Origin of the sequence: Streptomyces sp. FIT100 (genome assembly GCF_024584805.1) — a bacterium.
Classification (GTDB): domain Bacteria; phylum Actinomycetota; class Actinomycetes; order Streptomycetales; family Streptomycetaceae; genus Streptomyces.
Genome location: NZ_CP075715.1, coordinates 7,188,449 through 7,246,119 on the forward strand (window position 1 = coordinate 7,188,449; position 57,671 = coordinate 7,246,119).

At 72.0% G+C, this 57,671-nt stretch carries 51 protein-coding genes and 1 riboswitch (2 of these 52 running past the window's edge); of the genes, 36 read left to right on the plus strand and 15 right to left on the minus strand.

The features are described 5' to 3' along the window. On the minus strand, positions 1-926 hold the 5' portion of the coding sequence (gene galE, locus KK483_RS32090; protein ID WP_262008711.1) for a UDP-glucose 4-epimerase GalE. 94 nt of this gene lie to the left of the window's left edge; 926 of the gene's 1,020 nt are visible here — the first part of the coding sequence; its start codon is at positions 924-926; its stop codon lies beyond the left edge, outside the window. Between the two features lie 214 nt (positions 927-1,140). On the opposite strand from galE, the gene KK483_RS32095 reads away from it, so the two are divergent. From KK483_RS32095 to KK483_RS32185, 19 genes are all read left to right on the plus strand, one after another. Then, on the plus strand, positions 1,141-2,133 hold the full coding sequence (locus tag KK483_RS32095) for an IS481 family transposase (protein ID WP_262008712.1): 993 nt from the start codon (positions 1,141-1,143) through the stop codon (positions 2,131-2,133). Positions 2,134-2,317: 184 nt separating this feature from the next. Further along, on the plus strand, positions 2,318-4,117 hold the full coding sequence (locus KK483_RS32100; RefSeq protein WP_262009783.1) for a CDP-alcohol phosphatidyltransferase family protein: 1,800 nt from the start codon (positions 2,318-2,320) through the stop codon (positions 4,115-4,117). Then, positions 4,114-4,866: a phosphocholine cytidylyltransferase family protein gene (locus KK483_RS32105; protein WP_262008713.1), complete on the plus strand. Its 753-nt coding sequence runs from the start codon at positions 4,114-4,116 to the stop codon at positions 4,864-4,866. The genes KK483_RS32100 and KK483_RS32105 overlap by 4 nt, the downstream gene beginning before the upstream one ends. Beyond that, entirely contained in the window at positions 4,854-5,915 is a 1,062-nt protein-coding gene (locus KK483_RS32110) for an iron-containing alcohol dehydrogenase family protein (RefSeq protein ID WP_242331203.1), read from the plus strand. Before KK483_RS32105 ends, KK483_RS32110 begins: the two co-directional genes overlap by 13 nt. Continuing rightward, entirely contained in the window at positions 5,893-6,672 is a 780-nt protein-coding gene (locus tag KK483_RS32115; RefSeq protein WP_262008714.1) for a CDP-alcohol phosphatidyltransferase family protein, read from the plus strand. The genes KK483_RS32110 and KK483_RS32115 overlap by 23 nt, the downstream gene beginning before the upstream one ends. A 4-nt stretch (positions 6,673-6,676) precedes the next feature. After that, complete coding sequence (locus KK483_RS32120; protein WP_262008715.1) at positions 6,677-7,558, plus strand: glycosyltransferase family 2 protein; 882 nt, start codon at positions 6,677-6,679, stop codon at positions 7,556-7,558. Between the two features lie 95 nt (positions 7,559-7,653). Further along, complete coding sequence (locus tag KK483_RS32125; protein ID WP_262008716.1) at positions 7,654-8,583, plus strand: ABC transporter permease; 930 nt, start codon at positions 7,654-7,656, stop codon at positions 8,581-8,583. Continuing rightward, complete coding sequence (locus KK483_RS32130) at positions 8,570-9,385, plus strand: ABC transporter ATP-binding protein (protein WP_262008717.1); 816 nt, start codon at positions 8,570-8,572, stop codon at positions 9,383-9,385. Before KK483_RS32125 ends, KK483_RS32130 begins: the two co-directional genes overlap by 14 nt. 453 nt (positions 9,386-9,838) lie before the next feature. Further along, positions 9,839-10,843, plus strand: coding sequence for a squalene synthase HpnC (gene hpnC, locus KK483_RS32135; protein WP_262009784.1), 1,005 nt, complete (start codon positions 9,839-9,841; stop codon positions 10,841-10,843). An 8-nt stretch (positions 10,844-10,851) separates the two neighbouring features. Further along, the gene (gene hpnD / locus KK483_RS32140; protein WP_262008718.1) at positions 10,852-11,790 is read left to right on the plus strand and encodes a presqualene diphosphate synthase HpnD; all 939 of its coding nucleotides are present in this window, start codon (positions 10,852-10,854) and stop codon (positions 11,788-11,790) included. A gap of 445 nt (positions 11,791-12,235) precedes the next feature. Next, positions 12,236-13,675 carry a hydroxysqualene dehydroxylase HpnE gene (gene hpnE, locus KK483_RS32145; RefSeq protein ID WP_262008719.1) on the plus strand — a complete coding sequence of 480 codons (1,440 nt, stop codon included), beginning with the start codon at positions 12,236-12,238 and terminating at the stop codon, positions 13,673-13,675. Next, a complete protein-coding gene (locus KK483_RS32150) occupies positions 13,672-14,802 on the plus strand; it encodes a polyprenyl synthetase family protein (protein ID WP_262008720.1) in 1,131 nt (376 codons plus the stop codon). The genes hpnE and KK483_RS32150 overlap by 4 nt, the downstream gene beginning before the upstream one ends. A 167-nt stretch (positions 14,803-14,969) precedes the next feature. Further along, positions 14,970-16,979, plus strand: a complete 2,010-nt coding sequence (gene shc, locus KK483_RS32155) for a squalene--hopene cyclase (protein ID WP_262008721.1) — start codon at positions 14,970-14,972, stop codon at positions 16,977-16,979. Further along, positions 16,979-17,635: a 1-hydroxy-2-methyl-2-butenyl 4-diphosphate reductase gene (locus KK483_RS32160; protein ID WP_262008722.1), complete on the plus strand. Its 657-nt coding sequence runs from the start codon at positions 16,979-16,981 to the stop codon at positions 17,633-17,635. Before shc ends, KK483_RS32160 begins: the two co-directional genes overlap by 1 nt. Before the next feature lie 5 nt (positions 17,636-17,640). Next, a complete protein-coding gene (gene hpnH, locus KK483_RS32165) occupies positions 17,641-18,663 on the plus strand; it encodes an adenosyl-hopene transferase HpnH (protein WP_262008723.1) in 1,023 nt (340 codons plus the stop codon). A 14-nt stretch (positions 18,664-18,677) separates the two neighbouring features. Next, complete coding sequence (gene dxs / locus KK483_RS32170; protein ID WP_262008724.1) at positions 18,678-20,570, plus strand: 1-deoxy-D-xylulose-5-phosphate synthase; 1,893 nt, start codon at positions 18,678-18,680, stop codon at positions 20,568-20,570. Next, positions 20,567-21,952, plus strand: coding sequence for an aspartate aminotransferase family protein (locus tag KK483_RS32175; RefSeq protein ID WP_262008725.1), 1,386 nt, complete (start codon positions 20,567-20,569; stop codon positions 21,950-21,952). The genes dxs and KK483_RS32175 overlap by 4 nt, the downstream gene beginning before the upstream one ends. Positions 21,953-22,061: 109 nt before the next feature. Beyond that, positions 22,062-22,631: a helix-turn-helix domain-containing protein gene (locus tag KK483_RS32180; RefSeq protein ID WP_262008726.1), complete on the plus strand. Its 570-nt coding sequence runs from the start codon at positions 22,062-22,064 to the stop codon at positions 22,629-22,631. 10 nt (positions 22,632-22,641) lie between these two features. Further along, positions 22,642-22,773 (plus strand): DUF6126 family protein, encoded by a 132-nt coding sequence (locus KK483_RS32185; protein ID WP_399015560.1) that lies wholly within the window; start codon positions 22,642-22,644, stop codon positions 22,771-22,773. A gap of 88 nt (positions 22,774-22,861) precedes the next feature. Here KK483_RS32185 and KK483_RS32190 read toward each other — a convergent pair whose 3' ends face one another. After that, on the minus strand, positions 22,862-23,689 hold the full coding sequence (locus KK483_RS32190) for a tyrosine-protein phosphatase (RefSeq protein ID WP_262008728.1): 828 nt from the start codon (positions 23,687-23,689) through the stop codon (positions 22,862-22,864). Positions 23,690-23,868: 179 nt separating this feature from the next. Here KK483_RS32190 and KK483_RS32195 point away from each other — a divergent pair, with 179 nt between their 5' ends. The 3 genes from KK483_RS32195 to KK483_RS32205 all read left to right on the plus strand — a co-directional run bounded on the left by KK483_RS32195 (position 23,869) and on the right by KK483_RS32205 (position 28,555). Continuing rightward, positions 23,869-26,016: an alpha-galactosidase gene (locus tag KK483_RS32195; RefSeq protein WP_262008729.1), complete on the plus strand. Its 2,148-nt coding sequence runs from the start codon at positions 23,869-23,871 to the stop codon at positions 26,014-26,016. A 291-nt stretch (positions 26,017-26,307) separates the two neighbouring features. Further along, positions 26,308-26,462: riboswitch (cyclic di-AMP (ydaO/yuaA leader) on the plus strand. Positions 26,463-26,466: 4 nt separating this feature from the next. Then, entirely contained in the window at positions 26,467-27,483 is a 1,017-nt protein-coding gene (locus KK483_RS32200) for a LysM peptidoglycan-binding domain-containing M23 family metallopeptidase (RefSeq protein ID WP_262008730.1), read from the plus strand. Positions 27,484-27,763: 280 nt separating this feature from the next. Continuing rightward, entirely contained in the window at positions 27,764-28,555 is a 792-nt protein-coding gene (locus KK483_RS32205; RefSeq protein ID WP_262008731.1) for an SGNH/GDSL hydrolase family protein, read from the plus strand. A gap of 28 nt (positions 28,556-28,583) precedes the next feature. On the opposite strand, the gene KK483_RS32210 is transcribed toward KK483_RS32205, so the two are convergent. The 5 genes from KK483_RS32210 to KK483_RS32230 all read right to left on the minus strand — a co-directional run bounded on the left by KK483_RS32210 (position 28,584) and on the right by KK483_RS32230 (position 33,456). After that, on the minus strand, positions 28,584-29,504 hold the full coding sequence (locus KK483_RS32210; protein WP_262008733.1) for a carbohydrate kinase family protein: 921 nt from the start codon (positions 29,502-29,504) through the stop codon (positions 28,584-28,586). Between the two features lie 29 nt (positions 29,505-29,533). Then, the gene (locus tag KK483_RS32215; protein ID WP_313879496.1) at positions 29,534-30,154 is read right to left on the minus strand and encodes a TetR/AcrR family transcriptional regulator; all 621 of its coding nucleotides are present in this window, start codon (positions 30,152-30,154) and stop codon (positions 29,534-29,536) included. 4 nt (positions 30,155-30,158) lie between these two features. Beyond that, the gene (locus KK483_RS32220) at positions 30,159-31,370 is read right to left on the minus strand and encodes an amidase (RefSeq protein ID WP_262008734.1); all 1,212 of its coding nucleotides are present in this window, start codon (positions 31,368-31,370) and stop codon (positions 30,159-30,161) included. A gap of 174 nt (positions 31,371-31,544) precedes the next feature. Further along, a complete protein-coding gene (locus tag KK483_RS32225; RefSeq protein WP_262008735.1) occupies positions 31,545-32,756 on the minus strand; it encodes a glutamate dehydrogenase in 1,212 nt (403 codons plus the stop codon). Positions 32,757-32,820: 64 nt separating this feature from the next. After that, the gene (locus tag KK483_RS32230; protein ID WP_262008736.1) at positions 32,821-33,456 is read right to left on the minus strand and encodes a carboxymuconolactone decarboxylase family protein; all 636 of its coding nucleotides are present in this window, start codon (positions 33,454-33,456) and stop codon (positions 32,821-32,823) included. Between the two features lie 276 nt (positions 33,457-33,732). On the opposite strand from KK483_RS32230, the gene KK483_RS32235 reads away from it, so the two are divergent. Continuing rightward, positions 33,733-34,935 carry an MBL fold metallo-hydrolase gene (locus tag KK483_RS32235; protein WP_262008737.1) on the plus strand — a complete coding sequence of 401 codons (1,203 nt, stop codon included), beginning with the start codon at positions 33,733-33,735 and terminating at the stop codon, positions 34,933-34,935. A 335-nt stretch (positions 34,936-35,270) separates the two neighbouring features. Here the strand turns inward: KK483_RS32235 and KK483_RS32240 are convergent, their stop codons facing one another. Further along, entirely contained in the window at positions 35,271-36,494 is a 1,224-nt protein-coding gene (locus KK483_RS32240) for a metallophosphoesterase (RefSeq protein ID WP_262008739.1), read from the minus strand. A gap of 300 nt (positions 36,495-36,794) precedes the next feature. Between KK483_RS32240 and KK483_RS32245 the strand changes: the two genes are divergently transcribed. Beyond that, positions 36,795-37,337 (plus strand): FABP family protein, encoded by a 543-nt coding sequence (locus KK483_RS32245; protein WP_262008740.1) that lies wholly within the window; start codon positions 36,795-36,797, stop codon positions 37,335-37,337. Between the two features lie 145 nt (positions 37,338-37,482). On the opposite strand, the gene KK483_RS32250 is transcribed toward KK483_RS32245, so the two are convergent. The 3 genes from KK483_RS32250 to KK483_RS32265 form a co-directional block, all read right to left on the minus strand. Further along, complete coding sequence (locus tag KK483_RS32250) at positions 37,483-38,670, minus strand: sensor histidine kinase (protein WP_262008741.1); 1,188 nt, start codon at positions 38,668-38,670, stop codon at positions 37,483-37,485. Positions 38,671-39,036: 366 nt separating this feature from the next. Next, entirely contained in the window at positions 39,037-41,058 is a 2,022-nt protein-coding gene (locus tag KK483_RS32260; RefSeq protein ID WP_262008744.1) for a SpoIIE family protein phosphatase, read from the minus strand. Positions 41,059-41,226: 168 nt separating this feature from the next. Further along, complete coding sequence (locus tag KK483_RS32265; protein WP_262008745.1) at positions 41,227-42,768, minus strand: GMC family oxidoreductase; 1,542 nt, start codon at positions 42,766-42,768, stop codon at positions 41,227-41,229. Between the two features lie 150 nt (positions 42,769-42,918). Between KK483_RS32265 and KK483_RS32270 the strand changes: the two genes are divergently transcribed. The 6 genes from KK483_RS32270 to KK483_RS32295 all read left to right on the plus strand — a co-directional run bounded on the left by KK483_RS32270 (position 42,919) and on the right by KK483_RS32295 (position 48,190). Next, positions 42,919-43,701, plus strand: coding sequence for a TetR/AcrR family transcriptional regulator (locus tag KK483_RS32270; protein ID WP_262008746.1), 783 nt, complete (start codon positions 42,919-42,921; stop codon positions 43,699-43,701). Between the two features lie 475 nt (positions 43,702-44,176). Beyond that, on the plus strand, positions 44,177-46,081 hold the full coding sequence (locus KK483_RS32275) for a sensor histidine kinase KdpD (protein WP_262008747.1): 1,905 nt from the start codon (positions 44,177-44,179) through the stop codon (positions 46,079-46,081). 7 nt (positions 46,082-46,088) lie between these two features. Beyond that, positions 46,089-46,523, plus strand: coding sequence for a roadblock/LC7 domain-containing protein (locus KK483_RS32280; RefSeq protein ID WP_242331240.1), 435 nt, complete (start codon positions 46,089-46,091; stop codon positions 46,521-46,523). A 2-nt stretch (positions 46,524-46,525) separates the two neighbouring features. Beyond that, positions 46,526-46,897, plus strand: a complete 372-nt coding sequence (locus KK483_RS32285; protein WP_262008748.1) for a DUF742 domain-containing protein — start codon at positions 46,526-46,528, stop codon at positions 46,895-46,897. Then, positions 46,875-47,618, plus strand: a complete 744-nt coding sequence (locus KK483_RS32290) for an ATP/GTP-binding protein (protein WP_262008749.1) — start codon at positions 46,875-46,877, stop codon at positions 47,616-47,618. The genes KK483_RS32285 and KK483_RS32290 overlap by 23 nt, the downstream gene beginning before the upstream one ends. Further along, positions 47,615-48,190 carry a GAF domain-containing protein gene (locus KK483_RS32295; protein ID WP_262008750.1) on the plus strand — a complete coding sequence of 192 codons (576 nt, stop codon included), beginning with the start codon at positions 47,615-47,617 and terminating at the stop codon, positions 48,188-48,190. The genes KK483_RS32290 and KK483_RS32295 overlap by 4 nt, the downstream gene beginning before the upstream one ends. Before the next feature lie 128 nt (positions 48,191-48,318). Here KK483_RS32295 and KK483_RS32300 read toward each other — a convergent pair whose 3' ends face one another. Continuing rightward, the gene (locus KK483_RS32300; RefSeq protein ID WP_262008751.1) at positions 48,319-49,515 is read right to left on the minus strand and encodes an acyl-CoA dehydrogenase family protein; all 1,197 of its coding nucleotides are present in this window, start codon (positions 49,513-49,515) and stop codon (positions 48,319-48,321) included. 554 nt (positions 49,516-50,069) lie between these two features. Then, complete coding sequence (locus tag KK483_RS32305) at positions 50,070-51,164, minus strand: LacI family DNA-binding transcriptional regulator (protein WP_262008752.1); 1,095 nt, start codon at positions 51,162-51,164, stop codon at positions 50,070-50,072. A 180-nt stretch (positions 51,165-51,344) separates the two neighbouring features. On the opposite strand from KK483_RS32305, the gene KK483_RS32310 reads away from it, so the two are divergent. The 6 genes from KK483_RS32310 (at position 51,345) to KK483_RS32335 (ending at position 56,000) form a co-directional block, all read left to right on the plus strand. Next, positions 51,345-52,208: an ABC transporter permease gene (locus KK483_RS32310; protein ID WP_262008753.1), complete on the plus strand. Its 864-nt coding sequence runs from the start codon at positions 51,345-51,347 to the stop codon at positions 52,206-52,208. A 186-nt stretch (positions 52,209-52,394) separates the two neighbouring features. Continuing rightward, on the plus strand, positions 52,395-53,414 hold the full coding sequence (locus tag KK483_RS32315; RefSeq protein WP_262008754.1) for an ABC transporter substrate-binding protein: 1,020 nt from the start codon (positions 52,395-52,397) through the stop codon (positions 53,412-53,414). Beyond that, positions 53,411-54,253 carry an ABC transporter ATP-binding protein gene (locus KK483_RS32320; protein ID WP_262008755.1) on the plus strand — a complete coding sequence of 281 codons (843 nt, stop codon included), beginning with the start codon at positions 53,411-53,413 and terminating at the stop codon, positions 54,251-54,253. The genes KK483_RS32315 and KK483_RS32320 overlap by 4 nt, the downstream gene beginning before the upstream one ends. Positions 54,254-54,319: 66 nt before the next feature. Continuing rightward, positions 54,320-54,916 (plus strand): helix-turn-helix domain-containing protein, encoded by a 597-nt coding sequence (locus KK483_RS32325; protein ID WP_262008756.1) that lies wholly within the window; start codon positions 54,320-54,322, stop codon positions 54,914-54,916. Continuing rightward, the gene (locus tag KK483_RS32330) at positions 54,913-55,470 is read left to right on the plus strand and encodes an N-acetyltransferase (protein ID WP_262008757.1); all 558 of its coding nucleotides are present in this window, start codon (positions 54,913-54,915) and stop codon (positions 55,468-55,470) included. The genes KK483_RS32325 and KK483_RS32330 overlap by 4 nt, the downstream gene beginning before the upstream one ends. Before the next feature lie 155 nt (positions 55,471-55,625). Beyond that, on the plus strand, positions 55,626-56,000 hold the full coding sequence (locus KK483_RS32335) for a VOC family protein (protein ID WP_262008758.1): 375 nt from the start codon (positions 55,626-55,628) through the stop codon (positions 55,998-56,000). 207 nt (positions 56,001-56,207) lie between these two features. Here the strand turns inward: KK483_RS32335 and KK483_RS32340 are convergent, their stop codons facing one another. Then, on the minus strand, positions 56,208-57,098 hold the full coding sequence (locus KK483_RS32340) for a sugar phosphate isomerase/epimerase (protein ID WP_262008759.1): 891 nt from the start codon (positions 57,096-57,098) through the stop codon (positions 56,208-56,210). A 150-nt stretch (positions 57,099-57,248) separates the two neighbouring features. After that, on the minus strand, positions 57,249-57,671 hold the end of the coding sequence (locus tag KK483_RS32345; protein ID WP_262008760.1) for a ThuA domain-containing protein. 3,051 nt of this gene lie beyond the right edge of the window; the window shows 423 of its 3,474 coding nt (coding positions 3,052-3,474); its start codon lies off the right edge, out of view — the gene reads right to left on this strand; it ends in the stop codon at positions 57,249-57,251.

A 57,671-nucleotide genomic window follows, 5' to 3' on the forward strand; every position in this document is an offset into this window, starting at 1 on the left:
TCCTTGCCGATCCGCTCCACCGACGCCACGGCCCGCGCCGCGTCACCGGCCCGGCGCGGCTCGACCATGGCGGGGACGCCGGAGCCCGTCACCTCGGCGACGATGCGGGCGAGCTCGCGGACGGAGACGCCCTCGCCGCGGCCGATGTTCACGGTGAGGTCCTCGGCGCCGGAGCCGGCACCGATGCCCTCGTCCTCGCCGTCCGCATCGCTCTCGGCGAGCCGGCGGGCCACGGTGAGGTGGGCGTCGGCGAGGTCGGCGACATGGATGTAGTCGCGGATGCAGGTGCCGTCGGGGGTGGGGTAGTCGTCGCCGAAGATCCGCGGCGGCTCGCCGCGGGTGATCCGGTCGAAGAACATCGGGATGATGTTGAACACCCCGGTGTCGGCGAGCTCGGGGCGCGCGGCGCCGGCCACGTTGAAGTAGCGCAGGCATGCTGTGGTGATGCCGTGGGCCCGTCCGGTGGCCCGCACCAGCCACTCGCCGGCCAGCTTGGTCTCGCCGTACGGGTTGATCGGGACCGCCGGGGTGTCCTCCGTGATGAGCTCCACATCCGGGACGCCGTAGACGGCCGCGGAGGAGGAGAAGAGGAAGCTCCGTACGTCCGCCGCGACCACGGCCTCCATCAGGACCGTCAGCCCGTACACGTTCTCGCGGTAGTAGCGCAGCGGCTGCTCGACGGACTCGCCGACCTGCTTCTTCGCCGCGAGATGCACCACACCCGTGACCGCGTGCCCGGCGAGCGTCCGGTCCAGCAGCTCCCGGTCGAGCAGCGAACCGCGCACCAGTGGCACACCGTCCGGCAGCCGCTCGGGAACCCCGGTCGACATGTCGTCGAGCACGACGACCCGCTCACCGGCTCCGGCCATGGCATGCGCCACATGCGCCCCGATGTACCCCGCACCACCTGTGATCAGCCACGTCATGGCCCCCACCCTAGGCCGTGTCCGGGGGATCCCGCCCGGCGTACGGCGCCGGTTTGTGGGGCGTGCCGTGGATCCACGATGATGATCTAGGTGTACTGCCCAGCCAGGTTGGTCGAGTTTGTGTGACGACACGGTCTGAATCTGTGAGATGGGGAAGGCCTCCGGTTGTGGAGTGGAGCTGTCGAGGAACCGCTCCGCCAACCAGGAGGCCTTCGTGTCTCACGCTAACGCTGCTTTGACTCCCCGTGCCCGTCTTCGGCTGGCGCGTCTGATTGTCGATGACGGCTGGCCGGTCGCCCGTGCGGCCGAACGCTACGACGTGTCCTGGCCGACCGCCAAGCGGTGGGCCGACCGTTACGCCGAGTCCGGGCCGGTGGCGATGGCTGACCGGTCCTCCCGGCCGCACCGCAGTCCTGCCCGAACACCGCAGCCGCTGGTCCGCAAGATCGTGCACCTGCGCTGGAAGCAACGTCTGGGCCCGGTCCAGATCGCCGGACGGCTGGGCATGCCCGCCTCCACCGTCCACGCAGTCCTGACCCGCTGCCGGATCAACCGCCTGTCCCACATCGACCGCGCCACCGGCGAGCCGGTCCGCCGCTACGAGCACGATCATCCCGGCGCAATGCTCCACATCGACGTCAAGAAGCTCGGGAACGTGCCCGACGGCGGCGGCTGGCGCTACGTCGGACGCGTCCAGGGCCGCAAGAACCGTGCCGCAACACCCGACAAGCCCCGCAACAAGTACCGAGGACCACTACTGGGAACCGCGTTCGTCCACACCGTCATCGACGACCATTCCCGCGTCGCCTACGCCGAGATCCGCGACGACGAGATGGCCGCCACCGCGGTCGACGTCCTGCGGCGCGCGGTAGCCTGGTTCGCCGCCCGAGGGGTGACCATCGAGCGGGTCCTCACCGACAACGGCTCGGCCTACCGCTCCCGGCACTGGACACAAGCCTGCACCGAGCTCGGCATCACACCGAAGAAGACCCGCCCCTACCGGCCACAGACCAACGGCAAGGTCGAACGCTTCCACCGCACCCTCGCCGACGGCTGGGCCCTCGGCCGCTTCTACCCCAGCGAATCAGCCCGCCGTAAAGCCCTGCCAGCCTGGCTCCATCACTACAATCACCACCGCCCCCACACCGCGACCGGCGGCAAACCACCCATCACCAGGTTGACCAACGTCCCCAGGCAATACATCTAGGAGTGGCGGGGCACGGCGGGGGCGCCGCAGGAAGCCGGACGGGGGAGCCCGGGTGTCCTGTCCGGGAAACCTCGGTGAACTCGGGCTTCCGTTCATCCGATAGCCTCTGCCGACGTGCCGCCGCCCGGGTGCCGGGCCGAGCCGCCGTGCACAGCCATCCGCAAGCGCCAAGGAGTGAGTCCGTCTGTCGACCGCCATCCTCACCGGTCCGCCGGTACCCGGATCGCCGCTCGAAGGCGATCTGCGGTCGCTGGGCTTCGACGTACGAGTCGCCGCAGGCGCCGACGAGACCGCCGAGCTGCTCGCCGCGGTGCCGGCCGCCGAGCGCGTCGCCCTCGTCGACCCGCGCTTCGTCGGCCACGTCCACGCCCTCCGGCTCGCCCTGACGGACCCCCGCTTCCCCGCGTCCGCCGTCCCGGGCGCCGTCACGGCCCAGGCCGAGGCGCGGCCCGCGCTGCTCGCGGCGCTGAAGGCCGCGCCGGCCGCCGACACCGCCCGCGTCGCCGATGCACTCGGCGCCGAGGGGACCACCCCGCACCGGCCCGAGCTCGGCTCGCTCGTGGCGACCGTCCCCGACGACCCCCAGGCGCGCAACGAGGCCCGGCAGGCCGTCGCCGCCGTCGACGACGAGGACGTACGGCTGCGCTCCGCCGTGAAGGCCCGCGACGGGTTCTTCACCACCTTCTTCATCAGCCCGTACTCGCGGTACATCGCCCGCTGGTGCGCGCGGCGCGGCCTGACCCCGAACCAGGTCACCACCGCGTCGCTGCTCACCGCGCTGATAGCGGCCGGCTGCGCGGCCACCGGCACCCGCGGCGGCTTCGTCGCCGCCGGCGTCCTGCTGCTGTTCTCGTTCGTGCTGGACTGCACCGACGGACAGCTCGCCCGCTACTCGCTCCAGTACTCGACGATGGGCGCCTGGCTGGACGCCACCTTCGACCGGGCCAAGGAGTACGCGTACTACGCGGGCCTCGCCCTCGGAGCGGCCCGCGGCGGGGACGACGTGTGGGCGCTCGCGCTCGGCGCGATGATCCTCCAGACCTGCCGCCACGTCGTGGACTTCTCCTTCAACGAGGCGAACCACGACGCCACCGCGGCCGGAAAGTCCGTGACGGGCAGCCCCACCGCCGCCCTCTCCGAAAAGCTCGACAGCGTCGGCTGGACGGTCTGGGTCCGCCGGATGATCGTGCTGCCGATCGGCGAGCGCTGGGCCATGATCGCCGTGCTCACGGCCGTCGCCACGCCCCGCATCGTCTTCTACGCCCTGCTCATCGGTTGTGGCTTCGCCGCGACGTACACCACGGCGGGCCGTGTGCTGCGCTCGCTGACGCGCAGGGCGAGGAGGACGGACCGCGCGGCACAGGCCCTCGCCGACCTCGCCGACTCGGGCACGCTCGCCGAGAGCTTCGCCGCCGCCTTCGCGGACACCGCCCGCAGGCTGCCCGGCTTCGCTCCGCTCGCGGTGGCCGCGGCCGGCGGGGCCGCCGTCACCGGCGCCGCCGCCTTCGCGCCGGTCGGCAGCTGGTGGCCGGTCGTCGGCGCCGCGCTGTACGTCACCACCTCCGGCTTCGCCGTCGCCCGCCCCCTCAAGGGCGCGCTCGACTGGCTGGTCCCCCCGGTCTTCCGTGCCGTGGAGTACGGCGTGATCCTGCTCCTCGCCGCCCGCTCGGAGGTGAACGGCGCACTTCCGGCAGCTTTCGGCCTGGTGGCCGCAGTCGCCTACCATCACTACGACACGGTGTACCGCATCCGCGGTGGCACGGGCGCGCCGCCTGCCTGGCTGGTGCGGACGATCGGCGGGCATGAAGGCCGCACGCTGGCGGTGGCGGTACTGGCCGCGCTCCTGGCGTCGGGCGGCACCGGCTTCCCCGTCGCGCTCACCGTCCTCGCGGTGGCCGTGGCGCTGGTGGTGCTCGTGGAGTCCATCCGTTTCTGGGTCTCCGCCGGAGCACCCGCCGTACATGACGAAGGAGAACCCGCATGATCGGCCTCGTACTGGCAGCCGGTGCAGGACGGCGTCTGCGTCCGTACACCGACGCGCTTCCGAAGGCCCTCGTGCCCGTAGGCCCTGAACAGGACGGCGCTGCCAGGACCGTCCTCGACCTCACCCTCGCCAACTTCGCCGAGGTCGGCCTGACCGAGGTCGCCGTCGTCGTCGGCTACCGCAAGGAAGCCGTGTACGCGCGCAAGGCCGAGCTGGAGGCCGCGTACGGCCTGACGCTGACGCTGATCGACAACGACAAGGCCGAGGAGTGGAACAACGCCTACTCCCTGTGGTGCGCGCGTGACGTCCTGAAGCAGGGTGTGATCCTCGCCAACGGCGACACCGTCCACCCCGTCTCCGTCGAGCGGACGCTGCTCGCCGCCCGCGGCGACGGTCAGAAGATCATCCTCGCCCTCGACGCGGTGAAGCACCTCGCCGACGAGGAGATGAAGGTCATCACCTCCGACGGCCAGGGCGTCCGCACCATCACCAAGCTGATGGACCCGGCCACCGCCACCGGCGAGTACATCGGCGTCACCCTCATCGAGCCCGAGGCGGCGGACGAGCTCGCCGACGCCCTCAAGGCCACCTTCGAGCGCGACCCCGACCTCTACTACGAGGACGGCTACCAGGAGCTGGTGAACCGCGGCTTCCGGATCGACGTCGCGCCGATCGGCGACGTCAGGTGGGTCGAGATCGACAACCACGACGACCTCGCCAAGGGCCGGGAGATCGCGTGCCTGTACTGACCCGGCTCATCCCCTCACCCGTCGTCGTCGACATCCGCCCGGGTGCCCTCGACGATCTGCCCGGCCTCCTCGCCGACCAGCGGATCTCCGCGTCGGGCCGGCTGGCGTTCGCGATAAGCAACGGCTCCGGGCAGGCCCTGCGCGAGAAGCTCGCGCCGCTGCTGCCCGACGCCGACTGGTACGAGGTCGCGGGCGGCACGATCGACGCCGCGGTCACGCTCGCCGACAACATCAAGGGCCGGCGCTACGACGCGGTCGTCGGCCTCGGCGGCGGCAAGATCATCGACGTGACGAAGTACGCCGCGGCCCGGGTCGGCCTGCCGCTGGTGGCCGTCGCCACCAACCTCGCGCACGACGGACTCTGCTCCCCGGTCGCGACCCTCGACAACGACAACGGCCGGGGCTCCTACGGCGTCCCCACGCCGATCGCCGTCGTCATCGACCTGGACGTCATCCGCGAGGCCCCGGTCCGCTTCGTCCGGGCCGGCATCGGCGACACCATCTCCAATCTGTCGGCCATCGCCGACTGGGAGCTCTCGCACCGCATCACCGGCGAGCCGGTCGACGGACTGGCCGCCGCCATGGCCCGCACCGCGGGCGAGTCCGTCCTGCGCCACCCCGGCGGCGTCGGGGACGACGGCTTCCTGACGGTGCTGGCCGAGGGGCTGGTGCTGACCGGCATCGCCATGTCGATCAGCGGCGACACCCGGCCCTCGTCCGGCGCCTGCCACGAGATCAGCCACGCCTTCGACCTGCTCCACCCCAAGCGCTGCGCGCTCCACGGCGAGCAGGTCGGCATGGGCGCCGCCTTCGCGATGCACCTGCGCGGCGCCCGCGAGGAGTCCGGGCTCTTCGCCGACGTACTGCGCAACCACGGTCTGCCGGTCCTCCCCGAGGAGATCGGCTTCTCCGTCGACGAGTTCGTCGAGGCCGTGGAGTACGCGCCGCAGACCCGCCCCGGACGTTTCACCATCCTCGAGCACCTCGACCTGTCCACCGACCAGATCAGGGACGCGTACGCCGACTATGCCAAGACCATCCGTAGCTGAACTCCGTCCGGTCGTTCACCCGGAAGGAGTGAAGGACCGGCGGAGTGGTGAGCACTGGGCCGGGCGCCTCTACATGCGCGAGATCTCGCTGCACGTCGACCCGTACCTGGTGAACACGAGGATCACGCCGAACCAGCTCACCTGCCTGATGGTGGTCGTGGGCGTCATCGGCGGCGCAGCCCTGCTCGTGCCGGGTCTGACCGGCGCGATACTCGCAGCCGTGCTGTTCCAGATCTATCTGTTGCTCGACTGCGTCGACGGCGAGGTCGCCCGCTGGCGCAAGCAGACCTCCATCACCGGCGTCTACCTGGACCGGATCGGCCACTACCTGTGCGAGGCCGCGCTGCTCGTCGGCTTCGGACTGCGCGGTGCCGATCTGTTCGGCTCGGGCCGTCCCGAGTGGCTCTGGGCCTTCCTCGGTACGCTCGCCGCGCTCGGCGCCATCCTGATCAAGGCCGAGACCGACCTGGTCGACGTCGCCCGCACCCGCAGCGGACTGCCCGCCGTGAAGGACGAGGCATCCGTGCCCCGCTCCTCCGGGCTGGCGCTGGCCCGCCGGGCTGCGGCCGCACTCAAGTTCCACCGGCTCGTCGGCGGGATCGAGGCCAGCCTGTTCATCCTGGCCATGGCCGTACTCGACATGATCCAGGGCGATCTCTTCTTCACCCGTCTCGGCATCGCGGTCCTCGCCGGCATCGCGATCGTCCAGACACTGCTGCACCTGGTCTCGATCCTGGCATCCAACAGGCTGAGGTGAGCGCATGACCCCACTGAAGCTCGGCGCCGTCATCATCACCATGGGCAACCGCCCGGACGATCTGCGTGCGCTCCTCGACTCGGTCGCCAAGCAGGAGGGCGACCCCATCGAGGTCGTCGTCGTCGGCAACGGTGCACAGGTGACCGACGTCCCCCACGGGGTACGGACCGTGGACCTGCCGGAGAACCTCGGCATCCCCGGTGGGCGCAACGCCGGGATCGAGGCCTTCGGTCCCTCCGGCACCGACGTCGACGTGCTGCTGTTCCTCGACGACGACGGACTGCTGCCGAACAACAACACCGGCGAACTGGTGCGTCAGGCTTTCGGCGATGACCCCGGCCTCGGCATCGTCAGCTTCCGCATCGCCGACCCGGAGACCGGTGCGACCCAGCGCCGCCATGTCCCGCGGCTGCGCGCCTCCGACCCGATGCGCTCCTCCAGGGTGACGACCTTCCTCGGCGGCGCCAACGCCGTCCGTACGAAGGTCATCGCCCAGGTCGGCGGACTCCCGGACGAGTTCTTCTACGCCCATGAGGAGACGGACTTCGCCTGGCGCGCCGTCGACGCGGGCTGGATGATCGACTACCGCTCCGACATGGTGCTGTTCCACCCGACGACCCCGCCGTCCCGGCACGCCGTCTACCACCGCATGGTGGCCCGCAACCGCGTGTGGCTGGCCCGTCGCAATCTGCCCGCGCCCCTGGTGCCGGTCTACCTCGCGGTGTGGATCGCCCTCACCCTGCTGAGGCGGCCCACGATCGCGGCGCTGCGCGCCTGGTTCGGCGGGTTCAAGGAGGGCTGGACGACGCCGTGCGGGCCCCGCCGCCCCATGAAGTGGCGTACCGTGTGGCGACTGACGCGACTGGGCCGACCACCTGTCGTCTGACGGGCCGGGATCTGAGAGCATCGGGCGTACTTCCGGGACCTGGCCGCCACCTGAGGCCCGTATGCCGCGCATCTTGAACACGAAAGTTTCAACTTGTGAGTGACACAACCCACGACGGCGCGATCGCCATGAGCGCTCGGCCGTCTCCCGACGACGGTCTGACGCCGGCGGAGCTCGCCGCGAAGTACGGCCTGTCGGTGAGCGGTGCCCGCCCCGGGCTGGTCGAATACGTCAGGCAGCTCTGGGGCCGCCGGCACTTCATCCTGGCGTTCTCCCAGGCGAAGCTCACGGCGCAGTACAGCCAGGCCAAGCTGGGGCAGCTGTGGCAGGTGGCGACGCCGCTGCTGAACGCTCTCGTGTACTACCTGATCTTCGGTCTCATCCTCAACGCCGATCGTGGGATGTCGAAGGAGGTCTACGTCCCGTTCCTGGTCACGGGTGTGTTCGTGTTCACGTTCACGCAGTCGTCGGTCATGGCCGGTGTCCGGTCGATCGCCGGCAACCTGGGACTGGTGCGGGCCCTGCACTTCCCGCGTGCCTCGCTGCCCATCTCGTTTGCGCTGCAGCAGCTCCAGCAGCTGCTGTTCTCGATGATCGTGCTCGTGCTCATCGTGCTCGCGTTCGGCAGCTTCCCGTCGCTGAGCTGGCTGCTGGCGCTGCCGGCGCTCGCGCTGCAGTTCGTCTTCAACGTCGGCCTCGCGCTGGTCATGGCCCGGCTGGGCAGCAAGACCCCCGACCTCGCCCAGCTGATGCCGTTCATCATGCGTACCTGGATGTACGGCTCCGGCGTGATGTTCTCGATCAAGGTGATGCTCGAGGACAAGCCGGCCTGGATCGCCGAGGTCCTCATGTACAACCCCGCGGCGGTCTACATGGACCTCATCCGCTTCGCCCTGATCGACGGGTACGACTCGTCGAACCTGCCCTCGCACGTGTGGCTCGCGGGCCTGCTGTGGGCCGTGCTCGCCGGTGTCGCCGGGTTCGTGTACTTCTGGAAGGCGGAGGAGCGCTATGGCCGTGGCTGACCTGCACAAGGAGCCGCACCAGGACCCGAGCGGCGCCCGGATCCCCACCGTGATCGCCGACGACGTCCACATCGTCTACCGGGTCAACGGCGGCGGCGGCCGGGGCCGGGGCAGCGCGACCGCGGCGCTGAGCCGGATCGTGCGCCGCGACCGGGGCGAGTCCCGGGGGGTCCGCAAGGTCCATGCCGTGCGCGGGGTGACCTTCACCGCCTACCGCGGCGAGGCCATCGGCCTCATCGGCACCAACGGCTCCGGCAAGTCCACCCTGCTGCGGGCCATCGCCGGGCTGCTGCCGACCGAGAGCGGCAAGGTCTACACGGACGGCCAGCCGTCGCTCCTCGGTGTCAACGCCGCGCTGATGGGTGATCTGACCGGCGAGCGGAACGTGATACTCGGCGGTCTCGCCATGGGCATGTCGCGCGAGGAGATCCGCGAGCGCTACCAGAGCATCGTCGACTTCTCCGGGATCAACGAGAAGGGCGACTTCATCACGCTCCCCATGCGGACCTACTCCTCCGGCATGGGAGCCCGGCTCCGTTTCGCGATCGCCGCCGCCAAGAACCACGACGTGCTGATGATCGACGAGGCGCTGGCCACGGGTGACCGGAAGTTCCAGATCCGCTCCGAGCAGCGCATCCGCGAGCTGCGCAAGGAGGCCGGCACGGTCTTCCTGGTCAGCCACAGCAACAAGTCGATCAGGGACACCTGTGACCGCGTCCTGTGGCTGGAGAAGGGCGAGCTCCTGATGGACGGCCCGACCGACGAGGTCATCAAGGCGTACGAGAAGGAGACCGGGAAGTAGTCTCCGCTACCCGTCGCACGGAAGGGCCCCCGCCGGATCGCGCCGGCGGGGGCCTTCGCCGGTGGGGGCCTTCGGCGGTGGGGGCCTTGCCGGCAGGGGCCGCCGTGGCCCCTTCCCGTATGCGCGGCGTCAAGTGCGCGTCAACCGCTCGTCAATTCACGGCGAAAGCATCGCACTTGTAATGCCCGCAACACCCAGGCGCGGGTCGGCGCGTTGTACAACGTAAGCTGTACCGGTGCCGATTCGCGGCAAGTGGGGCGATACCCCCTGACTTTCCCGCCCGCCGGGGCGGTCCGGGGCAGCCGAGCGGCGGGCCCCGACTCCGGAATGTCCGGCGGCGTGTCCGAAATAGTGTGTATTGGGTCGGCAGTGTAGAACGGGAGATGTGACGGCAATGACGGAAAATCTCCAGCTCCGCGTGTGCAGCGCCGTCCCCGCGCCGGGCAGCCCGAGGTGACGGGTACCCGGCAGGTGCGCCCCGACGCCTCCACGCGCACCACACTCGACAAGGCCGCGGACGAGAACTTCCCCGTGGCCCCCTTCTTCCTGCCGCGAGCCTGGCGCGACGACCTGATGGCCGTCTACGGCTATGCCCGCCTCGTCGACGACATCGGCGACGGCGACCTGGCCCCGGGCGGCGCCGACGCCCGCCACCTCGGCCTCGCCCCCGAGCAGGCGGACGACCGGCTCGCGATGCTGGACGCGTTCGAGGACGATCTGGGGCGGGTCTTCGCGACCGACCCCGGCACTGACCTCGGCGCCGACCCCCGCGCCGACTTTGACTCCGCCCCCGGTGCCGGTCCCGGCGTCGACGCCCGGCGGGACGGCGACGGCCCGCGCCATCCGCTGCTGCGTGCCCTGGTGCCCACCGTGCACCGCTGCTCGCTGACGCCCGGGCCGTTCCTCGCGCTGATCGCGGCCAACCGCCAGGACCAGTTCACCGGCCGCTACGAGACGTACGACGAGCTCGCCGCGTACTGCGAGCTCTCCGCCAACCCCGTGGGCCGGCTCGTCCTGGGGATCACCGGCACCACCAGCCCCGAGCGCGTCCGCCTCTCCGACGCGATCTGCACCGCGCTCCAGATCGTCGAGCACCTCCAGGACATCCCGGAGGACCTCGCCCGCGACCGGATCTACCTTCCGGCAGAGGACATGAAACGGTTCGGCGTCACCGAAGCCGATCTGGCGGAGCCGGAAGGGGGCGCGCCGGTGCGCGACCTGGTTGCGTTCGAGGCCGAACGCGCCCGGCTGCTGTTGGATGAAGGCACCCCCCTGGTGGGTAGCGTCCACGGCAGGCTGCGACTGCTGCTCGCCGGATTCGTGGCCGGAGGCCGCGCCGCGCTCGACGCCATCGCGGCAGCCGGACACGACGTGCTCCCCGGTCCGCCCGGACCCACCACGCGGGGACTGATCCGTGAACTGGGAGCCGTCTTGCGCAGAGCCGGCAGAGAGGGGTGAGCCGGAGCATGGAGGGACAGCCACTCATGTCCGCACCGGTGCGGGCCGCGTACAGCTACTGCGAGGCCGTGACGGGACAGCAGGCGCGCAACTTCGCCTACGGCATCCGGCTGCTGCCCGCGGACAAGCGGCAGGCCATGTCGGCGCTGTACGCCTTCTCGCGGCGCGTCGACGACATCGGCGACGGCAGCCTCGACCGGGCCGCCAAGCGGGACCGGCTCGAAGGCACCCGCGAGCTGCTCGGCAGGATCCGCGACGATGCGATCGACGACGATGACACGGACCCCGTCGCGGTCGCCCTCGCCGACGCGTCGCGCCGCTTCCCGATCCCGCTGGACGGGCTCGACGAACTCATCGACGGCGTCCTCATGGACGTCCACGGCGAGACGTACGAGACCTGGGACGACCTGAAGGTCTACTGCCGGTGTGTCGCGGGCGCCATCGGGCGCCTCTCGCTCGGCGTGTTCGGCACCCTGCCCGGCGCGCAGGGCGCCGACCGCGCCGCCGAGTACGCCGACACGCTGGGCCTCGCCCTCCAGCTCACCAACATCCTCCGCGACGTCCGCGAGGACGCGGCCGGCGGCCGCACCTACCTGCCCGCCGACGACCTGGCCAAGTTCGGCTGCTCGGCGGGATTCCACCGCGCGGGCCCCCCGGCCGGCGCCGACTTCACCGGCCTCGTCCACTTCGAAGTCCGCCGCGCCCGCGGCCTGTTCGCGGAGGGCTACCGGCTGCTGCCCATGCTGGACCGCCGCAGCGGCGCCTGCGTCGCGGCCATGGCCGGCATCTACCGGCGCCTCCTCGACCGCATCGAACGCGACCCCGAGGCGGTGCTGCGCGGCCGCGTCTCGCTCCCGGGCCGTGAGAAGGCGTACGTCGCCGTCCGCGGCCTCTCCGGCCTCGACGCCCGCCATGTCTCCCGCCACTCCGTCAGGAGGCACGCCTGATGCCACCCCTGACGTCGCCTCGGCCCCCGTCCCCGCCGCGCGCCGGCGGGGACGAGCCACAGCCGGCAGCCGGCGCGCCGACGACCCGGCGGGGCGCCACTGCCGCTCGCCGGACTCCTGGACGCCCGTTCCCCGCGCACGCGACGCGGCTGGTTCCCGTGGCCCGGGTGTCGCGTGGTGCTGCCTCGTTCGTCTCCGGTGCGGCCTGGCCGGTTCGCGCGGTCCGGGTGTCGCGTGGTGCTGCCCCGTTCCTCTCCGGAGCGGCCTGGCCGGTTCGTACGGTCCGGGTGTCGAGCGGTGCCGCCCCCTTCCCCTTCGGCGCGGCCTGGCCGGTTCGCGCCGGCGCCGCGAGGGCGAACGCCTGTGCTGTGCCTCGCACCGGAGGCGCAACCCTCCGCGACGGTGGCGCGTCCCTGTGGGCGACGGTGGCCCGAGGGGAGGGCTCATGACGCGTGACGGCACGACGTCGCGGCAGCACGCCGTGGTCGTCGGCGGAGGGCTCGCCGGGGTCACCACCGCGCTCCGGCTCGCCGACGCCGGGGTGCGGGTCACCCTCGTCGAGAACCGGCCCCGCCTCGGCGGGCTCGCGTTCTCCTTCCGGCGCGGCGAGCTCACCGTCGACAACGGGCAGCACGTGTATCTGCGCTGCTGCACCGCCTACCGCTGGTTCCTCGACCGCGTCGACGGCGCCCACCTGGCACCGGTCCAGCCTCGCCTCGACGTGCCCGTCATCGACGCCGCCCACCCCGGCGGGCCCCGGCTCGGCAGGCTGCGGCGCGCCGGGCTGCCCGTACCCCTCCACCTCGCGGCGAGCCTCGCCACGTACCCGCACCTGTCGTTCGCCGAGCGCGCGGCTGTCGGGCGGGCCGCGCTCGCGCTCAAGCGGCTCGACCCCGCCGACCCCGCCCTCGACGGCGTCGACTTCGCGTCCTGGCTCGGCCGCCACGGGCAGACACGGCGCGCCGTCGAAGCCCTCTGGGACCTCGTCGGGGTCGCCACCCTCAACGCCACCGCGCCCCACGCCTCCCTGGGCCTGGCCGCCATGGTGTTCAAGACCGGACTGCTCTCCGAGCCCGGCGCGGCCGACATCGGCTGGGCCCGGGTGCCGCTCGGCGACCTGCACGACACGCTCGCCCGCAAGGCCCTCGACTCCGCCGGGGTCCGCACCGAGCTGCGCGCCCGTGTCAGCGCCGTCGCCCGCACCCCCGACGGCCGCTGGAACGTCACGGCAGGCGCCGAGCGGCTCGACGCGGACGCCGTCGTCCTCGCCGTGCCGCAGCGCGAGACCCACGCCCTGCTGCCCGACGGTGCGCTCGACGACCCCGACCGGCTCCTCGACATCGGCACCGCGCCGATCCTCAACATCCACGTGGTCTACGACCGCCAGGTGCTGCACCGGCCCTTCTTCGCCGCGCTCGGCACGCCCGTGCAGTGGGTCTTCGACCGCACCCACGCCTCCGGCCTGTTGAGCGGCGGGCCCGAGGGGCCCTCCGGCAAGGGCGGTGGTGGGCGACGGGTCGCAGGGCAGTACCTGGCCCTGTCCCAGTCGGCCGCCGAAGACGAGATCGACACGCCCGTCGCCGTCCTGCGCGAGCGCTACCTCCCCGAGCTGGAACGCCTGCTGCCCGCGGCACGCCACGCGGAGGTACGGGACTTCTTCGTCACCCGGGAGCGCACCGCGACGTTCGCCCCCACCCCCGGCGTCGGCAGGCTCAGGCCCGCCGCCCGCACCCGTGCCCCCGGCCTGTACCTGGCCGGATCGTGGACCGCCACCGGCTGGCCCGCGACCATGGAGGGCGCGGTGCGCAGCGGCTTCAGCGCCGCCGCCGCCGCGCTCACCGCCCTCGGCCGCCCCCATGAACATCCGCTCCAGGAGGCGGCATGAGTCGTACTACGTCCGGAACCAGAGGAGAGAACGTGCCGACTGCCCCCTCGGCGAACCCGGCTGTCGACACCGCGGACGTCACCGCGCTGCTCGAACGCGGGCGGACCCTGTCCACCCCGGTGCTGCGCGCCGCCGTGGACCGTCTCGCGCCGCCCATGGACACGGTCGCCGCCTACCACTTCGGCTGGATCGACGCCCAGGGCCGTCCCGCGGACGGTGACGGCGGCAAGGCCGTGCGCCCGGCGCTGGCGCTGCTCTCCGCCGAGGCCGCCGGCGCCGCCCCCGAGGTCGGTATCCCCGGCGCCGTCGCCGTCGAGCTGGTGCACAACTTCTCGCTGCTCCACGACGACCTGATGGACGGTGACGAGCAGCGCCGCCACCGCGACACCGTCTGGAAGGTGCACGGCCCCGCCCAGGCCATCCTCGTCGGCGACGCGCTCTTCGCGCTGGCCAACGAGATCCTGCTGGAGCTGGGCACGGTCGAGGCCGGGCGGGCGACACGCCGGCTCACCACCGCGACCCGCAAGCTGATCGACGGCCAGGCGCAGGACATCTCCTTCGAGCACCGCGAGCGGGTCACCGTCGAGGAGTGCCTGGAGATGGAGGGCAACAAGACGGGCGCGCTGCTCGCCTGCGCCGTCTCCATCGGCGCAGTCCTCGGCGGCGCCGACGACCGCACCGCCGACACCCTGGAGGCGTACGGCTACCACCTCGGCCTCGCCTTCCAGGCCGTGGACGACCTGCTCGGCATCTGGGGCGACCCCGAGGCGACCGGCAAGCAGACGTGGAGCGATCTGCGCCAGCGCAAGAAGTCCCTGCCGGTCGTCGCCGCGCTCGCCGCCGGCGGCCCCGCGTCGGAGCGGCTCGGCGAACTGCTCGCCGCCGACGCCAAGGCGGACCCCGATGAGCGGCCTCCGGCCGCGGGGGACGTCGACAGCTTCTCCGAGGCCGAGTTCGCCACCAGGGCCGCCCTCATCGAGGAGGCGGGCGGCCGTGAGTGGACCTCCCAGGAGGCCCGCAGACAGCACGCGATCGCGGTCGAGGCGCTCGACCGGGTCGACATGCCCGAGCAGGTGCGCGCGCAGCTCGTCGCGCTCGCCGACTTCGTCGTCGTACGCAAGCGGTGAGCACCGGAGTCGGCCGCGCGACGGAGATGATCACGATCAATCGCATATGAGTGCTTTCTGGGGGATAGCCCCCCAGACCCCCAGGCAGTCGCCGGCCGGTGCCACTCCCGGCACCGGCCGACGGCAGACCCGCAGCAGCAGAGATCCGACTGCACGAAGGGGAAGCCATGACAGCGACGACCGACGGAAGCACCGGGGCTCCGGGACCCCGCGCAGCCGCGGCCAGCGAACCGACCGACACACCTCCGGACACACCTCCCGACACACCTCCCCCGGGAGGTGACGTCTCTTCGGCCGCCGCACGGGCGGCACAGCGCTCCGTCGAGTACCTGCTCTCCCGGCAGGACCCGCAGGGCTGGTGGAAGGGCGACCTCGAGACCAACGTCACCATGGACGCCGAGGACCTGCTGCTCCGTCAGTTCCTCGGCGTCCTGGACGAGAAGACCAGCCACGCCGCCGCCCTCTTCATCCGCGGCGAGCAGCGCGACGACGGCACCTGGGCCACGTTCTACGGCGGACCCGGCGAACTCTCCACCACCGTCGAGGCATACGTCGCGCTGCGGCTCGCCGGCGACCGGCCCGACGATCCGCACATGTCACGCGCCGCCGACTGGATCCGGGCTCAGGGCGGAATCGCCGCGAGCCGGGTCTTCACCCGTATCTGGCTCGCGCTCTTCGGCTGGTGGAAGTGGGAGGACCTGCCCGAGCTGCCGCCCGAGCTGATCTATCTGCCGTCCTGGTTCCCGCTCAACATCTACGACTTCGGCTGCTGGGCCCGGCAGACCATCGTGCCGCTCACGATCGTCTCCGCGAAGCGCCCGGTCCGCCCCGCGCCCTTCGCGCTCGACGAGCTCCACACCGACGCACGCAACCCCAGTCCGCAGGGGCCCCTCGCCCCGGCGCGGAGCTGGGACGGCGTCTTCCAGCGGCTCGACCGGATGCTGCACCGCTACCGCAAGGTCGCCCCGCGCCCGCTGCGCCGTGCCGCCATGAACAGTGCGGCGCGCTGGATCGTCGAGCGGCAGGAGAACGACGGCTGCTGGGGCGGGATCCAGCCGCCCGCCGTCTACTCGGTCATCGCCCTGCACCTGCTCGGCTACGACCTCCAGCACCCCGTGATGCGCGCCGGCCTGGAATCGCTCGACCGCTTCACCGTCTGGCGCGACGACGGCGCCCGGATGATCGAGGCGTGCCAGTCGCCCGTCTGGGACACCTGCCTGGCCACGATCGCGCTCGCCGACGCCGGGCTCCCCGCCGACCACCCGGCGCTCGTCAGGGCCGCCGACTGGATGCTCGGCGAGGAGGTCGTCAAGCGGGGCGACTGGGCGGTGCGCAAGCCCGGACTTCCCCCGGGCGGCTGGGCGTTCGAGTTCCACAACGACAACTACCCCGACATCGACGACACCGCCGAGGTCATCCTCGCGCTGCGCCGGGTCGACCACCCGGATCCGGCGGCCGTCGAGGCCGCGATCGCCCGCGCGGGCAACTGGACGCTCGGGATGCAGTCGAAGAACGGCGCCTGGGGCGCGTTCGACGCCGACAACACCAGCGCGTTCCCCAACCGGCTGCCGTTCTGCGACTTCGGCGAGGTCATCGACCCGCCGTCGGCCGACGTCACCGCACACGTCGTCGAGATGCTCGCCCACGAGGGCCGCGCCCACCACCCCCGTACCCGCAGGGGCATCGAGTGGCTGCTCGCCGAACAGGAGCCGAACGGCGCCTGGTTCGGACGCTGGGGCGTCAACTACGTCTACGGCACGGGCTCGGTGGTCCCGGCGCTGACCGCCGCCGGGCTGCCGACCGTGCACCCCGCCATCCGCCGCGCCGTCCGCTGGCTCGAATCCGTCCAGAACGACGACGGCGGCTGGGGCGAGGACCTGCGCTCCTACCGCGACCCGGCCACCATGGGGCAGGGGGCGTCCACCGCGTCCCAGACCGCGTGGGCGCTGCTGGCCCTGCTCGCGGCGGGGGAGCGGGAGGGCAAGGCGGTCGAGCGGGGCGTCGCCTTCCTCGCCGAGACCCAGCGCGAGGACGGCTCCTGGGACGAGCCGCACTTCACGGGCACCGGCTTCCCCTGGGACTTCTCCATCAACTACCACCTGTACCGGCAGGTCTTCCCGCTGACCGCGCTCGGCCGGTACGTCAACGGAGAGCCCTTCTCCGGCAAGGGGGGCTGATGGACGCGACCCCGGCGGCCCCGGGCACCGCGCCGCTGCTGATCGCCTGCGCGCTCGGCATCGAGCACCTCGCCCTGCGCGGCGCCGGGCGCGGCAGCGGCGGCGCACTGGGCCCCGTGACCGTACTGCGTACGGGCATGGGCCCGAAGCACGCCCAGCGCGCCGTCGCCGAGGCCCTCGGCGACGGGCGGAACCGGGACGCGGCGGTCATCGCCTCCGGCTTCTGCGCCGGACTCGCCCCGGGCATGCACCCGGGCGACCTCGTCGTGGCCGACGAGACCCGCGGCCCCTGGGGCACCACCCGCTGCACCGGCACCGAGGTGCTCGTGGCGGCGCTGGTCCGCGCCCTGCCCGGCCGCACGGTCCACACCGGCCCGCTGACCGGCTCCGCCCATGTCGTACGCGGCCAGGAGCGGTCGGAGCTGGCCGCCACCGGGGCGATCGCGGTGGACATGGAGTCGGCCGCGACGCTCCACGCCGCCCAGGGCGCCGGCCCCCGCCCGGTTGCGGCCGTCCGGGTGGTCGTGGACGCTCCGGAGCATGAACTGGTCCGCATCGGCACGGTGCGCGGTGGAATATCGGCTTTCCGCGTTCTGCGCGCCGTCCTTCCTGCTTTTCATGAATGGCACCGTTCTTTGCTGCTCCCCAGGAGGTGAGCTAGATGGCCATGCCGCTCCGTCAGACCATCAGGGTCGGGACGTACCTCTTTGAACAGAAGCTCCGCAGGCGTGAGAAGTTTCCGCTGATCGTGGAGCTGGAGCCGTTGTTCGCGTGCAATCTGAAGTGCGAGGGCTGCGGAAAGATCCAGCACCCGGCGGGAATCCTCAAGCAGCGCATGCCCGTCGCTCAGGCGGTCGGGGCCGTTCTGGAATCCGGGGCCCCGATGGTCTCCATCGCGGGCGGCGAGCCGTTGATGCACCCGCAGATCCACGAGATCGTCAACCAGCTGGTGGCGAAGAAGAAGTACGTCTTCCTCTGCACCAACGCGCTGCTGATGCGCAAGAAGATGGAGCAGTTCACCCCGTCGCCGTTCTTCGCCTTCGCCGTCCACATCGACGGGCTGCGCGAGCGCCACGACGAGTCGGTCGCCAAGGAAGGCGTGTTCGACGAGGCGGTGGAGGCGATCAAGGAGGCCAAGAAGCGCGGCTTCCGGGTCACCACCAATTCCACCTTCTTCAACACCGACACCCCGCAGACGGTCATCGAGGTGCTGAACTACCTCAACGACGACCTCAAGGTCGACGAGATGATGATCTCGCCCGCCTACGCCTACGAGAAGGCGCCCGACCAGGAGCACTTCCTCGGTGTCGAGCAGACCCGCGAGCTCTTCAGGAAGGCGTTCGCGGACGGCAACCGGCGGCGCTGGCGGCTGAACCACTCACCGCTCTTCCTGGACTTCCTGGAGGGGAAGGTCGACTTCCCGTGCACCGCGTGGGCGATCCCGAACTACTCGCTCTTCGGCTGGCAGCGCCCCTGCTATCTGATGAGCGACGGATACGTGCCCACGTACAAGGAGCTCGTGGAGGAGACCGACTGGGACAAGTACGGCCGCGGAAAGGACCCGCGCTGCGCCAACTGCATGGCGCACTGCGGCTATGAACCGACCGCCGTACTCGCCACCATGGGCTCACTCAAGGAATCGCTGCGTGCCGCCAGGGACACGGTGTCCGGAAACCGCGACTGAGAGGGGGCCCGAGCGTGACGATTCTGGAGAACATCCGGGGGCCGCGCGACCTCAGGGCGCTGAGGGAAGCGGAGCTCGACGAACTCGCCGAGGACATCAGGGAGTTCCTGATCCAGGCCGTGGCCAGGACCGGCGGCCATCTGGGACCGAATCTCGGCGTGGTGGAGCTGACCATCGCACTCCACCGCGTCTTCGACTCGCCCGTGGACCGCATCCTGTGGGACACCGGACACCAGAGCTACGTGCACAAACTGCTCACCGGCCGGCAGGACTTCTCCAAGCTGCGCGGGAAGGGCGGCCTGTCCGGCTATCCGTCCCGCGAGGAGTCCGAGCACGACGTCATCGAGAACTCGCACGCGTCCACCGTGCTCGGCTGGGCGGACGGGCTCGCCAAGGCGCACCAGGTACTCGGCAGCCCCGGCCACGTCGTCGCCGTCACCGGCGACGGCGCGCTCACCGGCGGCATGGCCTGGGAGGCGCTGAACAACATCGCCGCCGCCAAGGACCGCCCGCTGATCATCGTGGTCAACGACAACGAGCGCTCCTACGCCCCGACGATCGGCGGCCTCGCCAACCACCTGGCCACGCTCCGCATCACCGACGAGTACGAGCGGGTGCTGGCCTGGGGCAAGGACGTCCTCCAGCACACCCCCGTCGTCGGAAAGCCGCTCTACGAGTCGCTGCACGGAGCGAAGAAGGGCTTCAAGGACGCCTTCGCCCCGCAGGGCATGTTCGAGGACCTGGGACTGAAGTACGTCGGCCCCATCGACGGCCACGACATCGCCGCCGTCGAGTCCGCGCTGCGCCGCGCGAAACGCTTCCACGGACCGGTGCTGGTGCACTGCCTGACCGAGAAGGGACGCGGTTATCCGCCCGCGCTGGAGGACGAGGCCGACCGCTTCCACACCGTCGGCGTGATGGACCCGCGGACCTGCGAGCCGCTCGCGCCCTCCCACGGGCCGTCCTGGACCTCGGTCTTCGGCGACGAGATCGCCGCGATCGGCGCCGAGCGGCCGGACGTCGTGGCGATCACCGCGGCCATGCTCCACCCGGTGGGGCTGACGAGGTTCGCCGAGCGCTTCCCCGACCGGATCTGGGACGTCGGGATCGCCGAGCAGCACGCGGTGGTGTCCGCGGCCGGCCTCGCCACCGGCGGACTGCACCCGGTGGTCGCCGTCTACGCGACCTTCCTCAACCGGGCCTTCGACCAGCTCCTGATGGATGTCGCCCTGCACCGCTGCGGGGTCACCTTCGTCCTCGACCGGGCCGGTGTCACCGGTGTCGACGGCCCCTCCCACAACGGCATGTGGGACCTGTCCGTCCTCCAGGTCGTCCCGGGGCTCAGGATCGCCGCCCCGCGCGACGCGGACCAGCTCAGGGCCCAGCTGCGCGAGGCCGTCGAGGTGTCCGACGCGCCGACCGTGCTGCGGTTCCCCAAGGAGGCGCTCGGGGAGCCGCTGCCCGCCCTCGGCCGGGTGGGCGGGATGGACGTCCTGCACCGCTGCGACGACCCCGAGGTGCTGATCGTCTCGGTCGGCGCGCTCGGCACCGTCTGTCTGCAGGCCGCCGATCTCCTGGAGGCCCGCGGAGTGCGCTGCACCGTCGTCGACCCGCGCTGGGTCAAGCCCGTCGACGAGCAGCTCGCCCCGCTCGCCGCCCGGCACCGGCTCGTCGCCGTCGTCGAGGACAACAGCCGGGCGGGCGGCGTCGGCTCGGCGGTCGGCCAGGCGCTGCGGGATGCCGATGTGGACGTACCGCTGCGGACCTTCGGCATCCCCGAGCAGTTCCTCGCGCACGCGAAGCGCGGCGAGGTGCTGGCGGACATCGGACTGACACCGGTGGAGATCGCGGGGCGGATCAGCGCCGCCCTCGCCCGCCGCGAGGCATTCGAGGAGGGCGGTCGATGAGCAAGGAGTTCGACCTCGGACGGCTGCTCGCGGAGCGCGGCGGCGAGCGGTACGAACTGCACGCGCGCCACCTCAACCACCAGCTGCCCCGGATGCTCCGCACCATCGGCTTCGACAAGGTGTACGAGCGGGCCGAGGGCGCGTACTTCTGGGACGCGGACGGCAACGACTACCTCGACATGCTCGCCGGCTTCGGCGTCATGGGCCTCGGCCGGCACCACCCCGTCGTCCGCAAGGCCCTGCACGACGTCATCGACGCCTCGCTCGCCGACCTCACCCGCTTCGACTGCGCGCCGCTGCCCGGGCTGCTCGCCGAGAAGCTGCTGGCCCACAGTCCGCACCTGGACCGGGTCTTCTTCGGCAACAGCGGTACGGAGGCGGTCGAGACGGCGCTCAAGTTCGCCCGGTACGCGACAGGGAAGCCCCGGATCGTCTACTGCACGCACGCCTTCCACGGGCTGACCACCGGTTCCCTCTCGGTCAACGGCGAGTCCGGCTTCCGTGACGGCTTCGCCCCGCTGCTGCCGGACACCGCCATCGAGCTCGGCGATCTGGCGGCCCTGGAGCGGGAGCTGAAACGCGGCGACGTCGCGGGCTTCGTCGTCGAGCCCGTCCAGGGCAAGGGTGTCCACGAGCCGCCGCCCGGATTTCTTCTCGCGGCGCAGGAGCTGCTCCACCGGCACAAGGCGCTGCTCATCGCCGACGAGGTCCAGACGGGTCTCGGCAGGACCGGCGCCTTCTACGCGTACCAGCACGCGGAAGGTGTCGAACCCGACCTCGTGTGCGTCGCGAAGACCCTCTCCGGCGGCTATGTGCCGGTCGGCGCCACCCTCGGCAAGGACTGGGTCTTCAAGAAGGTCTACTCCTCGATGGACCGGGTGCTGGTGCACTCGGCGAGCTTCGGCTCCAACGCCCAGGCGATGGCCGCCGGGCTCGCCGTGCTGGCCGTCCTGGAGGACGAGGACGTCATCGCCAACGCGCGGGCGACCGGGGAGCTGCTGAGGACGCGGCTTGCGGCGCTCGTCGACCGCTACGAGCTGCTGCGGGAGGTCCGTGGGCGCGGGCTGATGATCGGCATCGAGTTCGGCAGGCCGTCGTCGCTGAAACTGCGCAGCCGCTGGACCATGCTCCAGGCCGCCCGCAAGGGGTTGTTCGCGCAGATGGTGGTCGTCCCGCTGCTCCAGCGGCACCGCATCCTCACCCAGGTGTCCGGCGACCATCTGGAAGTGATCAAGCTGATTCCGCCGCTGATCATCGGCGAGGCGGAGGTCGACCGCTTCGTCGAGGCGTTCACCGCGGTGATGGACGACGCCCACGGCGGCAGCGGGCTGATGTGGGACTTCGGCAGGACCCTGGTCAAGCAGGCGGTCGGCAACCGCTAGGCGGTCGGCAACCGCTGGGCGGTCGGCCGACGCGGCAGCGGATCCCCCTGCCCTTTGCCTCTGGGGCAAGAAATTTGCCCCAGAGGAAATCCGCTGGCGCAATAGGGGCATGGACGAGCTGCCCGACATGGCACCCCGGCTGCGCGAGCTGCGCCGCCACCGCGGCCTCACCCTGGAAACCGCCGCCCGGCGCGCGGGCCTCTCGCCCGCCCATCTCTCCCGGCTCGAAACGGGCCACCGGCAGCCGTCCCTGCCCATGCTGCTCGCCCTGGCCCGCATCTACGGTACGACGGTCGCGGAGCTCCTCGGCGAGGCGCCGGCGGAGCGCGACGCGATCACCCGCGGCGGGCGGATGGGCCCGGCGGAGGCGGACGGCTGGACGTACCGCCCGGCGGGTGGCCGCGGCCGGGCCATGCAGGCCCTGCGGGTGCGGGTGGCGCCCGGGACCCAGGGGGACCTGGTGCGCGTCCATCCCGGCGAGGAGTGGCTGTACGTGCTCGAAGGCCGGTTGCGCCTCGGGCTCGGCGACAGCGTGTACGAGCTCGACCCCGGCGACAGCGCCCACTTCGACTCGCTCACCCCGCACCGCATCGCCGCCCTCACCCAGGACGGGGCCGAGCTGCTCTTCGTCCACACCCTGTTGCAGAGCCCCGACCCGCACGCGCATCCGCATGCCTGAGGAGAACACCATGCCGAAAATCCCGTCGAGCCAGGAGCAGAAGTTTCCGGTCGGGCTGATCGTCAGGCTCTTCGCGTATCTGGTGGCGGGCCACCTGTTCGCGGCGTTCCTCTATCTGCTGTTCCTGGTCGGGGGCCGCTGACGGGCCGGCCGGCTCGGACCGGGCCGCGGCGGAGCGGGCCGCTTCGGACGGGGCCGGCTCAGACCGAGCCGCTTCGGACGGGGTCGGCTCAGACCGAGCCGTCCAGCAGCCGCTCGCGCAGCCGCTCACGCGTCCCGGGCGAGACGCCGAGTCCGTCGGAGAGGTAGCGCTCCGTGCCGCCCCAGGTCTGCTCGATGGTCTCGAACGCCGCTTCCAGGTACTCGGCGCGGGCGTCGAAGAGCGGGCTGAGGAGCTCCATGACCTCAGGCGAGTAGCCGGAGGGCGCGTTGTCGCTGCGGCGCACCTTGTAGCGGCGGTGCGGGTCGTTCGACTTCAGGTAGTCGGCCTCGATGGCGTCCCGCTCGACGCCCACGGCGAGCAGCGAGACGGCGATCGACAGACCCGCGCGGTCCTTGCCCGCCGCACAGTGCATGAGCGCCGGGACGCTGTCCTCCGCGAGCGCGTGCAGCACCCGGCTGTGCTCGGCGGTGCGGTCCTTGATGATCATCCGGTACGAGGCGGTCATCCGGGCGGCCGCCTTGCCGTCCGCGAGGATCGACCGCAGCTGCTCGAGGTCACCGTCGCGGACCATCCGCCAGAACTCGGTGCCGTCGGCCGGGTCGCTGAGCGGGATGTTCACGTTCCGTACGCCGGGGAGCTCGACGTCGGGGCCTTCCAGCCGGTGGTCGGCGGCGTTGCGGAAGTCGAAGATCGTGTGCAGCCCGAGCGAGGTGAGGAAGGCGGCGTCGTCGCCGGTGGCATGCGCGAGGTGTCCGCTGCGGAAGAGCCGTCCGTGCCGCACCCGCCGCCCGTCCACGGTCGGCAGTCCGCCCACGTCCCGGAAGTTGCGTACGCCGGCCAGTGCGGGTTCGGCCGACGGGAGCTGGGCATCGCCTGCGGGCAGCTGCTGCGTCACGGGGGCTCCTGACGTGTCTGCGGCCGGCGCTGATCGCCGACGAAGACGCGATCCGACCATACGGCATCGATTCCTCAGGCAATCATCTCGGCCCGGGCGTCAAGAGCGTTGCCTGCACCGCCGGATGTGCTTGATGATGTGTGAACCTGTGTGAACCTGTGTGGATCTGAGGGGTCGGGATGATCGAGACGGTTGGCCATGGTCGTATCTGGGTGCTGTCCGGGCGGCAGAGCAGCTATGCGCTGCACGTGACCGATCGCGACGAGCTGCTCCACCTCCACTGGGGGCCGCGGATCGGGCCCGCCGACGCCGAGGCGCTCGCCGCCGAACCCCTCCCCGGCTGGTCCTTCGAGTCCCCGCTCGACGGGCACGAGGAGTACCCGGTCGAGGGCGGCCCCCGCTTCGTACGCCCCGCGCTCTCCGTGCGCACGGCAGCGGTCCGCGGCACCGAGTGGTCCTTCGAGGGCGCCCTCGTAAACGTAAACGTGAACGAGGGCGAGGACGCGTCCGCGGACGCGCACGCGGACGAGCTGCGGCTGCGCTTCGGCGACCCCCTCCACGGGCTCGCGCTGACCCTGCACTACCGGATGCGCGACGACTCCGACGTCATCGAGCGCTGGGCCACGGTGGCGCACACGGGAGACGGTCCCGCGCTGGAGCTGCTGCGCGCCGACGCCGCCGTATGGACCCTGCCGTGGCGCGAGCGGCGGCGGCTCTCGCAGCTGCACGGCCGCTGGGCGGCCGAGTCCCGGCTCGTGCGGTCGGAGCTGACGTACGGCGAGAAGGTGATCGGCTCGCGCCGCGGCCACACCGGGCACGAGCACCTCCCCTGGGTCGCCGTGGACGACGGCACGGCCACCGAGGAGTCGGGCGAGGTGTACGGCTGCGCCCTCGGCTGGTCGGGATCATGGCGGATCGCCGTCCGGCAGCTGCCCGACGGACAGGTCCAGATCGGCGGCGGCGCCGGATACGACGACTCCGGGCTGCTGCTCCTCGCGCCGGGCGAGTCGTACACCACCCCCGTCTTCGCCGGGCTGTGGACCGACGGGGGCTTCGGTGCGGCGAGCCGCGGCTGGCACGCGTGGCAGCTCGCCCATGTGATCCCGGACGCCGGGAGCTCCCGGCCGGTCCTCTACAACTCCTGGGAGGCCACCGGCTTCGACGTCTCGGAAGGGCAGCAGCGCGCCCTGGCGCAGCGGGCCGCCGGGATGGGGGTCGAGCTCTTCGTCGTGGACGACGCCTGGTTCGGCGGACGCACCAGCGACCGGGCCGGACTCGGCGACTGGACGCCGAACCCGGACCGCTTCCCGCAGGGGCTGAAGCCGCTCGCCGACGAGGTGCACGCGCTCGGGATGCAGTTCGGCATCTGGGTCGAGCCGGAGATGGTCAACGCCGACAGCGATCTCTACCGTGCCCACCCGGACTGGGTCCAGCACCACCCCGGTCGGGCGAGGACGGAGTTCCGCAACCAGCTGGTGCTGAACCTCGCCCGCGAGGATGTGCAGCAGTACCTCTGGGAGCAGCTCGACGCCCTGCTGTCCTCCGCCCCGATCGACTATGTGAAGTGGGACTTCAACCGCTCCTTCACGGATGCCGGCTGGCCGGGGGAGCGCTACCCGCAGAAGCTGTGGGTCGAGCACGTCCACGCCCTGTACGCCCTGCTGGACCGGCTGCGGGCGGCGCACCCGGGGGTGGCCTTCGAGTCCTGCTCGGGCGGCGGCGGCCGGGTCGATCTGGGGATCCTGTCCCGTACCGACCAGGTGTGGACCTCTGACAACACCGATCCGCTCGACCGGCTCGCCATCCAGCACGGCTTCGGGCAGCTGCATCCGGCCAGGGTGATGGCCGCCTGGGTGACCGACTGCCCGAATGCCCAGCTCAACACGAGGGTCACCTCGCTGCGCTTCCGCTTCGTGAGCGCGATGGCCGGGGTGCTCGGGGTCGGCGGCGACCTCATGCGCTGGAGCGAGGACGAGCTGACCGAGGCCCGCGGCTGGGTGGATCTCTACAAGAAGATCAGGCCGGTCGTGCAGCACGGCGAGCTTCACCGGCTGCTGCCGCCGGAGAGCGGCCTCAGTGCGGTGCAGTACCTGCGCGGAGACGAGGTCGTCGCACTCGCCTGGCTCCGGACGAGGCACTACGGGGAGCGGTCGCAGGCCCTGAGGCTGCGCGGGCTCGACCCGGCGGCGGCGTACGAGTGCCTCGACTCGGGGGAGGTGCACCGGGGCGCGGTGCTGATGCATCACGGAATGGACACGGGGCTGCGTGCTGATCTCGACGCGGTGGTGGTGCGCCTGCGCCGGTCGCGGGAGAATGCGGGGGTCTGACCCTTCTGTCCGTAATTGAGGGACTTCGCATAACACGCCCCGATTAAACGGGAGATGAGACCCGGTGCGTGAGCGGAATCATATTCGGGTGGGTCCCTCGCTGTGCGACATCGTCAAATTCCTTTGTCGACTGGGAAGTCGGGGATGCCCGGTCCGTGCGGGGTGACCGGGAAATCCCCGTTGAGACGTCCTGGGTGAATGCCAGGTGAATGAGATGGCTTGTACCCGTCGATTTGCTCGCCTACGGTCGCGGCAATCCGGACGGAACGCCTAATCCTGCCGCCGTCCGGAATATCGCACCCACCCACGTGTGGCAGGAGCGGGGGACCCAGGTAAGAACGCCGGCCCGGAGTCCCGGACGGCTAGGGGTGAAGTCGCGCAGCCGCGCGGCCGGGCAGCTCCAGCCCGAACCCGACAGCTCACCTCGCAGGCGCCGGAGAGGAATTCGCCATGCCCGCAAAGGGTAAGCACCGCCGTCCGAGGACCAGCCCGTTCACGCGCGGATTCGTCGCCGCGGGGACAGGTGGCGCCGCCATCGCACTCCCGTTCATCGGCGCCGCGGGTGCGCACGCCGCGGGGAAGGCCGCGCCCGCGGCCGCCCCTGAGCACGTCGCCGCCGTCAGTGCCGTCACCGCCCAGAAGGCCGCCGGCGTCCCGCACGCGGTCAAGGCGGGCAAGGCCGCCAAGACCTACACGGTCGTCGCCGGCGACCACCTGTCGAAGATCGCCGCCGAGCAGGACATCACCGGCGGCTGGCAGAAGCTGTACGCCGACAACCGCGCGGCCGTAGGCGGGAACCCCTCACTCATCCACCCCGGCCTCGAGCTCGCGATCGGCGCCAAGGCCAAGGCGGCGGCACCGGCCCCGGCGAAGGCCGAGGCCCCGGCCGAGGCGGCCCCGAAGGCCGCCGAGAAGGCCGCTCCCAAGGCCGCCGAGAAGGCCGCGCCGAAGAGCGAGGCCCCGGCGAAGGTCCGGGCCGAGGCTCCCGCCAAGGCCGAGAGCGCGGCTGCTCCCGCCGAGGCTCCGGCCGCCGCCCAGGCCGCCACCGTGCCGGGCAGCCGCCTCGGCTACACCGCCCCCGTCGCCGCGGGCGTCAGCACCGCCTACCGGACCGCCGGCGCCATGTGGTCCAGCGGCTACCACACGGGTGTCGACTTCGCCGCCGCCACCGGTACCTCCATCAAGTCCGTCGGCCCCGGCACCGTCGTCTCGGCCGGCTGGGCCGGCGCCTACGGCAACCAGGTCGTCATCCAGCACGAGGACGGCACCTACTCGCAGTACGCCCATCTCTCCTCCCTCTCCATCGGGGCGGGCGAGAGCGTGACCGGCGGCCAGCAGATCGGCCTCTCCGGCTCGACCGGCAACTCCAGCGGTCCGCACCTGCACTTCGAGATCCGCACCACGCCGAACTACGGCTCGGACATCGACCCGGTGGCCTACCTCCGCTCGCACGGCGTCACGCTCTGATCGGGCACGCTCCGGTCTGACGTCCGGTCCGGTCTGACGTCCGGCCCGTTCCGGCCCGTTCCGGCACGATCCGGTCCGATCGCGGGCGGTCCCACCTGACGCGGCGTCAACGCCGTCCGCCGCCCCCTGTCCTGACGCAGGGGGCGGCGGACGTCTGTGCGGCGCGCCCCGGCGACGTATTCCCGAATCGCGCAAAACTGACCGGGTGGTCTATGTCACGCCTCGTCAACCCCTCCCTACGGTGGCGTAGGTCACTTCACGAGGTGAATGATGTCTCGACGTGGCAGACGATTCGCGATCAAGAACAAAGGGTGTCTTCACGTCGTACGCGGCGATCGGTGACAGCTTCACCGAGGGGGTCGGGGACCCCGGTCCCGGGGGGCGGTTCGTGGGCTGGGCGGACCGGCTCGCGGTCCTGCTCGACGACCGCGTACCGGAACACAGCTTCCGCTACGCCAATCTCGCCGTGCGCGGCAGGCTCCTCGACCAGATCGTGGAGGAACAGGTGCCCCGGGCGCGGGAACTCACCCCCGACCTGGTGACGTTCTGCGCCGGCGGCAACGACATCATCCGGCCCGGCGCCGATCCCGACCACGTCGCCGAGCGCTTCGAGCGGGCGGTCGCCGACCTCACCTCCGTGGTCGGCACCGTCATGGTGACCACCGGCTTCGACACCCGTGGCGTGCCGGTGCTCCGCCATCTGCGCGGCAGGATCGCCACGTACACCGCGCATGTGCGCTCCATCGCCGACCGCTACGACTGCCCGGTCCTCGACCTCTGGTCCCTCAAGTCCGTCCAGGACAGGCGCGCCTGGGACGACGACCGGCTGCACCTCTCGCCCGAGGGCCACACCCGCGTCGCGCTGCGCGCCGCCCAGGTGCTCGGCATCGGGGTGCCTGCCGACCCCGACCAGCCCTGGCCGCCCCTGCCGCCGCGCGGCACGCTGGAGGTCCGGCGCGATGACATCCACTGGGCGCGCGAGTACCTCGTCCCGTGGATCGGGCGGCGGCTGCGGGGCGAGTCGTCCGGCGATCACGTCGAACCGAAGCGTCCGGACCTGCTGCCGCTCTGAGGATCCACCGCGACGGCGGGGATCCGCGTCAGACCTGAGCCGCCGCCAGCTCACCCGGTCCGATCAGCGCCGAACCGCCCCGGCCCGTACAGGCGTAGGCCCCGGCCACCGCGCCCAGTCGGGCGCAGTCCTCCGCGGCGCGGCCGGCCAGCCGGCCGTAGAGGAAGCCGCAGACGAACGCGTCCCCGGCGCCGTTGGAGTCCACCACGGGCCCGGGCGGCGCGGTCGCCGGGATCGGGCGGGGTGTGCGGCCGCCGTCGCGGGTCATCAGGTACGAGCCGCCGGCGCCGGCCGTCGCGATCACGGCCTCCGCCCGGCCCTCGCGCAGTATCTCCCGCATCACCGACGCGATCCGCTCCCCGGCGCCGGCCGCACTGAGGAAGACCACGTCGGAGCGGAGCGCGAACTCCCGGTGGTGGTCGTCCACTCCGTCCCAGTCGTGCAGATCCGTCGAGACGGGGACGCCGAGCTCGGCGATGTCGTCGTAGAGGAACCGCGCGAAGTCGACGATCGACAGATGGACGTGGCGGGCCCGCCGCAGATGGGAGAGGTAGAAGTCGCGCGGCATCCGCAGATCGCCCGGGTCACGGGCGTCGTAGAAGGACATCCGGCGGCCCGTCGCGTCCACGAGGTTCACGGCGCGCCGCGTGCCGGAAGGAGAGAGCAGGTGCGCGAAGTCCACATCGCCCTCGGCGAGCCGCTCGCGCACCAGCGTGCCCGGCCGGTCGTCACCGATGAAGTCCAGCAGGGTGACGCCGAGTCCGAGGGCCCGGCAGCCGAGGGCCACGTTGCCGCCGGTGTGCCCGGCCCACTCGGTGATGGGCGGGACCCCGACCGAGTCCGCGAGCGGCACCGGCAGCGAACCGACACGGACGACCGTGTCGACCCCGCTGCCGCCGATCACCAGGACGTCGAGATCCGCACGGACCGTACGCTGCGCCGCCGACACCGCTTCCCCTCCCATGAGCCACCCGAGCGCTACGTACTCTGCCGGGTCAGCGCCTCGCGGTCGAGCCCCAGTTCGCGGGCGAGGGCGTCGTCCGTCCAGCCCAGCATGGCGGCGCGGCTGAGCGACCCCGCGTACGACGTCATCTGGACGGCCAGACCGTCGAGCAGGGCGGTCAGCCGCCAGGCGGCCGACACGGGGTCGGGGCAGTGGAACTCGCCCGCCGCCGCGCCCTGCGCGATGACCGCGGTCAGCTCGGCCTTCCACTGCTGGTCGAGCTCGCGGGCCACCTCGCGCAGCGCGGGTTCGCGCAGTGCGGCGGCCCAGCCCTCGATCCACAGGCGCCAGCCCTTGGCCTGCCCGGTGGGGGCGTACCAGCGGACGGCGGCCCGCAGCCTGCGCACCGCGGAGGTGCGGCGGCCGAGGATCCTGCGCAGCTGGGCGAGATCGCCCTCGGCGGCGTAGGCGAAGGCCGCGGCGACGAGCTTCTCCTTGGTCGAGAAGTGGTACAGCACCAGGGCGTTGCTCACCCCGAGCGCGGAGGCGACATCGGCGATCCGGACGGCGGACGCACCCCGGGCCTCGATCTGTTCGACGGCCGCCCGCAGCAGTTCCTCCTGCCGCTCCGCGACGCTCAACCGGACTCTCGCCACCCGGTCACCCTACACACGCCTGTGCGAACTCCAGCAGCCTGCGGTCCGCGCCGTGCGCCGCGACCACCGCGAGCCCAACGGGCAGCCCCGCCACCGACATCCGGGGCAGCACCAGACAGGGAAGACCCGCCGAGCTCACCGGACAGGTGAGGCGGAAGGTGGCGGTGCGCAGGGCGGCCTTGCGCTCGGGCGGCTCGTCGACGAGGGGGGCGGGCCCGGCCGCCGCGGGCAGCAGCAGGACCGCGTCCTCGGGGACGGCCGCGCGCAGCGCCCGGCCCGCCCGCTGGACCACCCCCTCGGCGGCCGCCCGGCGCTCGGCGGTGACCTCGGACGCACGGGCGAAGCGGGCCCCGATCCCCGGCCCGAGCGCGCCGGGATGAGCGCTCACCCAGGCGCCGTCGCACTCCCAGACCTCGGCGCCCTGGGCCGTCGCGAAGGCCGTCGCCAGGCTCACCGGATCGATGCCCGGGGACGGCAGGTACTCGATGCGCAGTCCGGCCGGTTCCGCCAGTTCCGCGGCCGCCCGCGGGAAGGCTTCGCGTACGCCCGGCTCCGCGAGAGCCACGAGATCGGCGGCGATCAGGGCCGTACGGAACGGGGGACCGGAATCGGCGGCGCCGGCGAGCCCGGTGGGCCCGGCGGCCGGGTGCGCGGGCAGCAGCACATCGCCGAGGCGCGCCAGCGTACGGGCGTCCCGTGCGAGCCAGGCGACGGTGTCGAAGGACGGCGCCAGCGGCAGCATGCCGGTGGTGGGGACGGCGCCGTGGGTGGGCCGCATACCGTACAGCCCGCAGTACGACGCGGGCACCCGGATCGACCCGGCGGTGTCGCTGCCGAGGCCGGCGTCGGCCTCGCCGCGTGCGACGGCGGACGCGGGGCCGCTCGACGAGCCGCCGGGGACGCGGCCGGGCGCGGCCGGGTTGGGCGGGGTGCCGTAGTGCGCGTTCGTGCCGTTGAGGCTGTAGGCGAACTCGTCGGTCTGCGCGATCCCGGTCACCTCGGCCCCCGCGTCGAGCAGCGCGCCCACCGCCCGGGAATGGGCCCGTTGGGGCTCGGCCTCGGCCAGCCACGCAGGGTTGCCCGCGCCCAGCCGGTGCCCGGCGACGGCGTGCACGTCCTTGACCGCCAGTCGCAGCCCGCGCAGCGGTCCGTCGCCGGCCCCGGGGACCAGCGGGTCGCCCTTCTCCCGCCACACCGCGGTGTCCGCCGGTTCCATGCGGCCTCCCTGGGCTCTCCGCGACGACCGATCGCCTCTCCGATCGCCTCTCCGATCGCTTCTCCGGGCGCCTCTCCGATTGCCTTTCATCGAAGCACTACTCGATGCACTACTCGAAGCGCTCCGCAGGCGCCGGGAGTGCCCGCACCGCGGCCACGGGCGTTCGCGTACCGGCTATCCGTACCAGCCGAAGCGCTCCGCCATCACCGGCAGCCGCTCGGCGACGATCGCGTGCGCGGCCGCCCTCGGCGTCGTGCCGTCCGCCTCGGCGCGCGCCAGCATCAGATCGATCAGACCGCGCATCGCGCGACGGGTGTACGCGAACGCCTCGTCCGCGTCCGCACCGATGTCCCCGAAGAGCGTCCACCACCACCAGGCGTTCGTACCGGAGTTGACGACGACGTCCGGCAGCACGGTCACGCCCCGGGAGGCGAGGAGCGCCTCCGCCTCGGGGAGGACCGGCATGTTCGCCGCCTCGACGATCCACCGCGCCCTGATCCGCGCCTGGTTGACGGTGTCGACGGCGTACGAGACTGCGGCGGGCACGAGCACCTCCGCGTCCGCCGAGAGCCAAGCGTCGCCCGGCAGCTCGGCGTCGCCGGGCCGCAGCGCCGCACGGTCCACCGTCCCGAACGCGTCGCGCGCGGCGAGCAGCGCCTCGATGTCCAGGCCGTCCGGGTTGGCGATGGTGCCCTTGACGTCGGCGACGGCGACGATCCGCAGCCCCGCCCGGGACAGGAAGCGGGCCGTGGCACCGCCCATCGTGCCGAAGCCCTGCACGCAGACACGGGTTCCCGCACGGCCGTTGCCCGCCCGGTCGAGCGCGGCGAGCACCGACTCGGCGACACCGCAGCCGCCGACCAGTTCGTCGAGACCGATGCCGTCGACCTCCACGGCGAAGGCGTCGGCCAGCCGCCGCCGCGCGGCCGCCTCGTCGTCGAGCAGCGGATAGACGGCCTGGACGGTCGAGACGAGCCCGGCCTCGGCCGCCGCCCGGTCGACGACGTCCTGGGTGAGGCCGAGGTCCTCGCCGGTGGTCCAGAAGCTCTCGATGTACGGCCGCATCGCACGCAGATAGCGGACGAGCACGCCGTACGCCTCCGGGTCCTGCGGGTCGCAGTCGATGCCGCCCTTGGCGCCGCCGAGGGGGATGTAGCGGGCGGTCGGCTCGTCGGCGTCGTAGTGCAGGGCTTCCTTCATCGTCATGCCGCGGGCCAGCCCGGCCACCTCGTCGAGCGTGCACCCTCCGCGCATCCGCAGCCCGCCGCTGGCCACCCCGCGCACCAGCCGGTCGACGACGAGATGGCCCTGCCGGCCGGTGACGTGGTCCGTCCACGTGAGGCTTATGAGGGGGAGGGGCGTCCGCTGGGTCTCGGACTCGGGCATGGTGCCTCCGGGCACGACGGCGTACTGAACTGTCGTTCAGTATCCGGAGGCAGCTGCGGCGATGTCAACGCGAAGCCGTGCCGGAGGAGGGGCGGTCGGCCCGGTCGGCCCCCTCGGCCCCCTCGGCCCGCTCGGCCGGGACGCCGTCGGGCCGACCGGGCAGTTCGCAGTGGTCCTTGAAGCCCTGGCTGGTGAGCCCGAGCGCCGAGTTGATCCGGGAGCGCAGGTTCTCCACCGCCACGATCGCCGTCAGCTCGACGTACGCGGGCTTGCCGAGCGCCCTCAGCAGCCGCTCGGCCAGCTCGTCCGTGACCTCGGGTGGATTAGTGGTCATCGCCTCCGCGTACTCCATGACGTCCCGCTCGAGCGGTGTGTACACCTCGCTGTCGCGCCAGACCGGTACCTCCTGGACCTTGCGGGCGTCGACGCCCTCGCGCGCACTGACCCAGTAGCCGAAGTCCATGCACCAACTGCACCCGATCGATGCCGCCGTGGCCATTTCGGCGAGCGCCTTGAGGCCCGGGTCGAGCGCGTTCCACTTGGCGACGGCCATCTCGAAGCGGAGGTCCGCGCGCAGCACGCGAGGGTTGTGCGCGAGCGCCTTCACGGGGTCGAGAACCTCCTTGTAGGTGCGCTTCGAGTACCACTCCGTCGCCCGGTAGAAGAGCGAGCGGGGCGGGGTGAGCGGGATGCGGGCCATGGCGGGCCTCCTCGGTGTCGCTCGTGACGTCGCGTGGACGTCCTGACACCCGTACGACGGACCGCGCGGCAGCGATGTGACATGCCGTGCCGTGCGATGCCGTGCCGCGCGATGCCCGGTGATGCCGTGCCGTGCCCGGTGAAGCCGAGCCGTGCGATGCCGTGTGGTGCCGCTCCGCCCGGGATCTCCCGCCGGGAATCTTCCGCCCTGCTTCTCCGTTCCAGGTCATGCGCAGCCCGCGCCCATAATGGAAGACCCAGACCTCCAGGAGGCCCCGTGACCGGTGTCGCTCCCCGGCCCTCCCTGCGCTCCAGGCTGCGCGGGCTGAGGCCCCTCGCCTTCGGGGCCGACCCGGCAGGGGATCGGATGGAGCGGATCCGCCGCTCGCCGAACTTCGCCGACGGGGTGTTCCAGAACCCGCTCGGAGCCAGGACGCGGCCGACCGGCTCGACGATCGAGTTCGCGAAGGTCTACTTCCAGAAGGAGGCGCGCAGGCTCCGGGCCCCCGCCGCCCCCGTGCCCCTGCACACCACCACCCTGGACGACCTCGCCGAGCCGCCCGCCACCGGGCTGCGCCTCACCTGGCTGGGGCACTCCAGCGTGCTCGCCGAGATCGACGGGCGGCGGGTGCTCTTCGACCCGGTCTGGGGCGAGCGGTGCTCGCCCTTCCCCTTCGCCGGACCCCGGCGGCTCCACCCCGTGCCGCTGCCGCTGGCCTCGCTCGGACCGGTCGACGCGGTCGTCATCTCCCACGACCACTACGACCACCTGGACCTGCCCACGATCCGCGCGCTGGCCGGCACCGACACGGTCTTCGCGGTGCCGCTGGGCGTCGGCGCCCACCTGGAGCGGTGGGGCGTCTCCGAGGGCCGCCTGCGCGAGCTGGACTGGACCGAGTCGACGGAGATCGCGGGGGTACGGCTCACCGCCACCCCCGCCCGGCACTTCTGCGGCCGGGGCCTGCGCAACCAGCAGCACACGCTCTGGGCGTCCTGGGTCGCCGAGGGCCCCTCCGGCCACCGGATCTACCACAGCGGGGACACCGGCTACTTCCCGGGCTTCAAGGAGATCGGGGCCGAGCACGGCCCCTTCGACGCCACGATGATCCAGATCGGTGCGTACAGCGCGTACTGGCCGGACATCCACATGACCCCCGCCGAAGGCATGCGCGCCCACCTCGACCTCCAGGGCGGGGCCCCGCACGGAGTGCTGCTGCCGATCCACTGGGGAACGTTCAACCTCGCCCCGCACGCGTGGGCGGAGCCGGGGGAGTGGACGAAGGACGCCGCCGATGAGGCGGGCCAGGCTGCCGCCTTCCCCCGGCCCGGCGAGCCCTTCGAGCCCGCGGGCGAGCTCCCCACGGCCCCCTGGTGGCGCGACGTGTCCGGGCAGATCGCTCGTCCTTGGCGCAGCCGGACGACCTTGCGCGCTTCTTCGGAGGTGGCGAACGGTGATCTCGACGTCGCAGCCGATCGGTGATCCTGAGCGACGGACGGCCTCCGGCGGCCACCGAGTTCACGCCCCCGGCTGAGTTCACGCCCGTTGCCGCGCGTCGAGTGCGACAGGAGGCGCGCCGGGGCGGTGGACAACTGCCGGTGAACGAGCCACGCGAGGCTGCCGGGAGCATGTGGTCGCCCACAGCGGTCCGCTGAGGCGCGCGCTGTGAGCGGCTACGCCTCGGTGTCGGCGTCCGGAGCATGCGGATCAGTCCATCGGCGCCGGACCGGATACCCGGGTGCGCTTCGTACCGGCCGGGATCGCCGCACCCCGGAAGGCGATCGGGGTGCGGCTGTGCCGTGTGCGGAGCGCCGGCCTCAGCGGGTGGCAGCCATGGCGGGAGCAGCGGTGAAGCTGTGCGCGAGGTGCGCTGCCGAGGCCGCCACGTCCACGGTGTACGCGTCGATGGTCAGGCTTTCGGCCGACGCCTTGAGCACCATGAACCCGTGGTGCGCGAAGTCCTGCCAGCGTGCCGGGTTGGTGCCGTGAGCCTCGCCGTCACCCGCCTTGCCCGCCGCACCGCACACGATCTGCCGGGTGCCGCGGCTGCGTGCGGTGGGCTCGAGGATCTGCAGCGTGTGGTCGTGGCCGGACAGGATGAGGTCGGCTCGCCCGCACACCACCTCCTCGTACAGTTCCTTGAGATGGATGCCGCTGGTGTAGTCGCCGATGACGAAGCCGTCGTACGAACCGGCGCTGCCGTGCTTGCCGTTGTTCAGATACGGGTGGTGGCCGATCACGATCTTCCACGTGGCGCGCGAGGCGGACAGCGCGGAGTCCAGCCAGCGGCGCTGCTCGCGCATGTACGGGCCGTCCCACTGGAAGTACGGGTCCGTCTGGGTCACCGTCGAGGCGACCGGGTTGGTGTCCAGCGCGAAGAACTCCAGCAACGGGGTGCCGAAGCCGGCGGCCGAGGGCAGCGCGGCGGTGTAGTAGCGGGCCGGCATGTACCAGCGCCGCGAGGTGGCGGCGTAGGCGACCTCGCGGTCGCCGCGTGAGGGGTCGCCGCCGCTGCCGGGGATCAATCCCGAGCAGTCGTGGTTGCCCAGCACCATCAGCCAGGGCACGTCGATCCCGTCGTTGGGCTGTTCGAACTTGGTCGTGAACTCGTCGTCGTCCGCGGACTCGGGGCCGTTCTCGTAGAGGTTGTCGCCAAGGCCGACGGCGAGCGAGACGCCTTCGGCGCGGCATATCGCCTTGGCCGCCGCGGCCACGGCGTACTGGGCCTCGCCACCGGTGCCTGCGTCTCCGGTCAGCAGTACGGCGTACTCCCCGCCAGGGCCGGGCCGGCCGGGGAAGGGGAACCTGTCGACGGGGGCGGCGCCGGCGGAACTCTCGGCGGCGGCCCCGGCCTGCGGCAGCAGCCCCAGGGCGGCGGCCCCGGCGACGGCGCCGCCCAGCACCGTGCGCCGGTTGATCAGCGTGGACGGGGCGTCGCAAGCGGGGACGGAACGGTCGGTGGTGGCCACGCCCCGGTCCAGGTCCAGCCACTGGCGCTCGGTGAGGTCGGGCCGCGGGGGGATGTACTCGTCATCGCACATCCCATGTTTCTCGCAGGTAACTCCGCCTGCCCGGTGAATGGCCGGTGGATCCTGCGTGCAAGTCCCGCGCGGCCCCGGCCTGTCGGGCCGCCGGTTCTGCCGCTCGTCGCCGCGGGCCGTCCGTGTCCGGCTGCCTCGGCCTCGCCCGCTTCGGACTCAGGGATCCCGACGAACGGCCTACGCTTCCATCCGGCAACCGCAACCGCAACCGCAACCGCAACCGCAACCGCAACCGCAACCGCAACCGCAACCGCAACCGCAACCGCAACCGCAACGGCCTCGACCTCAGGAGCGCACACCGTGTTCGATCCCGCACCGGAGTACCCGTACCGCGACGGCCACCGGCCGGACGAGGCGCCTGCCCCGCATGCGCTGCTCACACCGGTGACGGGCCTGCTGGGCACGTGGCGGGGGCGGGGCCGCGGCGGCTACCCGACGATCGCCGGGGACTTCGCGTATGCGCAGGAGGTCACCTTCAGCCACGACGGCCGCCCCTTCCTCCGCTACGAGTCCCGGGCCTGGCTGCTCGATGCCGACGACGCACCGCTTCGGCCGTCGGCCCGGGAGAGCGGCTGGTGGCGGCTTCAGCCGGAGGGCCGCGTGGAAGCGCTGATCACCCAGCCCACCGGCATCGCGGAGATCGCGGTCGGTCGCGCGGCCGGCAACACGGTCGATCTCGCCACGCACGAGGTGGCCGTCACCCCCACGGCCAAGGAGGTCAACGCCACTCGTCGTCGCTACACCCTGGCCGGCGACGGCACCCTCACGTTCGTCCACGACCTCGCGGCGGTGGGTCAGCCGTTGCAGCACCATCTCTCGGCACAGCTGCGGCGCACGGAGTAGCCCGCACGCGTGCCGGGCCACCACCGGCGAGTCCCCACTGTGCCGGCCGTTCGCGTGCGGGCGTGCGGGCGTGCGGGCGTACGGGTGAACGGTGGTCGCCCGGATCGGCGGCGCCGAAGCGGGCCTCAGCGGCCGCGGCCGGAGCTCATCCGGCGGGCCGGTCGTCCGTGTCCGTGTCCGTGTTCGGCCCACGGTGCGGGATGAAGGCGTCGAGGCGGTAGCCACCGTCGTACGGTCCGGCGGAGAACGTGCCGTCCAGGAGCTGAACCCGCTCCCCGATGCCGATCAGCCCGTTGCCGCCGCTCTGCGCGGGCCCCACGTCGTCGTTCGCGGGCGGCGGTCCGTTGGTGACCTGCACCTCGACGCCGTCGGGGCGGCAGTCGACCAGGACCTCGACCTGTGCTCCGGGCGCGTGCTTGGCGGCGTTGCCGAGGCCCTCCTGGACGATGCGGTGGACGGCGCGCTGCACCTGGGCGGGGACCGACTCGGGGTGCCCGTCGATCCGCAGCCCGACCGGCTGGCCGTATCGCTCGGCGCGGTCGACGAGCTTGCCCAGCTGGGAGATGTCGGGCTGGGGCGCCGTGGAGAAGTCCAGGTCGCCCTTGCGGCCGGGCGTGAGCACGCCGAGCACCTCGCGCAGCTCCTCGAGGGCCTGATGCCCTTCGCCCCTGATCAGCTCGGCGGCGTCGCCGAGCGCCGGGTCCTTCGCCTGCTGGCCGATCCTCAGAGCGCTCGCCGTGAGCATGATATTGCCGACGCGATGGGCGACGACGTCCTGGAGTTCACGGGCGATCCGGGCCCGCTCGCCCACCTTCGCCCGTTCCACGAGCAGATTCCGTTCGCGTTCCACCGCCTCTGCCCTGCCCTGGGCCTCGGTGGCCAGGTCGCGGCGGATCGCGACGGCGTACCCGACGACGAGCGGCCCCAGGATGAGCGCGAGGGCGAACGCCGAGTAGCGCACGTCCAGGCCCGGCGCACCGGCCAGCAGGCACAGCACACCCGCCAGACACCCTGCCACGCCGAAGAGCACCAGGGTGCGCATGCTCCGCCGGTAGTGCTCTCCCACCGTGTACATGGCGACGGCCAGGGCCGCCGGCGTGAATGCGATCACGTACCCGACCATGATGGCTGCCGCCACCACGCCCGGGGCCCGTCTGCGCCACCACAGCAGGGCGCTGACCAGCAGTGACACGGAGGCCACGACGGCGGTCGACTGCCCGGTGAGCAGCCCGTTCGGCGCCTTGACCCAGGAATCGCCGAAGGCCACGAGCATGACGATCCCGGTGACCAACGCATCCTTCTGCCGCTCCGACCAGCCTTTGCGCTCGGTCACCAAAGCCTCCACACCACGCGCGGCCTTCTGTGCCGGCAACTTCTCCGCACTGCATGTACGTGCACTTGTTGCCACTTTATGGCGGTACATCCCTCTAAGCGCTTCAGCGGAAGGAGCACCGCCGCACCGTGACCCACGGTGATCCGCCATGGACATCACTTCACGTGTGCGGGGTACCCGCCAACTGCCTGCGCCGGAGGTCAGTGCAGGCATTCGACCGCTGCTCAGAGGAGAAGCCGTGAAGAAGCGCGACCGCGAAACGGACGGAGAGCCCGTGCCGAGGGACCCGCCCGACCAGCAGGCGTCGGAGGAGGACGACCGGTGGGACCCCGGGACGGATGCCCGAGGTCCGAATGATCGAGACGGTCACGAAGACGTGCCCGACGTGGACGAAGCCGGTGCAGGGCCGCGCGGCGCGCCCCGGTCGGCCGGGGTGCGCCAGGACCAACCCGTACCGGACGAGCCGTCCGGCTGACGTCCTGCGGCCGGCCTCGCCCACCGCTTGTCGGTCGCCCCGCCGGTGCGCGGGTGCCGGCAACGCCCGTGGTGCGGAGGCTCGTCGGGCGCCGGGGTGGGCCCGTCGGCCTCGGTGGGTGCGGGGTCGTGACGGGTCGCCGGTTCGTGGTGGTTCGCGTCGTCGGGGGAGGCGGGGGCCGGGGTGCGGGTGCGGGCGAGGAGGAGGGTGACGTCGTCGGGGGGTGTCGTGTTCGGCAGGGTGTCGATGACCGCGGCGCAGAGGTCGTCCAGGGGGAGGCCGGGTTGTGCGAGAGCGGTGCGGATTCGTTCCATGCCGGCGTCGATGTCCTGGTGGCGGTCCTCGATGAGCCCGTCGGTGTAGAGGGCGATGACGCTCCCCTCTGGCAGGTGCAGTTCCGCGGCCTCGTACGTCAGCATGCCGAGGCCGAGGGGCGTGCCGCTGGGGATGTCGGGGAAAGTGACGCCGCCGTCGGGGTGGACGACCGCGGGCGGTGGGTGCCCGGCCCGCGCGATGGTGCAGCGCCGAGTGGCGGGGTCGTAGACGGCGTACAGGCAGGTGGCGGCCAGGGTCGGGACCGGAGTGTCGGCGTCCTCTTCGCCGAGGTGCATGACCGTGCGGTCGAGCCTGGTCATCAGTTCGCCCGGGGGCAGGTCCAGGTCGGCGAGGGTGCGTACGGCCGTGCGCAGTCGGCCCATCGTGGCCGCGGCTCCGATGCCGTGGCCGGCCACGTCGCCCACGACGAGCGCCACGCGGCCGCCGGGCAGGGGGAAGACGTCGTACCAGTCGCCGCCCACACCGCCCTCGCCGTCCGCGGGGAGGTAGCGGGCCACCACGTCCGTCGCGGCCCCGCCGCTCACGCCGCGCGGGAGCAGGCTGTGCTGGAGGGCGAGGGCGGTGGCGCGCTCACGCGCGTAACGGCGGGCGTTGTCCAGGCTCAGCGCGGCCCTGGCGACCAGTTCCTCGGCGAAGAGCAGGTCGGCCTGGTCGAACGGCGCAGGGGTGTCCGACCGTACGAACACCGCCACCCCCAGCAGGACACCGCGGGCGTGGACCGGGACGACCATCAGGGAGTGCATGCCCAGCTCACGGATCTTCGCGGCCCGCGCCGGGTCGTCGTCCAGCCATGTGCCGGGGGAGGTTTCCAGGACCGGTTGCAGCACGGACCTGCCGGAGGACAGCACCTGAATGAAGGGCGAGGCGGGCGGAACATAGACCGCCTCGCCGCGCGGCCACAGGGACTCCGGGGTACCGGCGTGGACCGAGGCCATGCCCGCGCGCCGGAACTTCGGGCTGGCTCCGCCCATCGGACCCAGCCGTTCCAGGGGCTCCTCGCCGAGCCGGACGGCCTCCGTCAGGTCGACGGTCACGTAGTCGGCGAGCAGCGGCACGGTGAAGTCGGCCAGTTCCTGCGCCGTGCGCATGACGTCCAGGGTGGTGCCGATACGGGCACCGGCCTCGCTGACGAGGGCCAGCCGGTCCTCGGCCCACCGCCTGCCGGTGACCTCCAGGACCACCTGGCACACCCCCAGCGCCCGGCCGTCCGTGTCGTCCAGGCGGATGGCGCAGACGGAGAACGTACGGCTGCCCTGGGCGTGTTTCATGATCGGGACGCGGTACTCGCGGCCGAAGTCCGAGGCGCCGGTCGCCAGCACCTCCCGCATCGCGGACTCCAGCGTGCCGGCGTCGCCGGGCAGCGCCGTGCCCGGCCGGCGGCCCAGCCGCTGCTCCCGGGGGATTCCGTCGTACGTCTCCAGGGAGTCGTTGACCCAGATGCAGCGCAGGTCGGTGTCCCAGATGGCGATGCCGAGCGCGGAGCGGGTGAGGAGGGATCCCAGCGCGGTTCCGGCACCGTCGCCCGCGCGCCGCAGGATGCCGGCCAGGTCTGTCGGTGGGGGGTTCTGTCCTGCCATGTCTCGATTCTCCGGCTGTGTTACGGGGGATCGCCCTCGGTCGGTCCTCGGTCGGTCCTGGGTCCGCGGTCGGTCTTGGTCGGTCCTGGGTCCGCGGTCGGTCGTCGGTGCGGTGGAGGACGCCGGTGCCGGCGCCCGGGGCGCCGGCGGATACCGGCCCGCCACCGCTCAGGACCGGAGCATGTCCGCCGCCCGTTCCGCGACGGCGTAGACGGTGGCGATGATGTTGGCCGACGGGATCGACGGCAGGACGGAGGCGTCGGCCACGCGGAGTCCGCCGACACCGCGGACGCGCAGGTCGGCGTCGACGACGGCCAGGGCGTCGGCGCCGATCCGGCAGGTCCCGACCGGATGCATGTACGAGGCCGCGGTCCTGCGTACGTACGCCCGCAGGCCGGCGTCGCTGTCGACGTCCGGGCCTGGCTGCACCTCGCCGCCGCGCCAGTCGGCGACGGCGCGCGCCTGCCCGATCCGCCGGGCGAGGCGCAGGCCGGCGACCATCGTGGTCAGATCGCGGTCGTCCCCGAAGTAGTTCGGGTCCACGACGGGCAGGGCGCCCGGCTCCGCGCTCGCGAGGCGGACCGTGCCACGGCTGCGGGGCCGCATCGGGGAGACCCCGATGGTGTATCCCTGTCCCTGCTCGGGCACCTCGGCCGAGGGCATATGGCCCGGGGCGTCGACCAGGAGCACCTGCAAGTCCGGCTGCTGCACCCCGAGTCGGCTGCGCACCAGGCCGATGGCCTCGCCATGGTTGTTGACGCCCGCGGGCACGGGCCGCGCCGCGTTGTAGACCACGTAGGCGATGGGGTGGTCGTGCAGGTTCGCCCCGACGCCGGGGAGGTCCAGGACGACCTCGACGCCCGCCTCGCGCAGGTGCGCCTGCGGTCCGATGCCGGAGAGCATCAGTAGTTGCGCGGACCCGATGGTGCCCGCGGTGAGCACCACCTCGCCCGAGCACCCGACGGAGACGGCCCCGTTCCCGGTGCTGTACTCCACGCCCGCGCATCGCCCGCTCCTGATCTGCAGGCGGTGCACCAGAGCCCCGGTCACGACCGTCAGGTTGGGGCGGTGCAGCGCCGGGGCGAGGTAGGCGTCGGCGGCGCTCTGCCGCCTGCCGTCGACGATGTTCAGGTCGGTCCACCCGAAGCCCTCCTCCAGGCCGCCGCTGACGTCGCTCGCACGCCGGTACCCGATCTCCGTCGCCGCCCTGAGGAGAGCCGCCACGACCGGGTGCGGAGAATGGGCGGGCCCCACGGTCAGCGGGCCGCCCACGCCCCGGAGCGCCGGATCCCGTGCGGGGGCGTTCTCGCTGCGCTTGAAGTAGGGCAGCAGGTCGTCGAACCCCCAGCCGTTCGCGCCGTCGGCCGGCCAGGCGTCGTAGCTGGAGCGGTGGCCGCGTGCGAAGGTCATGGCGTTGATCGAGGAGCCCCCGCCGAGTACGCGGCCGCGCGCCAGGGAGACGCTGGTGCCGGTGGCCGGCTGCGGGACGGTGGTGTCGCCCCAGTTCGCCGAAGTCTCCAGCAGGGCCGGCCAGGCCGGCGGTGCGGCCGTGGTGTCCGACGCCTGCGCGCCTCCCGCCTCCAGCAGCAGCACGTGCGCGCTGTCGTTCTCCGACAGCCGCGCGGCCACGACACTGCCGGCGGTGCCCCCGCCGACGACGACGAAGTCGTAGCTTTCCGTGCTTTCCGTGCCTTCCGTTATCACTTGCATGTCGAGGGTCACCTCTCCGGCACAGTCCGTGTTTCCAGTGATATCGCTCATCGCGCTAACACTGCCACAGTAACTCGCATGGGGTAATAGTGATACAAAGATTTCGTTTACATTGGAAATGTGACAAAAGGGGCAAATTGGACGGCAGGGGTGAGTGCCCGGGAACGGCTGCTGCGGGCCGCCGCGGAGCTGCTCGCGCACGAAGGCCGGGAAGCGGTGTCCACGCGTGCGGTGAGCGCCGCCGCCGGCATGCAGCCACCGACCATCTACCGGCTGTTCGGTGACAAGGAAGGGCTGCTCGACGCTGTCGCGTCCTACGGGTTCCGGGGCTACCTCGCCGACAAGCAGGCCCTCGGCGAGACCGACGACCCCGTCGACGACCTGCGCCGCAGCTGGGACCTGCACGTGGAGTTCGGCCTGTCGATGCCGGCCTTCTACACCCTGATGTACGGCGAGGCGCGTGAGAAGCAGTCACCGGCCGGCCAGGAGGCCGTCGCCCTCCTCCGCCGGCGGATCGCCCGGGTGGCGCACGCGGGGCGGCTGCGCATGAGCGTGGACCGGGCCGTCCAGCTGATGCACGCCAGCGGTGTCGGTGTCGTCCTGTCGCTCATCGCCACCCCGCCCCAAGAACGGGACCCTGGGCTGTCGGCCACCGCCCGGGAACAGGTGCTGCGCACCATCACCACCGACGGCGCGGGCGAGCCCGCGGTGCCCGACGGCCTCGCCGGCCGGGCCGTAGCCCTGCGCGAGACGCTCCGCGGCCGCGACACCGCCGCGCTCAGCCCCGCCGAGCGGGGGCTGCTGGCCGAGTGGCTCGACCGCCTGGCAGACGCGCCCGCGGAGTCCTCGGAACGTACGGAGCCCCGTGACCGGGAAGCCCGTGGCCGTACGGAACCCCGTGACGGTACGGAACCTCCCGCGGCAGGGGCGTGACCGTCTCACGGGACGGGCGCAGGGAAGGCTGGTCGTGCGACCACGGTGGGGTGGTGCGCCGCGGTCCCGCACCCATGCCCGTGACCCATGCCGTACTCATGCCCGCACCCGTGCCCGTACTCATGCCCGCACCGGCGCCCGCCGCCCGGGCCCGCGCCCGCGCGTGCGCCCGTACGCGCCATCGCGGCCGCCCCGCCTCGGATGGCCTCGACGGCCTGAGTACGCTCCCCGCCTCGGCGTTCGTATTCGCGCTGCCGTACGAGCCCTCATACCAGAGCGGGACGCTCTTCGGGCAAGTTTGTCAACTGCCCTCCGCACATGAACGGTTGACGACTACGGTGTGTTGTCGGTGATCACCGGCGGGCTCACCGGGATTCGGCGTGCCCTGCCGCTGAGCCGGAGCTGAACACCCGCAGTACGCCGATGAGTACACCGATCGGTACTCCGATTCCCGGGCCACGTACCAAGGACGCTGATGTCTCAACTTCGCGCACCCGCCGCGCGGCCGGACCGCCGCGAGGGCGGACGGCACGGCCGGCCAGGCTCCCGATCCGCCTCCGCCGCGGGAAAGCCGCAGACCACGCCGCCGACTCCGGAATCACGCATCCGCCCGCAACTGCTGCGCACCGCGGTGCTGCCCGCCGTCGTCGCCTCCATCAGCGGTGCCGCGGCGGTCCTCTTCACGATCCGCTCCACCGACGCGTCGCCGTCCGCGGCGCTGTGGGTCGCGCTCGTCGGCTCCGCGGCCCTCGCCGTCGCGGCCGTGGCGGCGGCGGCGCTCGGCGCCGACCGGACCGCAAGATCGGTGCTCGACCGGGCCCACGCCCTGCGTCGCTCCAGCGCGCGCGGACAGGCCGACCTGCGGGGCGTGGTCGAGGGACTGCGGCGCGGTGAGCGCCCGCAACCCCGCCGCGATGGGCAGCCCCCCGCCCCCGCCGGCGATGAGTTCGACCTGCTCGCCCATGAGTTGACACGGTCCTACGACGCCGCGGTCACCGCGGTCGTCCAGGCATCCCGGCTCTCCAGCAGCGTCGGCAACGAACAGAAGGTCGAGGTCTTCGTCAATCTCGCCCGACGGCTCCAGTCCCTGGTGCACCGGGAGATCCAGCTGCTCGACGAGCTGGAGAACGAGGTCGAGGACCCCGAGCTGCTCAAGGGCCTCTTCCACGTCGACCATCTCGCCACCCGTATCCGCCGGCACGCCGAGAACCTCGCGGTGCTCGGCGGCGCCATCTCCCGCCGGCAGTGGTCCAACCCGGTCACCATGACCGAGGTGCTTCGCTCGTCGATCGCCGAGGTGGAGCAGTACCCCCGGGTCAAGCTCGTGCCGCCGATCGACGGCACCCTGCGCGGTCACGCCGTCGCCGACGTCATCCACCTCCTCTCCGAACTGGTGGAGAACGCCACCCTGTTCTCCGCGCCGCACACCCAGGTCCTGCTGCGCGCCTCGCACGTCACGGCAGGACTCGCCGTCGAGGTCGAGGACCGGGGCCTCGGCATGCCGCTCACCGAGCAGCACAAGATGAACGCGCTGCTCGCCGACCCCGACCAGGTCAATGTGGCGCATCTGCTTCAGGACGGCCGCATCGGCCTGTTCGTGGTCTCCGCGCTGGCCCGGCGGCACGGCATCGCGGTCCGTCTCCAGTCCAACATCTACGGCGGTATCCAGGCCGTGCTCGTGCTTCCCCAGGGCCTCCTCGGGACCGACCACGCCGGCCGGCACGGCGGTGAACAGTCCGACCAGCAGCAGGCCGTTCCCCAGCCCGCGCCCCAGCCCACGCCCCAGGCCGTTCCCGCCGCAGCCCCCGCTCCCCCCGCAACCCAGCCGGCCGCCGTCGCCGCGGCCCACGCGTCCCCCGCGGCCGAGGTTACGCACGGCGGACACCAGCGCTCCCTGACGTACGTCACGACCGGGCCCGGCATTCCGCACCAGCCGCCGCCGGTGGACGCCATCGGCGGCGGCGCCGAAGTCCGCGCCGAAGTCCGCGCCGACGTCCGCGGCAATGGGCACGGGAACGGTCACGGTCACGGGCGGCTCCCGGTGCGCGGCGAGCACCCGGAGCGCTCCAACCCGGCCGCCGCGACCCCCGGCGCCGCCCACGGCGACCCGGGGACCGCGATCCCGCAACCGCCGCACACCACCTCCGAAATCCCGGTCGTCCGTGGCACCATGGGCCGCCCCCAACTGCCCAAGCGGCGCGCCCAGGAGCATCTGGTGCCCCAGCTGCGCAACGATCCCGCCCCGCGCAGGACCGATGAGCAGACGCTGCACGACCCCGGCCTGATGGCGGCCTTCCAGCGGGGCATCGGCCTCGCGGAGGCGCAGAGCCCGGCCGGCGCACACGAACCGCTCCAACAGGACGACACCCACAAGGAGTAGATGCACCATGACGAGCGATGTGCCGAACGGCCATTCCTCGGATCTCGACTGGCTGCTCAGCGGTCTGGTCCAGCGGGTGCCTTACACCCGCAACGCGGTTCTGCTCTCCTCCGACGGCCTGGTGAAATCCGTGCACGGCCTCGACACGGACAGCGCCGACCACATGGCCGCGCTCGCGTCGGGCCTGTACTCCCTGGGCCGCAGCGCCGGTGCCCGGTTCGGCGACGGCGGTGAGGTCCGCCAGGTCGTCGTCGAACTCGACTCCACGCTGCTGTTCGTCTCGACCGCCGGCTCCGGCACCTGTCTCGCCGTGCTCGCAGGACGCGAGGCCGATGCCGCCGTCCTCGGCTACGAGATGGCGATGCTGGTCAAGAGCGTACGGCCGTACCTGATCACCCCGGCCAGACAGCCGGCCGGGGCGCCGAGCGCCACGGGGCACTGATCGTGCCGGCGTCGCAGGACGGGCCCTGGCTCGACGACGCGGCAGGCCGTCTCATCCGCCCGTACACGGTGAGCGGCGGCCGCACCCGCCCTACGGCCGCACTCGATCTGCTCTCTCTGGTGATGGCGACCGGCAGCGTCCCGCAGACGCATCTGGGGCCGGAGCACGCGCTGGCGCTCGGTCTGTGCGACGGCCCGACGTCGGTGGCGGAGATCTCGGCGCACTTACGGCTCCCGGCGGTCGTCACCAAAGTGCTCCTCTCCGATCTCGTGGACTGCGGGGCGGTCACGGCGCGGGCGCCCCGCTTCCAGGAGACCCCTACCGATCGTTCCTTGCTGGAGGCAGTCCTCGATGGCCTACGACGACGGCTCTGAACCCCGCCACGGCTCTGAACCCCGCCACGGCTCTGAACCCCGCCACGGCTCCGAACCCCGCCACGGCTCCGAACCCCGCCACGGTTCCGAACCCCGGGTCCCCGCACCGCGCGACGACCCCGGCGGTTTCGCCGCCGACCCCTTCCCCACCGCACTCAAGATCCTCGTGGCGGGCGGCTTCGGGGTCGGCAAGACGACGTTCGTGGGCGCGGTCAGCGAGATCGAGCCACTCAGCACCGAGGAGCTGCTGACGACGGTCAGCGCGACGACCGACAGCCTCGAAGGCGTCGAGTCCAAGACCACCACCACCGTCGCCATGGACTTCGGCCGCATCACCCTCGACGACCGCAACGTGCTCTACCTCTTCGGCACGCCCGGCCAGGAACGTTTCTGGTTCATGTGGGACGAGCTCTCCGAGGGTGCGCTCGGTGCGGTCGTCCTCGCCGACACCCGTCGGCTGGAGGACTCCTTCTCCGCCGTGGACTTCTTCGAGCGGCGCGGCATCGGATTCGTCGTCGCCGTCAACGAGTTCGACGGCGCCTACCGGTACGAGCCGGAGGAGGTGCGCGCAGCGATCGACCTCAAGCCCGAGGTGCCGGTCGTCCTGTGCGACGCCCGCATAGCCAGCTCCGGGATCCGGACCCTGGTCACCCTCGTCCAGCACCTGCTGACCACCACCCCGGCACCGGCAGCGGCGCCGAGCTACGGAGCGCTCTCATGACGTACGACCCGACCGGACACCTGCTGCTCACCCCCGTCGACCGCGAGGCGCCCACGCGCGTGCGCAGGCTGCGTGAACTGGGCCTGGGCGAGCGGCCCGAGCCTGCCTTCGACGAGTTCGCGCACCGCCTCGCGGAGGTGACCCGGGCCCCGTACTCGATGGTCAACTTCATCGACGAGAACCGGCAGTTCTTCGCCGGGCTGCACACGCCGTCGGGTACGCACTCGGGCAGCGACCTGGGCGCGGCGACGGCGGCCGTGGGCGGTGACGTCAGCCGCTTCATGGCCCGTGACCACGGCTACTGCCCGCACGTGGTGGTACGACGCAAGGCGCTGGTCCTGGAGGACGTCTGCGACTACCCGCGGTTCGCCGGCAATCCGGTCGTCGACGAGATCGGCATCCGCTCCTATCTGGGGGCGCCGCTCATCGACCGCACGGGCATCGCGCTCGGCACCATCTGTGTGGTGGACACCGAGCCCAGGCCGTGGGGGCGGGCGGGTCTGGAGACCATCAAGTCGCTCGCTGCGGAGCTGGTGGAGCAGATCCACCGCCGCGAGGACGGAGGGCTGTGACGCACAACCGCGGGCCCGTGACGACCGGGTCCCCCGCAGTCGCAGTGCAACGCCTCCGGAGAGCCATCGGCCTCCGGAGGCGTCACCTGTCGTAAGGGCACCGCGTCACTCAAGGGCGCACGCCCCCTTCAGTACGCGGGTTCCAGCTGTGTCAGCTCGGAGAGCCGCTCCGACCACTGGCCCTTCCCCGTCCCCAGCGCCACCTCGGCCAGCCGCAGCAGCTGGATGTCGGAGGTTCCGGCGGGGGCGAAGATGTGGTGCGCGTCGCGCAGATACCGTTCGATCGGGCGGTCGGTGAACAGGCCGGCCGCCGCGTGGATCTCCATCGCGTTGCGCGCGGAGTCGAGCGCCGTCTCGACGTTCACGAGCTTGGCGTTCATCAGCTCGGCGTCGCAGGCCATCCCCTCGTCCAGCAGATGCACCGCATGGTAGGCGGTGAGCCGGGCCGTCATCAGCCGCGACTGCAGCTGGCCCAGCTTCAGCTTGACGGAGGGGAGTTCGTGCAGCGGCTTGCCGTAGCGCCGGCGCTCGGCGCAGAACCTGGTGGTCTCCTCCAGGATCGCCCGGTGGATGCCGAGCGAGACGGCGGTCAGGTTGGCCCGTCCGTACAGGACGCTGGAGGAGTACGCGACCGCGAGGCCGCCGCCCTCCTCGCCGAGGCGATTGCCCGCCGGGACACGGCAGTTGTCGAAGATCAGCTCACCGAAGCTGAACCCGTGCAGGCCCATCGTCGGCTTCTGCTCGCCGATATGGAAGCCGGGACGGCCGTTCTCGACGAGGAACGCGGTGAGACCGCCCGAGCCCTCTCCGGTGCGCACGACGACCCCGTGCAGATCGCCGACGTGACTGTTGCCGACGTACACCTTGCGGCCGTTGAGGATGTAGTCGTCTCCGTCGCGTACGGCGGTGGCGCTCATGCCCAGTACATGCCCGCCCGACTCGGCTTCGGTGACCGCGATCGTCGGGAGGCAGTCCCCGGCGGCGATCGCCGGGAGCCAGGTCTTCTTCTGCTCTTCGCTTCCGTAGTGGACGATCTTGGCGACGCCCAGCTGGGAGGCCTGGACCATGGCTCCCATGGCGCCGCTCACGCGCGACAGTTCCTCGATGATGATGGTCTTGGCGAGATGACCGGCGCCCATCCCGCCGTGCGCCTTGCTGATCGTCGCTCCGAGCCAGCCCTGCCCGGCGATCAGCCGGGACAGCTCGCGGTGGACCGTGCGGGCCGCCTCCATGGCGGGAACCCGCGGGCGGACCTCACTCTCCGCGAAGTGCCGGACCTGGTCCCGGAGCTGATGATGCAGTCGACTGGCGAAGTACCCGTCCATCGCGAGCCCTCCTCTGCGAATCGCCTGCTCGTTCATGTGTTCGAGCAGGTGGTGCATCGGCGTGGTCCCGTCCCGTTCAGGCCGACCACCTCATGGTCTTGATCGTTTACGGGTGGTTCAACGTCGTTCCCAACTTTGGCCGAAATGTGGTCCGTTGACGTTTGATTGAAATTGTGTGTTGTGTGGTAGCGGCCCGATCTGTCTTCTTCGTAGGGTGTGCCATCGGTGCAACTTTCTGCCACATGCCAACGGCAAAGGTTTCGTGGGCATATGGCACCGAGGGACAGCTTCCGGTGCCTGACGTGGGCGGTGGTGCGCAGGTGACACCCCACAGGGTCCCGTACGCCCCACAGGCACCGCCGGACCCGGCGGGGGCGGCGCCCGCGCACGGGTGCGCCACCCGGCGCGCGCTTCCGCCGGGGGCGCCGCCGCGCGGTCACGCCCGCCGCTCCAGCACGTCCACGGCGAGCCGGCGCACCACCGACTCGTCCACCTCTGGGTGGGCAGGGCGACCGCGAAGGTCTGGACACGGTCGACCTTCAGGGAGGTGACGGTCATCGGCGGGGCCTTTCCGAGGGGAGGGTGGAGCCGGGGCGGTCCCCGGGCGGTGCGGTGCTGGCGCGCAGGACGACCTCGCCGTCGACGCGCAGCACGCGCGAGCGCCGGCCGGAGGGCTCTCGCAGCGCGAGAGTCATGACGTCCTGGCCCATCGCGGTGAGCGGCAGGGCGACGGTGGTGAGCGGCGGTGTCAGCTCCCGGACGAGCGGGATGTCGTCGAAGCCCGCGAGCGAGACGTCCTCGGGCACCCGTACCCCCGCCTCCCGGAACGCGGCGAGCGCGCCGACGGCCATCACATCGGTCACGGCGAAGACGCACGTGGGGCGGGAGTACGGATCCGGGGTGCGCGCCAGCAGTTCGCACGCCGCCGCGTGTCCGCCCTCGCGGGTGAAGGCGCCGGGCACGACGGACCCCGGACGCAGGGTCACCCCGCCCCGCGCGAGGCCGTCGCGGAAGCCGGCCAGCCGGTCGGAGACAGTGGTGAGCTGCGGCGGGCCGCTGAGCACCGCGAACTCCCGGTGCCCCAGGGCGAGCAGGGCCTGCGCGAGCGCGGCGGCCCCCGTACGGTTCTCCGGCAGTACGGCGTCCGCACGCAGGCTGCGGTGGCGGCTGACGACGGCGACCCGGCCCCCGGCCCGTACGTAGGGATCGAGCTCGGCGGCCAGCGCACGCTCCCAGGCGCGATCCTGGAACCCGGACCCGATGAGCAGGATCGCCCGGGCCCGCTGGGCGCGCAGCACGGAGACGTACGCGATCTCGCGCTCCGGCTCGCGGAAGGTGCTGGCGAGCATGGTGAGCACGCCCTGCTCCGCAGCGGCCCGCATCACTCCGGCCGCGATGGCGGAGAAGTACGGGTCGCCGACGTCATGGCAGATGACGCCCACGGTGTTGGTGGCGGCACCGGCGAGCGCCTGGGCGTGGGCGTTGGGGATGTACCCGAGCAAGTCGGCGGCCTCGCGCACCCGTTGGCGCAGCTCCTCGCGGACCCGGGCGGTGCCGTTGAGCGCCCTGGACGCCGTCGCGAGGGACACGCCCGCCCGGCGGGCGACGGTGTCCAGGGTGACGTGCGCGTGGGCTTGCCGTTCACTCAACCCGACCTCCCGGAAACTTCGGGACGACCTATTGACCGTGCGTGCAGGGAGTCATTAGCGTGGCGACACCTTAGCAGAAAGCGCTTTCTGAAAGCGCTTGTACGGAAGACATGCGGAAAGGCATGCGGAAGACATGCGAACAGGTCTTCGTAACTGCCCCGGACCACCGAGGAGTTCACCGTGACCCAGAGCGTCATTCCGGCACCCGCCGCGGAGGCGACGGGGGTTGCCGAACGGAGCGCGCCGCCCGCGGGGGAGCGGCTCGCCCGTGCCGTCGAGCAGAGCTGGCGGCCGTTCGCACTGCTGCTGGCCTGCTTCGCCACCTGGTGGGCGGTGGCCGCGGCCGGGCTCGTGGAGCCGTACCTCGTGCCCTCGCCCGGCGCGACCCTGGACGTCCTCCTGGAGAAGACCGACTACGTCTGGCACCACACCTGGGTGACGACGTACGAAACGCTCATCGGCTTCGTCATCGCCACCGCCGTCGGGGTGTTCGCGGCCGTCGTCATGGTCTACTCGACGACCGTCGAGAAAACGCTCTATCCGATCCTGCTCTTCGCCCAGGTGGTCCCGAAGATCGCGATCGCGCCGCTGTTCGTCGTCTGGCTGGGCTTCGGCATCGCGCCGAAGATCCTGATCGCGGTGCTGATCGCCTTCTTCCCCGTGGTGATCTCGATGGTCACCGGCCTCAAGGCGGTCGACCCCGAGATGCTCCAGCTCTCGGCCACGATGGGCGCGGGGCCCTGGCAGACCTTCGCCAAGATCCGCTTCCCCGCCTCGCTCCCGCATCTCTTCGCCGGCCTCAAGGTCGCCGTCACCCTCGCCGTCACCGGCGCCGTCGTCGGTGAGTTCGTCGGCGCCAACGAGGGCCTCGGCTATGTGATCCTCCAGGCCAACGGCAACCTCGACACCCCGATGCTCTTCGCGGGGCTGCTCGTCATGTCCCTCATCGGCGTCGTCCTCTTCGTCCTCGTCGAGGTCGCCGAGAAGCTGCTGCTGCCGTGGCACGCCAGCCGCCGCGGGGGCGATGTCACCACCGGCTACTGACCACCGGCTACCGACCACCGGGACCCGGTGCATCCGGACCTGGTCCACCGGGACCCGGTCCGCCGGGACCTGGTCCACCGGGACCCGGTCCACCCGGACCTGCTTCACCGGGACCTGCTCCACCGGGACCGTCCGCCCGGACCCGAACCGACCCGACTCTTCGACCCGTTCCGAGAGGGCCAGCCCATGACTGCGCGCAGACTCCTGATCGGCCTCGTACCGTTGCTCCTGGTCGCCACGGCCTGCGGCGAGGACGACGCGGGGACCACGACCAGTGACTCCGGCAAGAAGCTCGACAAGGTGACGCTGACGCTCAACTGGTATCCGTACGGCGAACACGCGCCGTTCTACTACGGCAAGCAGCAGAAGATCTTCGAGAAGCACGGCATCGATCTGACGATCAACGCCGGGCAGGGCTCCCAGAAGACCGTCCAGGCGACCGGCGCGGGCCAGACCGACTTCGGCTGGGCCGACACCCCCGCCGTGCTCGCCGGCATCGACCAGGGCGTCAAGGTCAAGAGCCTCGGGGTCTTCCTCCAGACGACCCCGTCGTCCGTGCAGTTCTTCGACTCCGCGGGCATCAAGGCCCCCGCCGATCTCAAGGGCAAGACGATCGCCGGAACCGCCGGCGACGCTCTCTCCAAGACCTTCCCGATCTTCCTGGAGAAGAACGGCCTGAGCGAGACCGACGTCAAGGTCCAGAACACCGACCCCGCGGGGAAGATCGCCGCCGTGATCTCCGGCCAGACGGACGGACTGCTCGGCTACGCCAGCGACCAGGGCCCGACCATGCAGAACAAGGCGAAGAAGACCGTCTCGTACCTCCGTTTCTCGGAGCACGGGCTCAACTTCTACTCCAACGGCCTGATCGCCGGTCAGAAGACCCTCGCCGGACGGGCGGACGTCGCCAAGCGGATGGTCCAGGCGGTGAGCGAGTCCTGGGCCGCGGCCGAGAAGGCGCCGGACCCGGCCGTCGCCGCGATGGACGGCGCCTCGGAGCAGCTGCCGCCGAAGGAGGTCCTCGCCGAGCAGTTCAGGACGACGCTGACCCTGCTGCACACCGAGGCGACCCAGGGCAAGGCGCCCGGCGTCAACACCGAGGCGGACTGGCAGCAGACCATCGACGTCTTCGCCGAGGCGGGCATGGTCAAGAGCCCCAAGGCCGTGTCGGAGTACTGGGACAGTGCCACCGCGCTGAAGGGATGACGATGGCCAGGGACACGACGCTGCGCAAGGCGCACCGGACGGGGGTCGGTGCGGCGGACGCGAGGGGCCCGGCGGTGGTCGGGCTGGAGGACGTCGCCGTGCGCTTCCGCAGCAAGCGCCGCGACGTCACCGCGCTGAGCGATGTCACCCTCGATGTCGCCATGGGCGAGTTCGTGGCGATCGTCGGACCGTCCGGCTGTGGGAAGTCGACCCTGCTCAAGCTGGTCGCCGGACTGCTGAAGCCGTCGGCCGGGGAGGTCAGGCTGGGCGGCGAGACGGTGAACGGGCCGCGCCACGACATCGGTTACGTCTTCCAGCGCGCCGCGCTCCTGGAGTGGCGCTCGGCCCGGCGCAACATCCTCATCCAGGCCGAGATGCGCCGGCTGCCGGGGGACCGGGCGCGTGCCCGCGCCGACGAGCTCATCGCGATGACCGGGCTCAGCGGTTTCGAGGACGCCTACCCGCACGAGCTGTCCGGCGGTATGCAGCAGCGCGTCGCGCTCTGCCGCGCGCTGCTGCACGAGCCTCCGGTGCTGCTGATGGACGAGCCGTTCGGCGCGCTGGACGCGCTTACGCGCGAGCAGATGAACATGGAGCTCAACCGGATCTGGCGGGAGACCGGCACGACCGTGCTGCTGGTCACCCACTCCATCTCGGAGGCGGTCTACCTGGCCGACCGGGTGGTGGTGATGAGCCCGCGTCCCGGCACCATCACCGAGATCATCGACGTCGGTCTGCCCGCCGAGCGCGACTACACCGAGACCCTGGGCAGGCCCGAGTTCCGCGAGGCCACCGGCCACATCAGGGAGCTGCTGGGGGCCGCGTCGGCGCACGACTGACGCCGGAGCCGGCCGGAACCGGACCATCGCGCCCGGGCGTCCCGGAACCGGGATAGCATCCCGAATATGAGAGGAACTGATGAGGAGGCCGGGAACGACGGGGAGCGCGACCCCGTCGACACCCGGCTGGCCGGCCGGCTCGCCGAGCTGAGGGCCGAGCGCGGCTGGTCCCTGGACGAGCTGTCCCGGCGCAGCGGCGTCAGCCGCTCCACCCTGTCGCGCTCCGAGCGGGGCGAGATCAGCCCCACCACCGCCCTCCTGGGCAAGCTGTGCGCCGTCTACGGCCGGACCATGTCGCACCTGCTCAGCGAGGTCGAGGGGGAGCCCGCCCAGGTCGTGCGCGCCGCCGGCCAGAGCGTCTGGACGGACGACGCCGCCGGCTTCGTCCGCCGTTCGGTCTCCCCGCCGCACGCCGGGCTGCGCGCCGAGGTCGTCGAGGCACGGCTCGCGGCCGGCGCGGACGTCTCGTACGAACGGCCTCCCGTGCCCGGCATGGAGCAGCACATCTGGGTGCTGGACGGCACACTCGTCCTCACCGTCGGCGACCGGACCCATGAGCTGCGCGCCGGGGACTGCGTGCGCTTCCGGCTCTGGGGGCCGACACGCTTCCGCTGCCCGGGCCCGGACCCCGTCCGCTACGCCGTGGTGGTGGTGCTGCCATGACACCCGGACCCGATGACACCGTGGACCGGGTGCCCGCCGCCGAACTGGGCTCCGTGGTACCGCACTTGGCCGAGCTGCTCGTCGACGCGGTCGACGGCGGCGCGTCGGTGGGCTTCCTCGCACCGCTCTCCGGCGCCGCGGCCGAGGACTGGTGGCGCTCCCAGGCGCCCGCGCTCGCCGACGGCAGCCGCGCCCTGTGGACGGCCCGCAGCGCGGGACGGATCACCGGCACCGTCGGCCTCGGCTTCGCCTCGTACCCCAACGGCCGCCACCGCGCCGAGATCGTCAAGCTGCTCGTCCACCGCGACGCCCGCGGCCGCGGCCTCGGCCGGGCGCTCCTCACGACCGCGGAGCGCGCCGCGGCCGAGGCCGGAGCCACCCTGCTGCACCTCGACACCGAGACGGGCAGCCCGGCCGAGCGGCTGTACCGCTCGGCCGGGTGGACGGCGGCCGGGACGATCCCCGACTACGCCGCCGACCCGGCCGGCGTGCTGCGCCCGACGACGCTCTACTACAAGAGCCTGACGCCACCGGGCCACCAACTTGGGTTCTAACCTTCGCATCACCGCGTTGTTGCTCCATGTGCTGCGAGTTCTTCGGGGGTACCTACGAAGGCGGGACCGCAACCTGCTGGCAGGTGCTGAACCACCATGGCGATGGCCCCCTCCAGCTGTAGATCGTGATCAGGCGTCGTGAGACGCTGCCCTTCATGATTGCCGAGCTGCAGTGTGTGGTGTTGGACTGTGCCGATGTCGTTGAGTTGTCCCGGTTCTACCAGTCGCTTCTCGGCGGCGTAGTGAACCAGCCGGATCCGCGGTGGTCGCTCGGCGATGGCTGGGCGACGCTCCACACCGACGGGCTCGTGCTGGCCTTCCAGCGGGTGGAGGACCATCAGCCACCACGATGGCGGGACCCCGCTCGGCCCCAGCAGTTCCACCTCGATCTGAGTGTCACGGACCTGGACCGAGCTCAGGAAGACGTCCTCGATCTGGGCGCCTCACTGCTCGATGAGGGGGACGGAAAGCGGAGTTGGCGCATCTTCGCGGATCCGGCAGGGCACCCGTTCTGCCTCGTCCGGGACTGACAGCCTGGCGCGCTACGTTCGGCAAGTCCTCCGCCGTAGCCCTTCGGGTACGGGAAGTGCCCCACGCCGCGGTGTCGGAGTCAGCCATTCGAGCGCGTCCGGTACGAGGATGATCCTCCGCCGCGCGATGGCACGCACCGCACGCCATGCGCCGCCGCGCCGGATCCTCGCCCTGCGGGCGGACGCCGCCCGCCCGCAGGGCGCGGCTCAGTAGCGCAGTCGCGACAGATACGTGTAGCTGTTCAGCGCCGTCGCGAACGGATCGGTCGGCGAGTCGTGTTCGACGAGCCACTGCCGTACGCCCCCGCTCCTCGCCGTGTCGAACATCGCGGCGAAGTCGAGGACCCCGGAGCCCACGTCGGCGAAGCCGCCGTCCGGCGCCCTGTCCTTCACGTGGAGCGCGGGGAAGCGGCGCGGGTGGCGTACGAACAGACTCCGGGGATCGGCGCCGCCGTCGGCCGCCCAGTACACGTCCAGCTCGAAGCCGACCAGTTCGGGGTCGGTCTCGGTGAGCAGGATCTCGAACAGGTTCTCACCGTCCACGACGGCGTGGTCGCTGCCGTGGTTGTGGAAGAGCAGCGGCCCCAGACCGGCCTCCCGCGCGGCCTCGCCCACCCGGTTGAACTCCCGCGCCGCCTCCCGGAACCCGGCCGGCGTGTGCATCGCACCGGGCAGGCTCGGCACGACGGCCCACCGGGCCCCGAGCGTGTGGATGTCCTCCAGGGCCCCCGGAAGACCGGCCCCGGTCAGCGTCGTGTAGGCGACGTGCTCCAGGACCGCCTTGAGCCGGGTCTCGTCGAGCATCCGGCGGATGGCGGCCGCCGAGTTGCCGTGCCGACCGCTCACCCCGACCGTCGCGTAACCGATCTCGGCGAGCCGGGCGAGCGTGCCCTTGAAATCCGTGGCCAGCGGCGTGCGCATGGTGTAGAGGTGCATGCCGAGGCCGGACGGTGGGATGCGCCGCCGTCCGCAGCTCTCACCGGCGTGTGCGGTCCCGCCGAGCCCGCCAGTCAGCCCGCCCGTCAGCCCGCCCGTCAGCCCCGCCGTCGCGGCGAGCCCGAGCGCCGTTCCGAGGAACGTCCGTCGTGTGCCGTCCATGACTTGTCTCCTTCTCTGCAGCCGGTTCTCTGCAGCCCAGTTCGTCTCCAGGGCGTTAGCGGGCGTCGAGGGTCGACCGTGCTCGGTCCTCGTCCCTCGGGACCTCTGCGCGTCCTCCCTCTCGACGCCCGCGCGCCCCTTCGGCGGCTCTCAGCCCACGGTGATCCGGACGGCGCCGGTCGTCGTGTCGCCCTTGTCGTCCGTGACGGTCAGATGTGCCGTGTACGCGCCCGGCCTGGCGTACGTGTGCGTCGCCTGCGGGCCCTCGGGAGCCGTCCCCTTGGCGTTGTCGCCGAAGTCCCAGTGGTACGAGGCGATCGTGCGCCCGGGCATCGGCTTCACCGTGCCGGTCAGTGCGACCGCGAGCGGCGCCGTGCCCGACGCCGGCGCCGCGGCGACCGACACCTTGGTGCCGCCGGGCTTCTCGACGCCCCGGCCGTTGAAGTGCAGCCAGTCGACGGCGAAGAGGTCCGGCTTGTCGGCCGACCACCCGGCGTTGGTGAAGACCGCGTACAACGCCACCGTGCGTCCCGGGTCCTTGAGCGCCGTCGTCGGTGAGACGACGTTCCCCCA

Coding starts and splice junctions, on each gene's coding strand:
- KK483_RS32275 (WP_262008747.1), top strand. CDS start 44,177: ATGTCTCAACTTCGCGCACCCGCCGCGCGGCCGGACCGCCGCGAGGGC.
- KK483_RS32185 (WP_399015560.1), top strand. CDS start 22,642: ATGCCGAAAATCCCGTCGAGCCAGGAGCAGAAGTTTCCGGTCGGGCTG.
- KK483_RS32230 (WP_262008736.1), bottom strand. CDS start 33,456: ATGGCCCGCATCCCGCTCACCCCGCCCCGCTCGCTCTTCTACCGGGCG.
- KK483_RS32195 (WP_262008729.1), top strand. CDS start 23,869: ATGATCGAGACGGTTGGCCATGGTCGTATCTGGGTGCTGTCCGGGCGG.
- KK483_RS32115 (WP_262008714.1), top strand. CDS start 5,893: ATGCCAAGACCATCCGTAGCTGAACTCCGTCCGGTCGTTCACCCGGAA.
- KK483_RS32320 (WP_262008755.1), top strand. CDS start 53,411: ATGACGATGGCCAGGGACACGACGCTGCGCAAGGCGCACCGGACGGGG.
- shc (WP_262008721.1), top strand. CDS start 14,970: ATGACAGCGACGACCGACGGAAGCACCGGGGCTCCGGGACCCCGCGCA.
- KK483_RS32265 (WP_262008745.1), bottom strand. CDS start 42,768: ATGCAAGTGATAACGGAAGGCACGGAAAGCACGGAAAGCTACGACTTC.
- KK483_RS32220 (WP_262008734.1), bottom strand. CDS start 31,370: ATGGAACCGGCGGACACCGCGGTGTGGCGGGAGAAGGGCGACCCGCTG.
- hpnH (WP_262008723.1), top strand. CDS start 17,641: ATGGCCATGCCGCTCCGTCAGACCATCAGGGTCGGGACGTACCTCTTT.
- KK483_RS32225 (WP_262008735.1), bottom strand. CDS start 32,756: ATGCCCGAGTCCGAGACCCAGCGGACGCCCCTCCCCCTCATAAGCCTC.
- KK483_RS32120 (WP_262008715.1), top strand. CDS start 6,677: ATGACCCCACTGAAGCTCGGCGCCGTCATCATCACCATGGGCAACCGC.
- KK483_RS32150 (WP_262008720.1), top strand. CDS start 13,672: ATGAGTCGTACTACGTCCGGAACCAGAGGAGAGAACGTGCCGACTGCC.
- KK483_RS32340 (WP_262008759.1), bottom strand. CDS start 57,098: ATGGACGGCACACGACGGACGTTCCTCGGAACGGCGCTCGGGCTCGCC.
- KK483_RS32130 (WP_262008717.1), top strand. CDS start 8,570: ATGGCCGTGGCTGACCTGCACAAGGAGCCGCACCAGGACCCGAGCGGC.
- KK483_RS32160 (WP_262008722.1), top strand. CDS start 16,979: ATGGACGCGACCCCGGCGGCCCCGGGCACCGCGCCGCTGCTGATCGCC.
- KK483_RS32295 (WP_262008750.1), top strand. CDS start 47,615: ATGACGTACGACCCGACCGGACACCTGCTGCTCACCCCCGTCGACCGC.
- KK483_RS32175 (WP_262008725.1), top strand. CDS start 20,567: ATGAGCAAGGAGTTCGACCTCGGACGGCTGCTCGCGGAGCGCGGCGGC.
- hpnE (WP_262008719.1), top strand. CDS start 12,236: ATGACGCGTGACGGCACGACGTCGCGGCAGCACGCCGTGGTCGTCGGC.
- KK483_RS32300 (WP_262008751.1), bottom strand. CDS start 49,515: ATGGACGGGTACTTCGCCAGTCGACTGCATCATCAGCTCCGGGACCAG.
- KK483_RS32260 (WP_262008744.1), bottom strand. CDS start 41,058: ATGGCAGGACAGAACCCCCCACCGACAGACCTGGCCGGCATCCTGCGG.
- KK483_RS32240 (WP_262008739.1), bottom strand. CDS start 36,494: ATGTGCGATGACGAGTACATCCCCCCGCGGCCCGACCTCACCGAGCGC.
- KK483_RS32180 (WP_262008726.1), top strand. CDS start 22,062: ATGGACGAGCTGCCCGACATGGCACCCCGGCTGCGCGAGCTGCGCCGC.
- KK483_RS32335 (WP_262008758.1), top strand. CDS start 55,626: ATGATTGCCGAGCTGCAGTGTGTGGTGTTGGACTGTGCCGATGTCGTT.
- KK483_RS32280 (WP_242331240.1), top strand. CDS start 46,089: ATGACGAGCGATGTGCCGAACGGCCATTCCTCGGATCTCGACTGGCTG.
- KK483_RS32315 (WP_262008754.1), top strand. CDS start 52,395: ATGACTGCGCGCAGACTCCTGATCGGCCTCGTACCGTTGCTCCTGGTC.
- KK483_RS32325 (WP_262008756.1), top strand. CDS start 54,320: ATGAGAGGAACTGATGAGGAGGCCGGGAACGACGGGGAGCGCGACCCC.
- KK483_RS32105 (WP_262008713.1), top strand. CDS start 4,114: ATGATCGGCCTCGTACTGGCAGCCGGTGCAGGACGGCGTCTGCGTCCG.
- hpnD (WP_262008718.1), top strand. CDS start 10,852: ATGGAGGGACAGCCACTCATGTCCGCACCGGTGCGGGCCGCGTACAGC.
- KK483_RS32290 (WP_262008749.1), top strand. CDS start 46,875: ATGGCCTACGACGACGGCTCTGAACCCCGCCACGGCTCTGAACCCCGC.
- KK483_RS32330 (WP_262008757.1), top strand. CDS start 54,913: ATGACACCCGGACCCGATGACACCGTGGACCGGGTGCCCGCCGCCGAA.
- KK483_RS32200 (WP_262008730.1), top strand. CDS start 26,467: ATGCCCGCAAAGGGTAAGCACCGCCGTCCGAGGACCAGCCCGTTCACG.